Source organism: Blastococcus saxobsidens (assembly GCF_010682065.1).
Classification (GTDB): domain Bacteria; phylum Actinomycetota; class Actinomycetes; order Mycobacteriales; family Geodermatophilaceae; genus Blastococcus; species Blastococcus saxobsidens_B.
Map to the genome: position 1 here is coordinate 55,946 of NZ_JAAGWG010000022.1, position 46,384 is coordinate 102,329.

Genomic DNA, 46,384 nt, shown 5'->3' on the forward strand with positions numbered 1-46,384 from the left:
CGATCAACTCGCGGGACCACCTGCTCGGGGTGCTGATCCGCGGCGAGCGGGTGGACGGCTCGAGCGTCTTCTCCGGTACGGATCCCGATGCCAGCGACGTGTACCTCGTGCCGCGGCACCGCACGGCCTTCGTCAACCCCTTCGGCGAGCGGCCCTCCCTGGACGTGCTGTGCTCCTTCTACGCCGAGGACGGGAAGCCGCTGCCCTACGCCCGCGAGCAGATCGTGCGCCGGGCCGCCGAGGTCCTGACCGAGGAGACCGGCATGACGCTCGAGGCGTTCGGCGAGCTGGAGTACTACCTGGTCGACGAGCCGGCGCGGATCTACCCGGTCGAGGAGGAGCGCGGCTACCAGGAGTCGAGCCCCTTCTCCAAGGGGCAGCGGGTCCGGGAGCAGGTGCTGGGACACCTCAGCGCCATGGGGGTGCCGTTGAAGTACGCCCACGGCGAGGTCGGCAACATCCTCGAGGAGGACCGGCAGCTGGTGCAGCACGAGATCGAGCTCCAGCCCGTGCCCGTGGAGCAGGCCGCCGACCACCTCGTCCTGGCCAAGTGGGTGGTGCGGGAGGTGGCGGCCGCACACGGCCTGGAGGCGACGTTCGCCCCGTCGGTGAGCAGTGCGGGCGCCGGGAACGGCCTGCACATTCACAGCCGCCTGGTCCGCGACGGCGTCAGCACCATCGTCGGCGACGAGGGCATCGACGACACCGGGCGACGGCTGGTCGCCGGCTACCTCATGGCGGCCGGCGCGCTCACCGCCTTCGGCAACACGGTGCCCACGTCCTACCTGCGGTTCGCTGACGGCGACGAGTCACCCGGGGACATCTGCTGGGGCGAGAAGGACCGCACCGGGCTGGTCCGCGTCCCCCTGGCCTGGAACGGGGACGTGCTGCCCGGGATGGTCGCCCACGCCAATCCCGGCAGCACCGAGGCCGTCCCCGAGCCCGCTCCGCATCCGCAGACCGTCGAGCTGCGGGTCGGCGACGGCTCCGCCGACGTGCACCTGCTGCTGGCCGGCATGGCCGTCGCGGCGAAGCGCGGGCTGACCGATGCCGGGAGCCTGAAGCTGGCCGAGCGGCTCAGCACCGCCGACCACGACGACTTCGAGCAGCTGCCCACCTCGTGCGCCGGGTCGGCCGACGCGCTGGAGGCCGAGCGGGAGCTGTTCGAGGCCGACGGCGTCTTCCCGCCGGAGCTGGTGGACGCCGTTCTCGAGAGGCTCCGGGCGGCCGACAAGGCCGCCGGGGACTTCACGAAGGACGACGACGCCCGCGAGCTGCTGGTCCGCCGCTACTGGCACGTCGGCTGAACCCGGCCGGCCTCTCCGCTCGCTCAGGGGCCGGCGAAGACGCCGTCGCCGAGAGCCGCGGTGCGACCGGGGGCGGGTTCGGGATAGCGACCGGCCTCGTGGCGGGCGACGACGAAGTGGTGCACCTCGTCGGGACCGTCGGCCAGGCGGAGAGTGCGCTGGGCGGTGTACATGTCGGCCAGCGGCGTCCACTGCGAGACCCCGGCGGCGCCGTGGATCTGGATGGCCTGGTCGATGATCTGGCAGACCTTCTCCGGCACCATCGCCTTCACCGCCGAGACGTAGACGCGGGCCTGGGAGTTGCCGAGCACGTCCATCGCCTTGGCGGCCTTCAGCACCATGAGCCGGCAGGCGTCGAGCTCGATGCGCGCCCGCGACACCGTCTCCATGTTCTTGCCGAGGCTCAGGATGGGCTTGCCGAACGCCTCCCGGAACTTGCCCCGGCGGACCATCAGCTCGAGTGCCTTCTCGCCCTGGCCGATGGCGCGCATGCAGTGGTGGATGCGCCCCGGGCCCAGGCGCACCTGGCTGATCTCGAAGCCCCGGCCCTCGCCGAGGAGCATGTTGGCGGCGGGCACGCGCACGTCGGTGAACCGGATGTGCATGTGGCCGTGGGGCGCGTCGTCACGGCCGAAGACCTGCATCGGTTCGAGCACGGCGACACCGGGGGTGTCCATCGGGACGAGGATCTGCGACTGCTGCGCGTGCGCCGGCGCGTCCGGGTTCGTCTGGCACATGACGATCATGATCTTGCAGCGGGGATCTCCGGCTCCGGAGATGTAGAACTTCTCGCCGTTGAGGACGTACTCGTCGCCCTCCCGCACCGCCTGGAGCCGGATGCTCTTGGCGTCGGAGCTGCCGACGTCGGGCTCGGTCATGGCGTAGGCGGAGCGGATCTCGCCGTTGAGCAGCGGCTCCAGCCACCGGGCCTTCTGCTCGGGGGTGCCGACGCGCTCCAGCACCTCCATGTTGCCGGTGTCGGGGGCCGAGCAGTTGAGCGACTCGGAGCCCAGCGGGTACTTGCCGAGCTCGACGGCGATGTAGGCGTAGTCGAGGTTGGTGAGGCCACCGACCTCGGAGTTCGGGAGGAAGAAGTTCCAGAGGCCGGCCTCCTTGGCCTTCGTCTTGGCCCCCTCGAGCGCCTCGAGCTGACCCGGCGCGTACGACCACCGGTCGGCGCGGCCCTCGCCGAGCCGGAAGAACTCCTCCTGCATCGGCGCGACGACGTCCTGGAGGAACGCGACGACGCGATCGAAGAGCGGCCGGGCCTCCTCGCTCATGCGCAGGTCGAACAGCTCGGTCGGTTCCGCGGTCTGCATCTGGTGTCCCTCTCAGCTGGCCGGCGCGGCGTCAGCGCCCGGGTCGACGAGCCCGAGCGTGACACAGCGCACGGTGCTCCCTGCGACGAGGTCCCCGCTCGGCAGCGTCCCCTGCGTCAGCTCCCCAGGACCGCTGCCTGTGCGCGCACCGCCCGCACCACGTCCTCGACGGCGGCGACGCTGAAGGCGGAGGCGGAGGCGTCGAGCAGCAGGGACGAGTGAGTCGCCGGTACGAGCCGGTGGCTGCTGGTGGGGGAGAGCTCCGCCAGGGCGTCCTGGGCGGCGGACCACCCGGCCTGGCGGTCACCTGCGGTGGCGGTGACGACGACGAGCGGCGTGCTGCCGATGCCGGGCAGTGCCTGGGCCTGCTCGAAGACCGCGGGGTAGGCAGCCACCTCGTCCCGCTCGGCACGCAGCTGGCGGGTGCTCCAGTCGAAGGCGCGCATCTGTGCCCGCGCCGCGGCCGGCAGGTCGGCCGGGGCGCCGGAGGTCAGCAGCGGACCGGCGCCCAGTCGCTGCAGGGTGGGCAGCAGTGCGGTGGCCCTCCGCGCGAGCGAGTACGCACCGGGGTAGTCGGGCAGTGCCGTGAACTGGTGCGGGGTCGAGGAGTCCAGCAGGACCAGACCGGCGACGTCGTCGGGGTACTGCGCGGCGTAGACCATCGCGTACGTGCCGCCCACGGAGTGCCCGGCGAGCACGAAGGGACCGCGCTCGCCCGCCCGGTTCAGCAGATCATGCAGGTCGGTCGCCACCTGGACGCCGTCCTTCGGCCCCGGAGCGCTGTCGCTCCAGGCCTGGCCGGCCCGGTCGTAGGCGCACACCCGCGTCGTCCCGGCGACGGCGGGCTGGACCAGGCCCCAGGCGGCGGAGGTCTCGCCCATCCCACCGAGCAGCACCACGGTCGGGCCGCCGCTGCCGGTGCAGGCCAGGTGCAGCCGGCGGTCCCCGACGTCGACCAGCTCCCCGGGCATCGAGGGGCTTCCGCCCAGCGCTGTCCGCACGGTCGTCGCGGCGCCGCCGACCGAGGCGAGCACGAGCAGCACCAGGACGGGGGAGAGCAGCCAGAAGGGGAGCCGGAGGCCGAACGACCGCACCGCACGGTGGATGGTCCAGCCCGCGAGCCCCAGGAGGAGGGGCGGCCAGAGCCAGCCGGCGGCGGTCAGCGGGCCGTCGCCGGGTGCGAGCACGAGCAGGGCCGTCCCGACAGCGCCCAGCGCTGCCGCCGGTACCGCGGCCCAGCGCTGCGGCCGGCCGGTCAGCGTCGTCGAGCCGAGCGCGAGCGCGGCCCAGCCCAGCGCGAGGCCGAGCAGCCCGGTGCCGGTGAGGACGTGCTCGGGAGCGCCGCCGAAAACACCGACGGTGGCGACTCCGGCAGCGAGCGGCCCGAGGACGGCCGATCCGGCCACCACCCAGGTCAGGCGCCGTGCCGATGCCCGGCGGCTGCCGTCCCGGGCGCTCCGGCGCGCAGGCCGGCCCGTCGTCGTGGCGGCGGCTGTGGTGGACACGCGACGACGATGTCCGAGGTTCCGCGACGGCGCCAGGACGCAGCGTTGACGATTCCGGACATGCCTCCCCGTACGGTGGCGGGGTGGCTGCCCTCGACGTCGCGGTGGTGACGTTCCCCTCGGCCCAGATCCTGGACGTGACCGGTCCGCTGGAGGTCTTCTCCAGCGCCGACCACCTGCTGCCGACGGTGGAGTACCGCACGCAGGTGGTGAGCCCGTCGGGTGGGATGGTGCAGGCCAGCTCGGGGCTGTCGTTCGGGACCACCGCGCTGGCCGACGTCGTGGAGCCGGTCGACACGCTCGTGGTGGCCGGCGGCCGGGACATGGACGAGGCGTGCGCGGACGAGGAGCTGCTGGCCCACGTCCGGCGACTGGCGGGCAGCGCCCGGCGGGTCACCTCGGTCTGCTCCGGGGCCTTCGTCCTGGCCGCCGCCGGGCTGCTGGACGGTCGTCGGGCCACCACCCACTGGGCGGAGTGCCAGCTGCTGGCGAGCGCGCACCCGCAGGTGTCGGTCGACGGTGATGCGATCTACGTGCGCGACGGCGACGTGTGGACCTCCGCCGGCGTGACGGCGGGCATCGACCTGGCGCTGGCCCTCGTCGCCGACGACCACGGCGCGCGGGCAGCGGCGGCGGTCGCCCGGCACCTGGTGGTCTACCTGCGGCGGTCCGGTGGGCAGGCGCAGTTCTCCACGCTGCTCGCCGCGCAGGCAGCGGAGAGCGAACCGGTGCGGGAGCTGCTGGCGTGGCTGCCCGACCACCTGGCCGAGGACCTGTCCGTGCCGGCCCTGGCCCGCCGTGTGCACCTGTCGGAGCGGCAGTTCAGCCGGGTGTTCAAGGCCGAGGTCGGACTGACGCCGAGCGAGCACGTGGAGGGGCTGCGGCTCGAGGCGGCCTGCCGGCTGCTGGAGACCACCGGTCACGCCGTCGACCACATCGCCCGGACCTGCGGGTTCCGGGTGCCGGAGACGATGAACCGCACGTTCCGGCGGCGGTTGGACACCACCCCGGGGGAGCACCGCCGGCACTTCGGCCAGTTCGCCGGCCGGTAGCCGTCCGCTGTCACCACCCCACCCGCAGATCTGCGAGGACGACGACGGCAAGGAGCGCGGCAGCGACGAAGTCGACGGTGGCGCAGAACGGGGGCCACCACCGGGTGTTCGCCACGAACCCCGTCCGGTGCTGCCAGAGGTCCTTGAGACCGTGCCCGGCCAGGCCCGCGACGAGCAGCCATCCCGACCCGGTCACCGCCACCGCTGCGACGCCCACGAACGCCGCGGCGACACCGGTCTCGACGGCGAGGACCTCGGTCCGCCCGTCGGCGACCCCGAACCCGATGTAGACGGCGGCGATGAGCACGAGACCCATGCCGTGGACCGTCGATGGCTGCAGCCAGGGGAAGGCCAGCGGCGAGGCGGCCTGCAGGATGCCCCCGAGAACTCCCCACGCCACCGGCGTCCTCAGAGCCGTTGGTCGCGTCCTCGTGCGGAGAGTCGTGGGCACGGACCGAGCCTGGGTCAGCAGCAGCCACGGTGCCAGGACGCCGGGTTGACGATCTCGGCCACGCCTGCGCGCGAGCCGGTCCCGCCAGCTCGTCAGCTGAAGGTCACGCCGCCGTCCACGATGATCGTCTGCCCGGTGATGAACCCGCTGCCTGCGGAGCAGAGGAACGACACCACCGGCGCCAGGTCACCGGGCTCCATCGGGCGTGGGACGGCGCGGTGTCCGGCGGCCGTCGCCAGATAGTCCTCGTCGTTGAGGGATCGGGTGGCGTCGGTCTCGACGAGCCCGGGCGCGACCGCGTTCACCGTGATGCCGTCCCGACCGACCTCGCGCGCGACGCTGCGGGTCAGCGCGATCACCGCGCCCTTGGACGCGGTGTAGTGGGCGAAGTAGGGCACGCCGCTGTGCACGGTGGACGAGGCGATGTTGACCACGCGGCCTCCGCCCTGGGCCTTCATCGCCGGGTGGACGGCGCGCATGCCCAGCCAGACGCCACGGGTGTTCACCGCCATGACCCGGTCCCACTCGTCGACCGTGATCTCGGTGAACGGCCGCTTGGCGCCGAGGCCCTGGTAGATGGCCGCGTTGTTGACCAGCGCGTCGATGCGGCCGTGCCGGTCGAGGACCGTCGTCACCAGCTGCTGCCACGACGTCTCGTCGCTCACGTCGGCCTGCACGTGGGTGATGTCCAGGTCGCCTGGATCGCCGTCGGCCTCGACGAGGTCGGCCGCGACCACGGCCGCTCCCTGGGCGGCCAGGTGCCGGCTCAGCTCGGCGCCGATGCCGCGCGCGCCGCCGGTCACCAGGACGACCGTGCCGGGCGCGACGCTGCCGCGCATGTCGGTCGGCTTCACACGCACTCCCGGAGTGGTCGGTCGCTGGACGCGCGGATCGGTGCGGCCCGCGCGAGGGACTTCATAGCGCACCGGTGTTCCGGGGGCATCCGGGCAGGAACGGCCGGCGACGCGGTGCGACCCCGTGGAGGGCCTGCCGGCCCGACGGCGCAGCGAGCGCTTCCGCCATGCCGGGAAGGGGTTGTCACCGCCGGGCGGCGATGACCTCCCGGCCCCGGTCGGAGGCGGGGAACCGGTCGATCATCGCGCGCAGCTGCTCGGCGTCGACGTCGGCGCCGAAGGGCTCGGTGCCCGGTTCGAGGCGCACGCCCTGCGCGAGAGGGCCGGCGACGACCGGGTCGAAGCCCAGGTCGGAGACGATCCGGGCAACGGTGTCGAGGTCGGCGGCCTCGTCCCCGGCGATCGCGATCGCCTTCCGGCGGGGATCGCCGGCGGGACGGGCCCCGCCTTCCAGGTCGTGGTAGCCCATGTGGTTGAACGCCTTCACCACCCGGGAGTCCGGCAGGAACGCCTGCACGATCTCGCTGGTGGAGGTACGCGGATCGGTGAGGTCGTCGCGGATCCCGTCGATCTCCCACCAGTAGTTCATCGCGTCGATGACCAGCTTCCCGGCCAGTTCCTGGACCGGGAGCGCGCGGTGCTTGCCCAGCGGCAGGGCGAGGACGACGACGTCGGCCTCGAGCGCAGCGGTGGCCGCCGTGGTGGCGGTCGCCCCGGGGACGAGCACCTCGATGGTGAGGGCGATCTTCGCCGGGTGGCCCGAGCCGGCGATCAGCACGTCGTACCCGGCGGCCACCGCGAGCCGAGCCAGCACGGTGCCGACCTTGCCGGCGCTGAGGATGCCCAGCGTGGTCATGGATGGCCCTTCCTGACGGCATGAAGTTGAGCGTTCATCCTCTTCAACGGCTCGACGCTGCGGGTGTTCCAGGCACCCCGTCAGAGCTGGCGAGACGCCGCGCGAGGTAGGGGGCGGTGGCGCTGCCCGGGGTCGTGGCGATCTCGGCCGGAGTGCCGCAGGCGACGACGCGCCCGCCCGCATCCCCACCGCCCGGGCCCAGGTCGAGGACCCAGTCGGCGGAGGCGATCGTGTCGAGGTCGTGCTCGACCAGGACCACGGTGTTGCCGGCGTCGACGAGCAGGTGCAGCTGGGTGAGCAGCAGTCTGGTGTCGGCCGGGTGCAGGCCCGCTGTCGGCTCGTCGAGCAGGTAGAGGGCGTGGCCGCGGCGGGCGCGCTGCAACTCGGTGGCGAGCTTGATGCGCTGGGCCTCGCCACCGCTGAGCTCGGTCGCCGGCTGGCCCAGCCGCAGGTATCCCAGTCCGACGTCCTGGAGCGTCTGCAGGCTCCGCGCCGCGGCCGGGACGTCGGCGAGGAACGGAGCTGCGTCGTCGACCGACAGAGCCAGGACGTCGGCGATGCTCCTGCCGCGGTGGAGCACCTCGAGGGTCTCGGCGTTGTAGCGGGCGCCATGGCAGGTCGGGCACGGCGCATAGGTGCCGGGCAGGAAGAGCAGCTCGACCGAGACGAAGCCTTCCCCCTGGCAGGTCTCGCAGCGGCCCTCGGCGACGTTGAAGGAGAACCGGCTGGCGGTGTAGCGCCGGGCCCGCGCCTCGTCGGTCGAGGCGTACAGCTTGCGCACGGCGTCGAACAGGCCGGTGTACGTGGCCAGGTTCGACCGGGGCGTGCGGCCGATGGGCCGCTGGTCGACGCGGACGAGCCGGTCGAACGCCTCCAGCCCGGTCGCGTCCCGCAGGTCGACCTCGAGGTCCTCGTCGTCCGGGTCCTCCGATGCCGGGCCGAGGTGCCGGCGCACGACCTCGGCAAGCACCTGCGTCACCAGCGTCGACTTGCCGGAGCCCGAGACCCCGGTCACCGCCGTCAGCACGCCGAGCGGCACGTCGACGGACACGTCGCGCAGGTTGTGCCGGGAGACCCCGCGCAGGTGCAGCCAGCCCTGCGGAACGCGGGTGGAGTGCTCGATCGGCTCGGCTCGGCCGAAGAGGTACCGACCGGTGGGGGAGTCCGCCACCTGCTCGAGGCCGGCGACCGGGCCGCTGTAGAGCACCCGCCCGCCGCCGGCGCCCGCGGCGGGGCCGATGTCGACCACCCAGTCGGCCCGGCGGACGACGTCCATGTCGTGCTCGACGACGAAGAGCGAGTTGCCCGACGCCTTGAGCCGGTCGAGGACGTCGAGCAGCGGCTCGGCGTCCGCGGGGTGCAGGCCCGCGGAGGGCTCGTCGAGCACGTAGACGACGCCGAACAGCCCGGAGCGCAACTGGGTGGCGATCCGCAGGCGCTGCGCCTCGCCCGGCGACAGCGTGGTCGAGGGCCGGCCGAGGCCGAGGTAGCCCAGGCCGAGGTCGAGCAGCACGTCGATCCGGGTGACCAGGTCGGCGCTGATCCGCACCGCGACCTCGGTCGCCTCCCCGGACTCCGCGGTCGGCGTGGCGGCACCCGGCTCGGCGAGGAGCGCCACGGGTCGCAGCAGTGCGGCAACATCGACGAGCGACATCGCGTTCACCTCGGCGATCGAGCGGCCGGCGAAGGTCACCGCGAGCGCCTCGGGCCGCAGCCGGCTCCCGGAGCACTCCGGGCAGGCGATGCCCTCGACGAACCGCATGGCCCGGTCCCGCATCCGCTGGCTCTGGGAGTCGGCGAGCACGTGCATGACGTGCTTGCGGGCGCTCCAGAACTTGCCGTGGTAGCCGTGGTCGATGCGGTCGCGTTCGGGCTTGATGAGGACGGACGGCTGCTCGTCGGTGAACAGCAGCCAGTCCCGGTCCTTCTGGCTGAGGTCGCGCCACGGCGTGTCGACGTCGATGCCGAGCCCGGTCACGATGCTGCGCAGATTGGCGCCCTGCCAGGCGCCGGGCCACGCCGCGATGGCGCCGTCGCGGATGCTCAGCGACGGGTCGGGCACCAGGAGGTCCTCGGTGACGTCGTGCACCTCACCGAGGCCCTGGCAGCGCGGGCAGGCACCCGCCGCGGTGTTGGGGGAGAACGCGTCGGCGGCCAGGCGGGCGGCTCCCGGCGGGTAGGTCCCGGCGCGCGAGTAGAGCATCCGCAGCAGGTTGGACAGCGTGGTCAGGGTGCCCACGGTCGACCGGGAGCTCGGGGCTCCGCGCCGCTGCTGGAGGGCCACTGCCGGTGGCAGACCGGTGATCTCCCGGACGTGCGGTGCGCCCACCTGCTGCACGAGCCGGCGGGCGTAGGGCGCGACCGACTCGAAGTACCGCCGCTGCGCCTCGGCGTAGAGCGTGCCGAACGCGAGCGAGGACTTCCCGGAACCGGAGACGCCGGTGAAGGCGACCATCGCGTCCCGGGGGATGTCGACGTCGACGTTGCGCAGGTTGTGCTCGGAGGCTCCGCGGACATGGACGAAGGAATCGGTAGCCGCGTCTTCCACCTGCGCAGGCTAGTCACGGCCTCGACACGAGCGTTCGCCGAGGAGGGCGCAGGTGGGGCTCGGCACCCGCCAGGGCGGCGTGAGACCCCATCGACGACGAAAGGGCGCCCACGATGTGAGCGCCCTGCACGTTCGCCACCGGGGTGAGCCAGTGATCTTGTGTCCGAGGGGCGACACGGTACATACGCACACGTTGGCTGCGTCCCACCGCAACCAAGCGGGGATGGCGCGGGGCGCGGCCAATGACGCTCAGGGGACGGTGACGACGACCTTGGCACGGGCGTGTTCGGTCTCCAGGTAGCGGATCGCGATCGGAACCTCGGCCAGCGCGTAGGCGCGGTCGATCACCGGACGGACTCGTCCGGACTCAGCCAGCTGAGCCAACGCGGTCAGCCGCTCCGCGGTCGGCGTCGCAGTGAACGGCGCGATCCGCTGACGGATCACGCGGCCGACCAGCCCGCCGCGGACGATCAGGGCCATCGGCCCGATCAGGCTGCCGCCGTCGAACACCCCTCCGCCGGACAGCACCAGGGTTCCCCGCTCGGTCAGGACCCCGCGCAGCTCACGGAGGCTACGGTTGCCCACCAGATCGAGCACGACGTCGAAGCGTTCACCGGCGGCGAGGGCGTCCTCGGTTGTGTAGTCGACGACGGCGTCTGCGCCGAGCGAGCGCATCAGATCCAGGTTCCGCGTACTGCAGACAGGCGTGACGTGTGTGCCGAGTGCCTTGCCGATCTGGACGGCGAAGGTGCCGACTCCGCCCGAGGCGCCGTTGACCAGCAGCCGCTGGCCGGGCTGCACGCGCGCGACATCGCGGAGCGCCTGCAGCGCGGTGCAGCCGGCCAGTGGCAGGGCTGCCGCCTCCTCGATCGTCAGACCGGCGGGCTTGGGTGCGACCTGGCCGGCCGGTGCACGGACGTACTCGGCGAAGGCGCCATCGGTCATGCCCGTCTCGCCGTACACCTCGTCGCCGGGCAGCACGTGGCTCACTCCGGTGCCGACCTTGGCGACCTCGCCGGCGAAGTCGCGGCCGCGGACGGGGGCCTTCGGGCGGCGCAGACCGAGCTGCAGCCGGGCGAGCTTGGGGTCGCCGCGCATGACGTGCCAGTTAGCCGCGTTGACCGAGGCGGCGCGGACGCGAACCAGCACGTGCCCCGGGCCGGCGTCCGGCCGGTCGACGTCCTCCAGGCGCAAGGTGTCGGGGGATCCGTACTCGCGCTGGACGATCGCCTTCATCGCTGCCCCTCGGATGCCCACCGATCCTTGGTCGGGAGGCTAGGGGAGAAATGCGAGCCCACACAGCCCAGAGGCCGTGGGGGTTCGCATCGGTGCGTGGCCGAGCAGCTCCACGACGACCCGGGGATGCACGCCCGCGGACAGCGGCAGCGTTGCCGCCGTGTGCCGCCCGTCGTGCAGCCGGACGTCGCGCACGCTTCGCGTCAGGCCAGTCCCAGTGCACGGACGGCGTTGTCCTTCATGATCAGCGGCCGCACGTCGTCGCGGATGTCGAGTGCCTCGAAGTCCCGCACCCAGCGCTCGGGAGAGAACAGCGGGTAGTCCGACCCGAACAGCACCTTTCGTCGCAGCTGCGTGTTCGCCGCGCGCACCAGCTGCGGCGGGAAGTACTTCGGTGACCAGCCGGACAGGTCGATGTAGACGTTGGCCTTGTGCTGGGCGACGGCGATCGCCGCGTCCTGCCAGGGCACCGAGGGGTGCGCCATGATGATCGTCAGGCCGGGAAAGTCGGCGGCGACGTCGTCGAGCAGCATCGGGTCGGAGTAGCGCAGCTTGATGCCGCGCCCGCCGGGCAGCCCCGAGCCGATGCCGGTCTGGCCGGTGTGGAACAGCGCCGGGACGCCGAGGGCCTCGAGCTCGGCCCACAGCGGGTAGTGCCGCCGGTCGTTGGGCTCGAAGGCCTGGATGGACGGGTGGAACTTGAACCCGCGCACGCCGTGCTCCACGACCAGCCGACGGGCGGCCCGGATGCCGGCCGCGCCGCGCGCCGGGTCGATCGAGCCGAACGGGATGAGGACGTCGGCCTGCTCGGCGGCCGCCTGCGCGATGTCTTCGTTGGAGAGGGTCGGGTGCCCGGTGGCCAGCTCGGAGTCGACGGTGAAGACGACGGCGGCCATCTTCAGCGCCCGGTAGTGCTCGGCGATCTCCGGCACGGTCGGGTGGTGCGGCTCGCCCTTGAAGTACTTGGCGGCGGCCGTGAGCAGCTCGTCGTCCATCGACAGGTGCCCGTGCAGGTCCTGCTCGACGTGCACGTGCACATCGACGGCAACCAGCGCGTCCAGGTCCAGCCCGGACGTCCTCGGCTCTGTCATCGCGTCGCCACCGACCGCTCGTCCAGGTCGAGAGTCGACCGAACAAGTGCCGCCGCGGCCACGAACGCATCGGGATCGGTCAGGCTGCCCATGTCCACCGCCTTGCCGACGGGCAGGCCCTGGACGACCCGCTTGAGTGGCACCTCCAGGCGCTTGCCGTTGCTGTTCCGGGAGAGCGCAGACGTGACCAGCACGCGGTCGGGGGAGTGCCGGGGCGAGAGCTGTTCCCGCAGGGCACCGCGCACCCGGTCCGGCAGGCCCTCCGCAGGGGTGGCGCCAGCCGCGACGACGACGATCAACCAACCGTGCGCGGTATCAGGGTCCTCCAGGTGCAGTACGACGCTGTCGAACACCTCGGGGAGAGCGTCCAGGACGCTGTAGAACTCCGCGGTGCCCAGCCGTACGCCCCCACGGTTCAAGGTGGCGTCCGACCGGCCGCTGACCACCCAGGTGTCGCGTTCGGTGTGGACCAGCCAATCGCCGTGCCGCCAGATCCCCGGGTAGGTGTCGAAGTACGCCGCGGTGTACCGGCTGCCGTCGGCGTCACCCCAGAAGCCGATGGGCATGGAGGGCATGGGCTCGGTAACCACGAGTTCGCCGGGCTCGCCGACGAGGGGCTTCCCGTTCGGGTCGAAAGACTCGGTCGCCACCCCGAGGGGCCGGCAACTCATCTCACCGGCATGAACCGGAGACAGGGGACTGCCGCCGACGAACCCGCTGCACACATCGGTGCCACCCGACGTGGAAGCGAGCAACAGGTCGGGCCCGACTGCCTCGTAGACCCACGCGGCGGCAGCCGCAGTCAACGCGGAACCGGATGAAGTCACCTCTCGCAGGGCGGACAGGTCCAGATCCGCGCCCGGTGTCAGGCCGGCTCGGGAGCACGCGGCCAGGTAGCCGGCACTCGTCCCGAACAGCGTCGCGCCGGTCTCCGCGGCCACCACCCACTGAGTCGACAGGTCGGGCCAACCCGGATCGCCGTCGAACAGTACGACCGTCGCCCCGACCACCAGCCCGCTGACCAGCAGGTTCCACACCATCCAGCCGGTCGTCGTGTACCAGAAGCCGGTGTCGCCCTCGCCGATGTCCATCTGCAGACCGAGCGCCTTGGCGTGCTCCAGCAACAGGCCGCCATGGCTGTGCACGATGGCCTTGGGCAATCCGGTGGTGCCGCTGGAGAACAACACCACCAGCGGATGGTCGAAGGGCAGCGGCTCGTAGGTGGCCGGCGCCGAGTCGGCAGTGAACTGTCTCCAGCTCAGCGCGCCCGCCGGCGGGGGGGCCGCCGAGCTCAGGTACGGCACCTGGACGACGGTCAGGTCGGGCCGCAGCCCCGCCCGCACTGAGGCGACCGCCTCGGCACGGTCAACGGTCTTGGTGCCCCAGCGGTATCCGTCGACGCAGACGAGCAGTGTCGGGTCGAGCTGACTCACCCGGTCGAGCACGCTGCGTGCGCCCATCTCGGCCGGCACGCTGCACCAGATCGCCCCGAGACCGGCGGCGGCCAGGTGCACCACCAGGGCCTCCGGGATGTTGGGCAGGTACCCCACGACCCGGTCACCGTGTCCGACTCCGGCTGCCCGCAGACCCTGCTGGGCGCGGCCGACCAGCTCGGCCAGCTCGTCCCCGGTGAGGTCCGTGGGTGCCCGGGTCTGGCTGCGGGCATGGACCCGGACCGAGGCCCCGGGCCAGCGCAGGGCGTGCTCGGCGTAGTTCAGCGTCGCCCCAGGGAACCACTGGGCGAAGGGCATGTCGCGGCGGCCGAGGACGCGCTCGGGGGGACGGTGGCTGATCACGTCGGCCCAGTTCCAGACTTCGGCCCAGAACTCTTCGAGCTCCTCGACCGACCACCGCCATGCGGACTCGTAGTCCGGCAGCACGCGTCCGGTCCGCTCCTGCACCCCGTCGAGGAACCGTCCGAGCCGAGTGGTCTGCCGGGCGGTCGCCGGAGGGGTCCACAGCGTCGTCCCGGCCGGCACGGTCATCCCGGTCACGCCCGCCGTGCCGCGGCGGCCGCGTCAGCGAGCCGGAGGTGGTCCAACAGCTCGGGCAGACCGGCGACGACGAGGTCCGGCTCATCGCCGGGCGGTGCGGCAGCGACGTCTGCGGCGCCGTGCATGCCCGTGGTCACCAGGACGCCCATTCCGTCCGCAGCCCGCGCCATCCGCACTTCCAGGGTCAGGTCGTCACCTGCGACCAGGACGCGGTCAGCCGAGACCCCCAATCGGCGGGCGGCAATGACCATGGCAGCCGGTGACGGCTTGCCGAGCACCTCGTAGTCGCACTTGGTCACGTAGGACAGTCCTGCGGCGATGAACCCTCCGACGCCGGCCATGGGGCGGGTGCGGGAGGCGAAGCGCCGCGCATCGCTGCAGACCAGGAGGTCGGCGCCGCTCCAGATGGCGTCAGCAGCACTCTGCATGCTGTCCCGGTCGAAGGCGGTGTCCCAGCCGACGACGACCGCGGCAGCTGAGCTCGGGTCGCTCCGGTCGGTCAGTTCCACCCCCGCGGCGGTGAGGACGTCGATGAGTCCTGGACCACCGAAGGCCAGCACGGGTCGAGCGCCGTAGCGTTCCAAGACGACCTCTGCGGCGACCACGGACGGGGTGAGCACGTCGTCCTCGGTTACGTCGAGGCCGAGCTCGTGCAGCGAGGCCGCCAACTGGGCGGGCACCTGGCTGGAGGCATTCGTGAACACGACGACCGAGCGTCCGGAGGCCCGCACCTCCTGCAGCGCCTCGGCTGCTCCGGGCAAGAGTTGGCCGCCGTGTCCGCCAGGGTTGTCAGAGAGGACGAGGCATCCATCGACGTCGAAGACGATCCCCCCCACAGCGGCCAGCCGGTCGAGCACGGCGGGCGTGGCCGCGGAGGACACGGCAAGGGCAGAGACAGTCGGCTCGGCGGTCACGCCGGGTCCTCCGATCGGGACGTGGGGTCGGCGTCTCCCGCGCGGCGCAGGGAGATGTGCGTATCGCCGATGCTGAGGTCGAGGGACCGCCAGCGGGGGAGGGCTCGGACGCGGGCAAGCACGTCGCCGAGGCCGTGGACCGGTGTCGTCGGTGGGGCAGCGGGCCAGGACGGGGCCGGGCCGGCGGCGGCGACCGCGGCGAGTTGTTCGGCTGGGAGGACAGCTCGCAGCACGGCTTCGTCGTCCGACACCGGCCCGGAGGCCGCGGCGCGGGCACGCTCCCGCAGTTCGTCTGCGGTGGGCTCGGGCCATGGGACGTCGAGTTCCGTCGTCCGGGGCGAGGCGGCGACGAGTCGCTCGACGTCCGGGTCGACGCGGCCGGGAGGGGGGCCGAAGTGGCCCAGGACGTAGCGGATGACCTCGTCCGGCAGCCGTGACCAGCGCGCCTGGCCGGAGCGAGCGCCCACGACGTTGAGCACTGCCTGGCTGCCGACGAACTGGCTGTAGGGCGTCACCATGATCGGATAGCCGAGTTCGGCTCGGACCCGGCGCACCTCCTCCAGGACGGCGGGCAGCAGCTCGGGCACCCGCATCTCGGCGAGTTGGCGCTTCAGCGTCCCCATCATCCCGCCGGGCACCTGGTGGGCGTGCGGGCTCAGGTCGTAGTCGGTGGGCGCTCCCGGTGCGAGACCCTGCGTCGCGGCGAAGGCGGCGATGAGCTCCTCGGCCTCGGCGACGGCCGCCAGGTCGATGTCCACGTCGATGCCCACCGCGTCGAGGTTCGCGGCCAAGCGGGTGATCGAGGGCTGGCTGGTCCCGTTGGCCAGCGCACCGATCGCGGTGTGCAGGATGGGGACGCCCAGCTGGGCGGCCAGCACGTACACCTGCGGCGCGACGCCGGTGGTGCAGTGGCTGTGCAGCTCCAGTGGGACGTCGCCGACGGCTTCGAGCAGCTCCGGGACGAGCGCCGCGGTCCGCTCCATGGTGAGCAGACCACCGGGATCCTTCAGGTAGACCGCATCGACCGCAGGATCGGCGGCCAGGGCCTCGGCGGCCTTCCGGTACAGGTCGTCGGTGTGGACGGGGGACTCGGTGAACGTCACGGCCGCGACGACCTGCTCGATGCCTTCCTCGTGGGCCATGCGGGCGACCGCGAGAGCGGCCTCGGTGTCGTTCATCGGCTCGGCGATCTGCAGGCGGCGCATCCCGTGGCGGGCCAGCGCTGCAAGTGCCATCCGCATGACCGATTCCGGGGAGCGGTCCCAGGACATGAACCGCATTCCCGTGGTGATCAAGGACAGGGGCGTGGTCGGGACCACGGCTCTCATGCGGGCGATGCGCTCCCAGGGGTCTTCCTGGTGGAACCGGACACCCACGGACAGGTGAGTGGAGGAGGTGAAGTCCAGGGCGTGGAACCGCGCGCGCTCGAGCGCGGGGCCGACCGCCTCCACCATGCCGGTCGTGAGACCGGTGGCGCCCCACAGGCTCTGATTCCCGTCGCGCAGGCTGGTGTCCACCAGCCGCACGACGGGCCGGCCGGCGCTCATGCGGCACTCCGCGAACCGGGGAGCGGGACGGACGTTGCCGCGCCGGGGGGCTGCGGCGGCCAGACCGTCTCCAACCACTGCGTGGAGACTCCGCCGCGGCGGAACGCCGGATCGGACAGGACGGTCTGGTGTACCGCCGCCGTGGTGATGACTCCCTCGATCGAGGTGGCCGAGAGGGCGGCGCGCATCGCGTCGATGGCCGCCTCTCGCGAGTGGGCCCGCACGATCACCTTGGCCAGCAGGCTGTCGTAGTAGGGCGGGAAGAGGTAGCCGTCGCTGACATGGGTGTCCACCCGGATTCCGGGTCCGCGCGGGAACGAGGCCGTGGTGATGCGACCGGGGCTGGGCCGGAAGTCGTGTGTCGGGTCCTCGGCGTTGAGTCGGCACTCGAGGACGTGGCAGGCGGGGTCGGGTAGATCAGTGGGGAGTCCGTGCGGCTGGCCTAGGGCGAGCCTCAGTTGCGCGGCGACGAGGTCGACGCCATAGGCCTCTTCAGTGACCGGGTGCTCCACCTGGATGCGCGCGTTGACCTCGAGAAAGACCACCGTGGCCGCGTCGTCGTCGGTCGGGGTGTGCGATTCGGTGTCCACCAGGAACTCGACTGTCCCGGCTCCGCGGTAGCGCAGTTCACGCACCAGGTCTGCGGCGCTGGTCCGCAGCAGGGTGCGCGTCGCGGTGGTGAGACCCGGGGCGGGGCACTCCTCGAGCAGCTTCTGATGGCGGCGTTGCACGGAGCAGTCGCGCTCGCCCAGGACGACGACGCCGCCCTCACCGTCGCCGAAGACCTGGACCTCGACGTGGCGGGCCCGGCCGTAGTAGCGCTCGATGTACAGAGCCGGATCGCCGAAGCCGGCCCGGGCCTCGGCTGCGGCCTGCGGGAGCAGTCGGGCGAGCTCGGTCTCGTCCTGCGCGAGGTGGATGCCGCGCCCGCCCCCGCCGTGGACGGCCTTGACCAGCAGCGGGAACCCGACGTCGCGGGCGGCGGTCAGTGCCGAGGCCTCGTCGGTGACCTCGGCTCCTGGTGCCACGGGCACCCCGGCTGCCTGGGCCACGGCGCGGGCGGAGGTCTTGTCCCCGACGGCGCGGAGGGTCTCCGGCCGAGGGCCGGCGAAGGCGATCCCGTTCTCCTCACAGGCCTCGGCCAGGGCCGGCTGTTCGCTCGCGAACCCGTACCCGGGGTGGAGCACGTCGGCGCCCACGCTCATCGCGGCCTGAGTCAGGACGTCGGCCCGCAGGTAGGACTGGGCCGGGGACGGGGGGCCGATCACCACCGACCGATCGGCGAGCCGGGCCGCCAGGGAGTCCCGGTCGGCACTGCTGACGGCCACCACCGGGGACAGTCCCAGTCGTCGACAGGCGGCGACGACGCGAACCGCGATCTCGCCACGGTTGGCGATGAGCACGGTGCCGTTCACGCCGTGGCCTCGGCGACGCGGAACAGTGGCTGTTCGAACTCGACGAGCTCACCGTCGGACACGCAGATCTCGGTGATGGTGCCCGCCACCCCCGCGGTCACCTGGTTCATCAGCTTCATGACCTCGACGATGGCGACGGTGGTGTCCGTGGCGACGACGTCGCCGACGGTCACGAACGGGGCCGCGTCGGGGGAGGGCCGACCGTAGAACACGCCGAGGACCGGAGCAGCGACCTCCGTGGTCGGGCCCCTGTCGGTCGGCGGCGGAGCGGACTCCGAGGGGGTGCCCTGATGGAGCGTGGTGGTGTCCGATGCGTCGGCGTGCGCTGAGGGCGCGGCGGGGCGCGTCGACGTGCCCGTCGGCTCGGGAGCCGCGGGTTGGGAACCAGCCGGCGCGAGGACGGTGCGTGACATCCGCAGGGTGAAGCCGGGCAGTTGCAGGTCGACGTCGGCGAACTCGCCGCCGTCCAGTTGAGTGACCAGCGCGACGACGTCGTCCCACGTCGGGGGCTGGCTCTGCGGAGTGCTCATGCCGCGTCCCCGCCCGCTCGGCCGGCGGCGGAGCTGATCACGTTGAGGTAGCTGGCCCCGCCGGTGGCGGCTCGCCTGGCCCGCGCCTCGGCCTGCCGGGCCTTCCAGCTGGTCTCCGGCCGGCTCTGGAGCAGCAGCAGCCGCGCCGGTGCGTGGTCGGTGGACCGGGTGAGCGCCCATTCGATGTCCACCGGGTGCGCGTAGTGGTCCTCGACCCGGGTGGCGAGCTCGGCCAGTTGCAGCACCATGGCCGCGTCCAGGCAGGCGATGTCCCGCTGGTCGGCCGGGACCGGAGCAGTGATGACCCCGGTGCCGCTCGGGTCGGGGACGCACTGGGTCAGCTTGTGCGCGATCGTCTGACTGGTGAGCTGGGGACCGGCCTTGCTCACCCAGAACTCGTCCGGTGTGACCTCGCCGGAAACGACAGCGTGACCCAGGCCCCAGCTGGCGTTGATGGCGATGACCGAGCGGTCGCCGGTACGCGGACTGACGGTGAAGGCAACTCCGGCGACGGCGGCGTCGACCATGCATTGGATGGCGACGGAGATGCGGGTGGCGTCGGCGGCCTGCTCCGCTGTCAGCTGGGTGCGGTAGGCGATCGCCTGAGGGGTGTAGAGGCTGGCCCAGCAGGCCCGGACGTGCTCGATGACCGAGTCGGCTCCGACGACCCACAGGTAGGTCTCCTGCTGGCCGGCGAAGCTCGTGGCGTCGCCGTCCTCGGCGACCGCGGAGGAGCGCACTGCGACAGGCAGGTCACCGTCTGGGTGCCCCCACCGCTGACACAGTTCGGCGTAGTGGGTGCGTATCTGTTCTTCGATCTGCGCCGGCACTGCGGAGGTGCAGATCAATGCGGTGGCACGGCGGTGCGCGTCGTCCAGGGCGGCCGAGCTGGTCGGGTCGGTGCTGAACACGAGATCTGTGAGCTGGGAGCGCAGACCGCCGGTGTCCCGGAACAGCTCGAACGCGTCGACGGTGACGGCGAAGCCGTCTGGGACGTCGATGCCGGCGGAGAGCAGTTCGCCGAGGCTGGCGCACTTCCCGCCGACCGTGGGCCGGTCGTCCAGACGCAGGTCGGCGAACCACCGGGTGTAGAGGGTGCTCACGCGGACTCCTCGGGAAGGGTGGGCGGCCCGGAGGCCGCGAGGGTGTCGGGGGACGGGCTGTGGTGCGCGGTCGTGCGCACCACAGCCGCCGGAGAGCTGTTCAGTCGGACAGGATGGTGACGGTGCCGGTGTTGCCGTCGACGCGGACGATCTGTCCGGTCCGGATCGACGTGGTCCCGGTGCCGGTCCCGACCACGGCGGGCAGGCCGTACTCGCGGGACACGATCGCGGCGTGGCACATGATGCCGCCGATGTCGCTGACGGCCCCCTTGATCCGGGCGAACACGGGCGTCCAACTCGGGCTGGTGATTGGCGCGACCAGGATCTCGCCCTCCAGCAGCTCGTCGAGGTCGGAAGGGGACAGCACCACGCGCGCGGGGCCCTCGGCGATGCCGGGGGAACCGGCGAAGCCGGACAGCACCCGGCCGCCGTCCCCCCCGTCCTGGGCGTCGAGCCACTTCTGCACCTGCTCGTCGGTGATGCCCCAGAGCATGATGGTCATCGGCTCGACGATTCCGGACGGCTCGGGGCCGAGGGCGGGCGGCGCCGCCCAGCGGTTGAGTACGGCGTGCACCCGGCGGCGCTCGGCGATCACGGGTGGCCAGAAGTCTGGGCCGAGGGGTTCCCCTCCGCCGCACCAGGCCATCTGCAGGTCGACCAGCGCGTCGGCGATCTCCGCGCGCCGGAGGAAGAACAGGTCGTCGACCTGGTCGAAGAAGCCGTATCGGACGAAGAGCGCACCGAGTTCGCGCATCTTGTTCCAGAAGGTGGTCATGTACCAGTGCTCGATGAAGAAGTTGTGGTTCTCCACGTAGGGGAAGACGACCTTGGAGAGGCCGAGTGCCTCGTCGAAGGCCTGGCGGTCCGCCTCGTCGTCGATGAGGCCGCGGTAGCGCGCGGTCACGGCGTCTCGTTCGGCGGCGACCGCGTCCACGGGCCGTGACAGGTCCTCCCCGTTGCGCAGCCGGCCGATGTACTCGCCGATCATCGTCAGGGGGAAGGTCGGGTCGTCCGACCAGCTGCGGTGGTGGTGGTAGAAGCCGTTGCCGTAGGAGAAGTGGAACCACGGGTCGGCGGACTCGTCGTAGGCCGCCCACCAGCGGGCCCCGGCGTCGCTGCTGCTCATGTCCTGCCGCAGCTCCTCGTGGGGCCGGCCCGCCGTGAGCTCGGTGACCAGATCCAGTTCGATCGCCAGGGCGGCCAGCTTCTTCAGCTCGTCGTCGGGCCGGAAGAGCAGCACGTCGACGCCGCTGACCATCTTCGCGACCGACTGGTCGGTGATCTCGGGAAAATGGGAGCGGCACAGCATGAGGAAGTTGAGATAGGCGGCGTAGCCCATGTTGAGGAACTCGCTGTGCAGGTTCCACGCGGCGTCGACCGAGGCCAGCAGCGCCTGGTAGGCGACCAGGAGGTCGTTGGAGGTGGTCACGCCCCTTCCGGCCAGCACGTTCTCCACCGGCTCCAGTTCGCCCATCTCGGGGATGACGATGGCGCCGACCTTGGCGATCTCGGCCCTGATCTTGCGCTCCCAGGCCTCGTAGAGCGTGGGCCAGTTCTGGTAGTAGTGGCCCACCCGGACGGCGAACTCCCCGGCGCGGCGGCCGATCTCCTCGGGGTCCTCCACACCGTTGGCGCTCATGTAGACGTAGCCGTTGAGAACGCGGACGTCGATGCCCAGTGCCGGCGGCAGGGCGAACACTCGCGTGTTCATCACGCCGGTGGACATGAAGGCGCTGTCGGACGTGACGATGTCGAAGGGTGGCATGGCCTCGGGAAAGTGCATGCCGTTGCGGAACCAGGTTCGCTGGCTGTCTTTGGCGCGGCGGGCGTCGAGGAACTGGTTGTAGTACGGGTACATGGCGCGCCAGCCCTCGGCCCCCTCCGGGCTGCCGATCTCGTAGGGGTCGGGGAACCCGCGGCGACGGGGCGCGGAGCTGTCGGAACCGGTCCGGGGTGCTTCGGTGGTGGTCATGCGATCTCCTCTGTGAGTGGGGGTCCTGGCCGCTCCCCCGGGCGGTGTACTAGGCGGCGGTCCGTGCGTCTGGTGATCGATGCGCCGATGGCCTCAACCGGCCACGCGGCCACCGTTGACGAGCAGCACCTGGCCGCTGATGAAGGCCGCGGCCGGCGAGAGCAGGAAGGCCACGGCACCGACGACGTCCGCGGGCACCCCGACCCGGCCCAGGGGGGTGCCGGTGGTGTCGTAGGTGTCGGGGTCCCCGATCGCGCGAGCACCCTCGGTGTCGGTGAAGCCGGGTGCCACGGCGTTCACCCGGATGTCGCTCTGACCTGCCTCACGGGCCAGAGCACGGGTGAGACCGATGACGGCCGCCTTGCTGCCGACGTAATGCGCCATGTTTCGTGACCCGCTGAACGCCGTCTCGCTGGACAGGTTGACGATGCCCGCGCAGTCCGAGGCCGCGAGCAGGCGCGCGGTCGCCCGGTAGACCAGCCACGGGCCGCGGACGTTGACGGCGAAGACGCGGTCGAACTCCTCGACCGGGACCTGCTGTGCCGGCGCACGGGTGACCGACACGATCGCCGCGTTGTTCACGACCCCGTCCAGTCCTCCCAGAGCCCGCGAGGCCTCGTCGACGGCCGAATTCACGGACACCTCGTCGCTGACGTCGCACCGTGCGGTGTGCACCTCGCCCAGGTTGGACCAGCCGGTCGCGGCCTCGGCGAGCCCGTCCTCGTCGATGTCGACGGCGAGCACTCGAGCGCCGGCGCTGGCCAGGTGGGACGTGATGGACCGGCCCAGTCCACGGGCGGCGCCGGTGACCAGGACCCGGCGGCCGGTCAGTTCGGTGCCGGGTGTCCCGCTCATGCCTCGACCGTCACGGGGGCGGCCACCGGCGGGGCGACCGGGCGCAGATCGGCGTCGGCGTCGAGGGAGAGGTCTGCTGCGATGGCGCGCCAGCAGTTCAGGCTGCTGCCTCGTCCGATGCCCGATCCGGAGTGCATGGACGAGGAGCACGTGTAGAGGTTCGGCAGCAGGGTGCGGTACCCCGACAGCTCCGGGATGGGGCGGAAGCGCCCGCTCTGGCTGGCGATGGTGCTGCCCTGGCTGTAGCCGCCCTCGCCCATGTCAGGGTGGGTGGCCAGGACGTCGCGGGGCATGGTCAGCCGCACGCTGGCGATCACGTCGCGGGTCATGTTGGGGGCGTACCGCTGCCACTGGCTCACCAGCAGGTCGGCGACCTCGCCCTCGATCCGCTTCCAGTCCGAGCTGCTGAACAGTCGCAGGGGCGCGGTGAACTCCTCGACACCCACCAGGTGCTGGCCCGCAGGGGCGCGGCTGGGGTCCCAGATGGTGTCGGCGCTCGTGAGGGCGAAGGCTCGGCTGGAGTAGCCGCGCGTCATGATCTCCGCCTGGTAGCGGGTCGCCAGCCAGTCCGGGTCCTTGGGCCCCCAGTACAGCCGTGGCTGCGGGCCGACCTCGGGGTTGCCCGTGGCCGCGGCGTAGTCGGGAAGCTCGTGGACGGCGATGTTGGCCCAGAGCAGCTGACCGCGGTCGAAGTGGATGTTGCGCAGCCGATGGTCGATGCGGGGGGTGCGCTGCACCGACGGCAGCAGATCCAGCACCGTTTGTGGCATGCCCAACCCGCTGACGACCAGGTCGGCGCGCACGGTCTCGCCGTCGGCCAGGCGGATGCCCACGGCGCGCCCGCCCTCGACGAGGATCTCCTTCGTCTCGGCGTGCGTGCGGTACTCGACACCACGACGGCGGCCGGCGCTGACCAGGGCGTCGGTGATCGCCTGGGTGCCGCCCACGGCGATCGCGGCCGGCTCGAGCGAGAGGGTCAGCCCGAGCACGTGCACCAGGCCCTGCAGCCCCAGCACGTCGTCGGGGTAGGCGCCGGTGGACGTGGTGGCGGCCCGCATGAACAGGGTCCGCAGCTCATCGGACTCGAAGAAGTCGTAGGCCAGCTGGCGCACGCTCATCACCTGGTGGACGGGTTCGATGAGGCCGCCGTCCTCGACCAGGGACTCCAGCGCGTCCGGCGTGCCCCACGGGGTCGGGGCGGTGAACCGGTGCTGGCCGAAGGCCTTCTTCCACTTCGTCGTGTAGGCCTCGTGGAAACGGAGGTAGAAGTCCGCGTCGGCGCCTGAGAAAACCCGGATCGCCGCCTCGGTGCGAGCCACGCCCTCGGGCCAGGGGACCTGCGTGCCGAGGTCGTCGACCACCCGGTAGGCAGACCAGCCGACGAAGGCGGTGCCGTCGTCGAAGACCATCGCCTCGTTCCCCTCGGGGAACACGTAGCGCAGGCCCTCCGCGTGCAGGTCGAAGTCGCGGTAGGCGGGGTGGGAGTAGAAGCGCGTCCAGTGCGAGTAGTGGTTCATCGTGTAGCCGCGCAGGGGGCCGTTCCCGCTGACGGCAGAGCCGCCGAGTCGCCCGGAACGCTCGAAGACGCCGACGGACAGCCCGGCCCGAGCCAGGTAGCACGCGATGATCGTCGAATGGTGGCCTCCACCGAGGACGACGACGTCGTACCGGGACTCGCTGCTCACTGGGCCTCCACTGGCCGTTCGGGTGTCGGGGCACCGTGGCTCAGGCCACAGATGTGCGCCAGGCCATGTTCTCGTTGAACGAAAACATATCTGGCGAACAGGGGCGGCTGGCGGCCACAGGCGTCTCGCCTGGCGAGGCGCTTCCGGTGAATGGAAACGATATGGTCCGGTAGGACGGCGAGGAGGTGTGATGGAAAAGACGTCGACGGCGACCCCTTCGCGGTCGGTGACCGTTCGTGCGATCACCGTTCTGGGCGCGTTCGACGCGACTCACCGCGCGCTCAACCTCTCGCAGCTGGCGAGACGCAGTGGCCTGCCGCTCGCTACCGTGCACCGCCTGGCGGCGGACCTCATCGAGGGCCGGCTACTGGTCCGCCGGCCCGACGGCCGCTACGAGGTCGGCGCTCGCATGTGGCAACTGGGCCTGCTGGCCCCGCCGACCGCCCTGCGGGAGCTGGCGCTCCCGCACCTCCAGGACCTCGTGGCCGGCACCGGGCACACGGTCCACCTCGCGGTCCTGGACGGGCCCAGCGCACTGGTCATCGACCGGCTCGCGGGCAGCCGGACCCTCCCCACCCGGCACAGCCCGGGGGGACACCTGCCACTGCACTGCACGGCGGTGGGGAAGGCTCTCCTGGCCTGGTCGCCGGCCGATGTCCTCGAGCAGGCGTGCGCCGGGATGACCCGCCACACGCCCTACACCCTGACGGACCCACGTCTCCTCCGCCGGCAACTCGACGAAGTGCGGCAGACCGGGATCGCTCGCAGCGCTCAGGAACACCGGCTCGGTGTCTCGTCGCTCGCGGTGCCCGTGCACGGACACAACGGGGTGGTTGCTGCCCTGGGGGTCCTCGCGCCGCTGACGACGCCGCGTCTGACGAGTGCTCTTGCCCATCTACGCACGGCGTCGGCGTCGGCCTCGGCGGACTACATGCGCAGCGAACTGGATGGCGGAGTGCAACAGGCCGAGCCCCCGCCGGGCGAACCCGCGCCGTAGTCCTGAGAGGTCGGACGAATCGGTTCATGGTTCAGGCGGATCCGCCTATCGGGTCAACACCGGGCAGTGTGAAAACCAAGGGTGCCGGGGAGCAGCTTGTCGAGGGCCCACACCCCGGCACCCCGAGCGCTACTCGCACCGGTTCGTGGAGCAGGCCGTGCAGGCGTGCAGGGCGCTGGGGGAGGACCAGCTGCCGAAGATCCGGCTGCACGACCTGCGTCACACCCGCGCGACGCTCCTTCTGGCTGCCGGCGAACCGGTGAAGGTGGTCTCGGAGCGTCTCGGCCACGCCAGCACGACCATCACGCTGACCGTCTACCAGCACGTCCACTCCGGCCTGGGCCGGCAGGCCGCCGACCGGTTCGCGGCCCTGCTGAGGGGCTGACCAGCGCCGCGAACCATCACGGCGATATCACGAGGCCGTTCTGGGCCTGGAAACGACAACGCCCCGGCCTCCTGACCTGCAGGAAGACCGGGGCGGTTCTGTGTCCGAGGGGGGACTTGAACTCCTGTTCGCAGCTAAGCATCCAGGTGCGTCATGATGCCTTGACCTGCGCTTTTGCCTTGCGTCAAAGACGCCGAGACGACCCAGATTCGCATCCAGATACCCCCGAATGCGCGGGCGGCAGTATCACGCGGAGTATCACGCGGCGATCCTTCGCAGACCCGATTCCCGACCGGTCGGCCAGCTTAGTCACGGGTATGCCACCCCACGCAGACGACGCTTTGTCGGCTAGGCAGCGACTTGTCGGTACGGGGCCGCTCGGCGTCCTCGTTGCGATCAGCTGGTTCGTTGTGGAGTGCGTGGCTAACGGCCACCAGTAGAGGTGTCGTTCAGGCCTCCGACAGCGTCGTCGACTGCCACGCCCAGGACGGCCAACAGGGGTAGGCGTGGGATCAGTACTCGTCGACCCAACCGGACCACCGGCAGCTCGCCGTTCTCGATGGCTCGCGTCACCGTGCGGACGTCGACACCGAATACCGAGGCCGCCTGCGCGATGGTCACAACGGCGGAGCCGCTGGCCCTGAGGTCCTCAAGGTTCACCGCGATCCCTCCCAACCAGCGATGACGTCGGGCTGGACCGGAAGCGCCCCAGGACCGGCATCGGCCCGTGCCGGAGGCCTTTGACGGATGGTCGTCCTACAGCCGGCCCTGAGCAGGCGCACCTCCTCCTCTGGCGTCAGCAGGAGGGGATCGGCGCCTAGCACGTCGTGGAGCAGCTGTGCATCGCCCATGTCGCTTTCCTCCAGAACTGTCCCGCTCCGCTGACACGGGCCCGGACCGTGCTGGAGCGGTTGCTGCTTGCCGTCCAACGGTCGCGAACGAGGCTCCAGAAGTTCTCTCGTTCCAGTGAACGGGAGCACCGCCCGGCCCGCTGTCATCAGACAGGCCGGCGCCTCGGATGGGTCTTCGGCTACTGGGGAATCCCTGGAGAAGTACCGGAGCTTAGCCTCGTGTACGGGGCCAGTGGCTACTGCCCCGGTGCTCCTCAGATGGTGGGGCGCCCTTACGGACGGCGCACCGAGCTCGGCCGCGCGGTCCCGCCCGCATGACCTCGACCCGCCCCGCTCCGAGCGCGTTCTCCGGTACTGCTCCTGTAGTTCTCCGGTCAACGAAAGTGCTCTCGCGCCACGACGAGGCCCGTCTGACGGAGTCGAGGTTGCGGCTAGGGTTCAGCGCCACGGCGGGTGTCCACCGAACGGGTGATGTGGGGGAGAGCTGCCATGGCGCGGCCACTGCTTCGAGGTGACCGCTTGCGGGCTGCCCGCGAGGCCGTGGGGCTGACCAGAGAAGAACTGGCCATGAAGCTTGAGCTCTCCGGCCCGGCGCGCATCCGGGTCTGGGAGACCGGGCTTGAGCGCCCGCGACCCCGCTTCGTGCCGCGGCTGGCGGCTGCGCTGGGCGTCGACCCGTTGTACCTGCTTGACGTCGATGCGGGTGACCCGCCCCTGGCGGCTCTTCGCCTGGCGGTCGGATTCGCCACGAACCAGGTGACTGCTCCCGGCCTGTCCGTCATGACGTACGTGCGCCTGGAGGACGGTCGCCCCGGTGTAGATGACTCCGCGAGGGTGATCGCCGCCGTCGCCGAAGTCCTCGGTGTGGACGTCGCCCGCGTCGAGGCGGCCGTCCGCCGTTCTCGCCGCGACCACGCGGCCTTGGCGTCTCCTGGCGGCTGAACAGGAGACTTACGGGAGGAAAGGCTTGTCTCCTCGGGCGATCTCGGTGGTAATTTCCCCCACCACCGCCCGGGAGGTGCCCATGGCCCGCACGACAGAGTCGAGCGTGACAGCGGCCAGCGTGCCTGCAGCCCGCCCGCTTCCGGGTCATGCTCATGCCGAAGCGTGGCCTGCGGCCCCGGCGAGGGCAGTCGCGATGACCACACGGCGGTGGACGGTCGCCGTACTCCTGTCGCTGCTGCCCCTCGCCGGCTGCGCGGCAAGTGACGCCAGTCCGGACTCCTCGCCGAGTACGACGACGTCCTCGTCGCCGCAGACTCCGTCGCCCTCTCCGCTGACGAGCGACGCGCCGACCGCCGAAGACGAGGCGGCAGAGGCCGCGACCACGGTGGTCAACGAGATGCTGCGCGTGACAGACGCGGCCAAGCAGGACCCCGGTGCCCGGGACTGGGAACCGGAGATCCGGCGGTTCTCGGGCGACCCCGCCGCGCTGCTCGCGGTCACTGCAGTACGGGACTACGCGACGATCGGCCTCCGCCAGGAAGGCGACACCGTAGTCGAGCTGGAGGTGACCGACGTCGATCTGGCGGCTCCCGGCGGGCCGACCGTGAGGATCACGGGCTGCTACGACAGCCAGAGCACGCGCGTGGTGAGGGTGGAGACCGGCGAGGTCGTGCCACCCGGGACTCCGTCTCGCTACGTCTGGGACATCACCGTGACCCGCTACGAGGCCGAGCCCGGATCCCCGTGGCTGGTCAACCAGTTGGATCCGCTGACGGACCGAGCATGCTGAGGACGGTCGGCGTGGTCCTGCTGGTGGCCGCGATGCTCGCGGCCCCTGGCGGGGTGGGCAACGCTGTGGCAGCACCCGTCGCGTGCGCCAAGCAGGATGCGCAGACCGGCGTCTGCCTGGTCGAGGCGACTTCTCCCGGTCAAGCTGCGGACGCAGCTCCCGTAGTCGACGGCGTCAGCTCCGGTGGAGTACAGGAGACCGGCGGAGAGGCCTCACCTCATAACCCGTGCACGTACACGGTGGCGCAGCCGCAGCCGGCACCGACGAGCCATCTGTGGCAGGGACGATCTCCGGCCGACGGAGCGATGTACGTGCAGGTCTGTCCACGGGTGGACGGCTCGGGCCTCACCACGATGCTCGTGTTCGTACCGAACGGCTCGGCTCCGCCCGCTGGCCCGCCGGTGGACCCGCGCGTTTTGGCTGAGCAGGCGATCGCATCGCTCGTCATGCGTGCACCAGAGATCCGGATGGCGCCGCCACCCGGGTCTACCAGTGGTCTGGTGGGTCTGCCGGTGTGGATGTGGACCGAGCGCGGAGAGCAGTTCCTCGGACCGACCCGGCAGTCGGTGTCGGCCGGTGGCGTCACGGTTGCGGCCGTGGGCCAAGTCAGCCACGTCACCTGGGACATGGGGGACGGCACCACGGTTGTCTGCGGCGCCGGGACGCCGTACGCGCCCGGGGTTCAGGGTGAGTCGCCGGACTGCGGCCATGTCTACGCGCAGACGTCGAGCCGACACGTGGCGGGCGGTGGCCCGTGGCCGATCACCGCGACGAGCACGTGGACGGTCACCTGGTCCGGCGGGGGGCTGTCAGGAACCGAGACGCTGGAGCTGTCCTCGTCGTCGGAATTGTTCGTCGGTGAGCTGCACGTCCTCAACCAGGACCGGAGTAGCTGATGACTCGCACCCAGCCGCCGGGGACCAGCGCGGCGCCCCCCTCCGGGGCGGGCACCGGGCTTTCCCGGGCACCGGTGCTGCCGCCGCCGCGTCGCCGGCGCCGTCCGGCGCTGCTGGCGCTGGCGGTGACCATGGTGGTCCTCGGAGCGCTGGGGGCTACCTACCTCGCGACGTCGTTGGGTCAGACGTCCCCGGTCATCGCGCTCGCCCGGGAGGTGCCCTGGGGTCAGGCCATCACCGCTGCCGACCTGGTGGAAGCGAGGATCTCGCCCGATCCGGCGTTGCAGCCCATTCCGTACGGCGACCGCGACCAGGTGATCGGCATGGTGGCGGCGACCACCCTGACGTCGGGTTCCCTCCTCACCCGCGACGCGCTGACCGATCAGCGCCTCCCGGCCCCTGACCAGCATCTGGTCGGGGTCGGCGTGTCGACGGTGCAGCTGCCGACGACCGCGCTGCGGCCCGGGGATGACGTTCTCCTGGTGCCCGTGGCCGCCGGCAGCGCTCCAGTCGCGCCCGAGGCAGGGGCTCCAGGCGGGGTGGAGGCGACCGTGGTGCAGACCGGTCCGCCGGGAACCGACGGTCTGCGAGTGGTCGACGTGCTCGTCGCCGCGGCCGACGGGCCGGACGTCGCCGCCCGCGCCGCTGCAGGACTGCTCGCCATCGTCGTGGTCGCCGGCGAGTAGGCGGCTGCCGTGTTGATCGCGCTGTGCTCGACCAAGGGCGCGCCCGGGGTGACCACCAGCGGCTTGGCGCTGGCGCTGTCCTGGCCGCGGCCGGTGGTACTGGCCGAACTGGACCCGGCGGGCGGGGACGTGCTGGCGGGATACGGCCGAGGTGAGTTGTCCGCTGGCGGGCTGGCCGACGTGGAGCTCGCGGCGCGGCGGGGCGGGCTGGCACGACACCTGGACAGCCAACTGCTGCGGCTCGACTCCGAGGGGCGGGCGCGGCTCCTACCCGGCCTGGCCGATCCTGCCGGCGCCCGACACGTGGACTGGGATCGACTGGGCGCCACGTTGGCGTCGGTGGAGGACGGCGCGGTTGACGTGATCGCCGACTGCGGTCGGTTGCGCGCCGAGCACTTCCCGGCCGCCGTCGTGCGGCGGGCTGCCGCCGTGGTCTTGGTCACCGGCTCGACGCTGCGTTCCGTACGTGCCGCGACGCAGGCGATAGCCGAGCTCCGCGGAGGGGACGGCCACGTCGGCAGGGTGGCCACGCTGGTAGTCGGGCCGGGTGAGCCGTACGGCGAGCGGGAGATCGGCGAGGCGCTCGGCGTTCAGGTCATCGGGTCGCTGCCGCGCGATGCCAAGGCGGCGTCGGTACTCAGTGATGGTGCGCCGGCCGGTCGGCTGTTCGCTCAGTCAGCGCTGCTGCGGGCTGCGCGGACGGTCGCGACCTGCTTGGTCGAGTTCGCCGCGGCGCACGAATCCCGGTTGGCACCACCGCCGGCGCCCGTTCCTTCGACAGCGACCACTATCGGGGGCGGCCGTGTCCGCTGACCTCGCCACCGACCACTTCGGCGCCGGGGCCGTGCCTCGCCGACGTGACGCGTCACCGGCCTCGGTGGACTGGGCGCTGGTGCGCCGACTGCACGAAGCGACGGCGACGGCGCTGGCCGCAGAGCTCAAGCGCCGCCCGACACTCAGTGCGGTGGCGCAGCAGGAGCTGGCTCGCACCCTCGTCCAGGACGGCGTCGATGAGCTGGTGCGCGAGCGGATGCGCGCGGGGCAAGCGGTGCCCACCCCGGAGGACGAACGGGCGATCGCCGAGGCGGTCTTCGCTGCACAGTTCGGGCTCGGCCGGCTGCAGCCCTACGTCGACGACCCGCTGGTGGAGAACATCGAGGCGCACGGGCACGACAACGTGTGGATCGGCTACGCCGACGGCCGCGACATCCGGGTCGACCCGATCGCGGACTCGGACGAGGACCTCGTGCGACAGCTGCAGCACATCGCCGCCCGGCTGGGCCGCGCCGAGCGGACACTCACCACAGCGAGTCCGCTGCTGACCATGCGGCTGCCGGACGGGTCGCGGTTGGCGGCGGTGATCGAGACCGTTCCGCGTCCGCAGTTGGTGATCCGCCGCCACCGGATCCGCAACGTCGACCTCCACGACCTGGTCGGCCTGCGCGCGATCGACCGGCCGCTGGCGGAGTTCCTCCGGGCGGCGGTGCGAGCGCGGAAGAACATCGTGGTCACCGGCGCGCAGGGCGCCGGCAAGACGCTGATGCTGCGGGCGCTCGCCAACGAGCTCCCGATCGAGGAGAGCCTGGCCACGATCGAGAAGCACTTCGAGCTGCTGCTGCACGAGCTCCCCGACCGGCACCCCCGGGTGGTGCCGTTCGAGGCCCGGGAGGGCACCGGCGAACGGGGCCCGGACGGCCGCCGCCTCGGCGAGGTGACGCTGACCGAGCTGGTCGAGCAGGCGCTGGTGATGAACGTGTCCCGGGTGTGGCTGGGAGAGGTCCGCGGTGAGGAGGCCTGGCCCCTCATCGAGGTGATGGAGGCCGGCGAGGGCGGGTCGTGCTGCACGCTGCATGCCCGCTCGGCACACCACGCGTTCGAGCGGCTGGCCAACTTGTGCATGCGCGGGCGCGTTGCGGTCACCCCGGAACACGCCTACCGGTCGTGCGCGTCAGCGATCGACCTGGTCGTGCACATCACCACCGTCGACGAACGGTGGATCGGGGGTGAGCGGCAGCGGTTCGTCAGCCAGGTCGTCGAGTGCAACGGCATCGGCGAGGGCGGTCGCCCGGCGGTAACCGAGGTTTTCGCTCCGGGACCCGACGGTCGGGCGGTTCCCGAGCACGATCCGGTCGACCTCCCCGACTACGTCCGGGTCGGCTTCGACCCCGGCTGGTTGCGCGTCGACCAGGGGCCTTGGGCCGGCACGATCGGGGGACGACGATGAGCGGCGCAGGTCTGCTGGCCGGCGTGTGCGGAGCGCTCTTGGTCGCCGGCCTGCTGCTGTCGGCGTACGCGCTCACCGCCCCGGAATCGCCGGCTCGGCCGCGGCGCAAGCCGCCTCCGATGGCGCAGGGCGACCGGCCGGCGGCACGGCGACAGAGGGCGCTGTGGGCGGCCGCCGCCGTGGCAGCGGCCGCCGTGTGGCTGGCCTCGGGCTGGCCGGTGGGCGGGGTGCTGGTCGGCCTGGCGGTGGTCGGCGTGCCGTGGCTGTTGGCGCAGTTCGCCGCCGGCAACGCCGCGGTGGAGCGGCTGGAGGCGTTGCAGGAGTGGGTGCGTCGCACCTCCGACGTACTGGCCGCGGGCGGGGGCCTGGAGCAGACGCTGATCCGCTCAGCCCGTACCGCACCCGCGCCGATCCAGGTGGAGGTGGACACGCTGGCGGCGCGGCTGCAGGCGCGCTGGCCGACGTCGCGGGCGCTGCTGGCCTTTGCCGACGATCTCGACGACGCCGCCGGGGACCTGGTCGTCGGCGCCCTGCTGCTCGGTGCGGAACTGCGCGGGCCAGGCCTGGCGCGGGTGCTGACCGAGCTGGCGGGAAGCCTGAGCGAAGAGGTCACCATGCGCCGCAAGGTCGAGGCCGACCGCGCCAAACCTCGCGCGAATGCCCGCTGGCTGCTGCTGATCACCGTTGCGGCGGCCGGCCTGGCGGCGCTGAACGGCGACTACCTGGCGCCCTACGGCACCGGGTTGGGGCAGCTGGTGCTGGCGGCCATCGCCGGGTTGATGGTCGCCTGCCTGCTGTGGATGCGCCGGCTCACCGTGGCCGTGCCGTCGACCCGATTCCTGGTCGATCGCGATGGCGGCCGGCGGAACAGTCTCGAGCCGAAGGAGGTGCCTGCCCGGTGAGCGGCACCCAGGCGTTGCTGATCGGCTCCGGCGCGATCGTCGGGCTCGGGGTGTTCCTGCTGCTACGCGCCGCACTCGTGGTCGAACAGCCGCAGCTGGCCGATGCGTTGGTCCGCCTGGACGGGCGCGCGGTACCCACACTGGTCGGACCGGTTCCGGCGGCGAGTGACCGGTGGGCACGGGCGGCCGGCCGCGCCGGCACCTGGGCCGCTGACCGGTTGCCGGCGACGGGGCGGCGGGCGCCGTCCCAGGCGTTGCGCTTGATCGGCTGGACGCCGGAGGGCTACGCCGCACGCAAGGTGGGCCTGGCCGCATTCGGCGCGGGCTTCGTGCCGCTGCTCACCGCCGTGCTCGGGACGGTCGGCGTCCGCATGCCAGTGGTCATACCGGTGGCCGGATCGCTGGCGCTGGCCGTCGTCCTCTTCTTCGTCGTCGACCTCGTCGTGCGCGATCAGGCCGCCGAGGCTCGCTCACAGGTGCGCCGGGCGCTGTGCTCCTATCTGGACCTGGTCAGCCTGCGCCGCGACGCCAGCGAGGGTCCCACCATCGCCCTGGAACGAGCCGCCGCGCTCGGCGACGGGTGGGTGTTTCAGCGGATCACCGACGCGCTGGTCGCCGCCCGGCTGGCCGGGGAGCCGCCGTGGGATGGGCTGCGCCGGTTGGCCGCCGACACCGGGGTCGGCGAGCTGGCCGACGTCGCCGACATCGCCGCGGTCGCCGCCGTCGAGGGCGCCTCGATCGCCCCGACGCTCCGGGCCCGCGCCCAGTCGCTGCGGGTGCAGCTGCTGGCCGAGGAGGAGGCGGCAGCCAACACCGCCAGCGAGAAGCTCACCGCTCCCGTCGCCCTGCTGTCGATCGCCTTCCTGCTGCTGTTTCTCTACCCGGCCCTGGCCCGACTCATGGCCACCTGACCTGACCCAGAACACCGACCTCTGAGGAAGTCCCATGATGCCCCTGATCACCACCCTGATGGCCCTGGGCTCAGACCTGCGCGAGCGGCTCCGCGATCTCCGCGACGAGCCGGAGCGGGGCTCGCTGTCGGTGGAGCAGGTGATCATCACGGTGGCGCTGATCGGCATCGCCGTCGCGCTGGTCGCGATCATCGCCAACGCTGTCACCTCCCGCTCGGCCCAGATCCAGTAGCCACCCCGTGGCCCGCTCCGCCAGCCCCCACGGCCCCACACCGCTGTCCCGGCTGTGTCATGCCTCTGGCCGCCGGAGCAGCGGCGTGGTGGGTCGACGGCTGTCGGGGGAGCGCGGCGCGGCGTCGGTTGAGCTGGCAGTCACGTTCCCCGTCGTGCTCCTGCTGGTCATGACGCTGATCCAGGCGGCCCTGTGGTTCCACGCCCGCTCGGTCGCCCTCGGCGCTGCTCAGGAAGGCGCCCGCGAGGGCCGGGTGCAGCCTGCCTCGACCGCGCGCGCCGAATCGGCGGCCGAGGGCTTCCTCGACCAGACCGCCTCCGACCTGCTCACCGGCCGGACCGTCACCGTGGCCGGCTCACCGACCAGCATCGAGGTGACCGTGACCGGCACCTCCATCAGTCTCTTCCCCGGCCTGTCCGGCTGGTCGGTCACCCAGAGCGCCGTCGGCCCCGTGGAACGGCCCACCCCATGAACCGCCGGGCAGTGGAGCGGGGTTCGGTGTCGGTCGAACTGGCACTGCTGGCCCCGGCGCTGCTCCTGCTGCTGTCCTTCGCCGTCGTCGCCGGACGCACCCAGATCGCCGAGGGCGCCGTCGCCGAGGCCGCTCGCGCGGCCGCCCGGGAAGCCTCCCTCGCCCGCGATCCCGCCACCGCCACGATGCTGGCCAGCGCGCAGGCGCAGCGGACCCTGACCGCCCAGGACCTGCGGTGTCAGAGCACCACGATCGACGTCGACACCGGCGGCTTCCAGGCGCCACCCGGCCAGCCCGGCGACGTCACCGTGTCGATCACGTGCGTCGTCGGCATGGCCGACCTTCTGGCACCCGGCCTACCGGGTTCTGTGACCGTTGATGCGACCTTCACCAGCCCCGTCGACGCCTACCGCGAACGATGACCCACGGACAGCGCCTTCGAGACCAGGATGCCGAGCGCGGGGCGCTTGGTGTCTTCCTCGCCGTCCTTGTCCCCGGCCTGCTGCTCATCATCGGCCTGGCCGTCGACGGCGGCGCCAAGGTGGCCGCCACCCAGCGCGCCAACGCCGTCGCCGACGAAGCCGCCCGCGCGGGTGGCCAAGCCCTCGACGTCTCCGCCGCTCTCGCCGGGCAGGTGCGGGTGGACCCGGCGGCCGCGGTCGCCGCCGCCCAGGACTATCTCGACCGCAACGGCGTGCAGGGCGCGGTGACGGTTGTGGACGGCGACACCCTGACGGTGACCACGACGATCACCGAGCCCACCGCCTTCCTCGGCCTCATTGGCATCCAGACCATGACCGTGGAGGGCTCCGGGACCGCCGACCTCATTACCGACCAGGACGCGGGAGCGGAGCCATGACCACTACGCCGCGGGCGCTGGACGTGCTACGTCGACTGCTCGCATTGCTCGTCTTGGTTGCTGCGGTCGCCGGCGTTCCGATCGGGCTGTGGCGGCTCGGCAGCGCCTACCTACCCGATGAGCTGCCCTCCGGGGCGCAGGTCACGGGCGCGTTGAGTGGGCCGGACAGCGGTGCAGTCTTCCTTGGCCTGCTCGTGGTGATCGGCTGGGCCGCGTGGGCGGTGTTCGCCTTGTCGGTGGCCGTCGAGCTCGCCGCCCAGTTGCGCGGACTCCCACCGCTGCGGCTGCCCGGCTTGGCGGCACCGCAGCAGCTGGCCGGGCTGCTCGTTGCCGCCGTCGTCGGCGTCGGGGGCGCGCCCCTGTTCGCCGCCCCGGCACTCGCCGGACCGCCCGTGGTCGCGGAGCAGCCGACCGACGAGCCGCCACCGATACCTTCCACCGCACCGGATGCCGAGCCTGCCGCGCCGGCCGAGCCTGCCGCGAACGGCCCCACCTACACGGTGCAGCCGCGCGACACCCTCGGCCGTATCGCCGCCCGCTTCCTTGGGGACTGGACGCGGTTCGAGGAGATCCTCGAGCTCAACCGCGGCCGGCCCCAGCCCGACGGCGCCGTCCTCACCGACCCGGGAATGATCCGCCCCGGCTGGGTCCTGGTCCTCCCATCCGACGCCACGCCTCCCGAGGCGGGACCGACCGCCGGCGAGGTGACGGTGCGGTCCGGCGACACCCTCGCCGACATCGCCGCGCTGCATGGCCTGGAGCACTGGCAGCCGATCTTCGACCTGAACGCCGGCGAACCGCTTCCCGGCGGCGGCCGGTTCACCGACCCCGACTTGATCCGACCCGGGCAGGTCCTCGACCTCCCGTCCGCCGGCCCGGAAAACTCCGGCCCGACGCCTCCGCCGGCCGCTTCGGAATCACCGGCCGAGGACGCGCCGCCGTCGCCGCTCCCGCCGCATGAGGCTGAGGCACCCCCGCCGACTGGGCCCCCGCCGACACCACCGGCCTCGATATCGGAGAGTCCGTCCGACGAGCAGGAGCAAACGGCAGTCGACACCGACAGCCGTGATGCCGATTCCGATGCCGACCAGTTCCCGTCGGAGCTGGCGGTTGTCCTCGCCGGCAGCGGCGCGCTGCTGGCCGCTGGCGTGGGCGCGACGTGGCTCGCCCATCGCCGGCAGCGGCAGCGCCGCCGGCGCCCCGGCCGACGGCTGGCCCCGGTGCCGCATGCGCTGTCGGCCACGCAGACGGCCGTGACTGCGGCAGCTGACGCGGGCACGGCTGACTACGCCGCGCTTGACCGCGCCCTTCGCAGCTTGGCTGTGCGGCTATCGGAGTACCCCGACGGACGTTTACCGGACGTCGTCGCCGCCCGGCTGGATGGTGGCCGCCTGAAGCTTCTTTTGGACGCCCCTGCCGACCGTCCCCCGCCCGAACCATGGACCGCCGACGACACCGGCCTGTGGTGGTCGGTGCAGCTCGATCAGGACATCAGCGTCGCTCCCGAGGTGGCCCGGGCACGTCTGGCCCCCTATCCGACCCTGGTCACTATCGGCACCGACGGCACAGATCGATGGCTGCTGGATCTGGAACGCATCGGCACGCTCCACGTCAGTGGGCCGGCCGAGCGATGTGAGGACTTCGTCCGGCACCTGGCTGCGGAACTGGCCGTCAACAGCTGGTCGGACTTGCTCACCGTCACCACCGTCGGCTTTGGCGAGGAGCTGGTCGACCTGGCGCCGCACCGCATCCATCCCGTGGGCACTGCCGCCGACCCCGCGCTGCACACCGCCCTGCGGGAAGCCATCGACCGGGACACCGATGACGTGCTGGACGGGCGACTGCGCGCCGGAGCCGGCGACGGCTGGATGCCTCAGATCGTCCTCACTACTCATCAGGCGCAGGACGGCGGTGAGCTGGCCGAGACCGCCGCCGTCCTGCGAGCCCGGGAGCGGCGTGCGGCGGTCGCCTTGGTGCTTGGTGTTGAGTCGCCCCAGGTCAGTGACGAGTGGCTGCTCACGCTGACCGACGACGGTTCGCTGCTCGTCCCGGCACTCGGACTGTCACTCCCGGCCCCAGCGCTGAGCGCCCAGCAGGGTTACGACATCGCCACCCTGCTGGCCTTCGAGCGCGATGCGATGGACGACGCCATCCCCGCATCCGACGGAAACCGGCCGTGGCAGATCCACACCGACGCCGCCGGCGCGCTGCTCGATGACGCGGCGGGGAAGGAGCCCGGCGACGCTCCGGACCGCGTGCCTCCGGCACGGCGAGCCCGCCGGCCTTCTGCTGTTGGCGCTGCACTCGGGCCGGTGCCGCCGGAGGACCGTCTCAAGGCTGCGGATGGCAACAACGGTCAGAAGACGCCAGGCGAGTCGCGCCCGACCGAGCTGCGTCAGCGGATCGAGGACGACCTCGAGCAACTTGACCGTGACGTGGCGGATTGGTGGTCACCGGATTGCGCCCGGCCACGGCTGAGCCTGCTTGGACCGGTCACCCTGCGCGCGCACGGCGACGAGCACGCCGTCGCCAGGTCCGGGCGGCGGCGGCGCTACGAAGAGGTGGTCGCCTATCTGGCCACCCGCTCCCACGGCGCCACCGCCGACGAGGCCGCCACCGCTTTGCAACCGGCCCGCGGCGGCAAGACCGACCCGGTCAGTGTCCGCGCCTACGTGCACCGGATGACCGCCGGTGCCCGAGCCTGGCTCGGCGACGACCCGGCGACCGGGGAGAAGCATCTGAGCTCCGGCTATCGCGGCCGGTACACGTTGACCGGCGTGCTCGTCGATGCCGACCTGTTCCGCCAGCTGCGGGCCCGTGCCGCCGTCCGCGGCGACGACGGCTTGCCCGATCTGCTGGCCGCACTCGAGCTGGTTTCCGGGCCGCCGTTCGCCCAGCGCCCAGCTGGCTACGAGTGGCTGGACGGACTGGATCTCACGCTCACCGCGGCCATCTGCGACGTCGCCCACCAGGTCGTCACCGCCGCCCTCGCCGACGACGACCTGACTTCGGCCCGCACCGCCGCGGCCACCGCCCTGCTCGTCGCGCCGGACGACGAGCAGGTGCTTCTCGACGCGATGTGGGTCGCCTACCTCGAGGGCAGCCGCGCCGAAGCCGAGACCTACGTCGCGCGCATCGTGGCAATCCACGACGGCGAGGACGAGATGGACCTGCCCATGAGCACCGCGGAGACCATCAACCGCGCCCGCCGGCATTTCCTCGACCGGGCCTCGTGAGGACAGGCCGCAAGAGGCGCACACAACGAGGGAGGTGTCCCACCAGCCATGCCGTACCCGCCCCGGCCGCAGCTGCGCCCGCTGCCCGCGTTCGCCGGGACCGCCCGCACCGGCACCGTGCCCGGCCAGCGGCTGCAGGCACAGCTGGAGGCGTTCGTCGTCGCGGAGTATTCCGCCGGCCGCTCGCTGCGGCAGATCGCCGAGCTGATCGACCGTTCCCCGACGGCGGTCCGCCGTGTACTCGACAAGCACGGAATTCCGCGCCGCGCTGTCGGCGCTCCCCGGCAGACCGGTCACACATGACTGCGTCCGCCGACTTCGGAACGGCACGCTCCGCTCCCGAGCAGAACAAAACCCCGGCGATGTGGCCGAGGCCAGGGATCGTTCCGGGGTCTTCGCCGTCGAGTCTACGGGGACGGGTCTGACATGTCCACGCCTCCACCCGGAGATGGGCAATCGTCGGATGCGACCGACCAGCCCTCAGCGACCGCGCTGCTCGTCGAACGCCACCTGTCCGCGCCCCGTCTGGCCACCTACGTGCGCGCCACCGGTGGGGACCTGGACCGTGCGGTCAAGCTCTACCTGTGGAATGCGGCGGTCGCCGGTGCGCTGTGGGAGGTCCTCGGCCACGTCGAGGTCGTGCTGCACGACGCTCTGACCGCTCGTCATCAGCGGCTGGACAGGGCCGGGCAGTGGTACGACGACCCCGCCCGAGAGCTCTCCCAGCACGCCCGCGACGACATCAGCCGAGCCAGGCAGCGGCTGCAGCGGGCCGACGCCCCGCTGCTGCCCGGCAAGGTCGTCGCCGAACTGGGGTTCGGATTTTGGCGGTTCCTGCTCGCCCGCCGCTACACCGCCTCCCTCTGGCCGGCGCTGCGACCCGCCTTCCCTTACCTGCCCGGATCCGATCGGCGCCTGCTGGAGGCGCCGGTCGCCCGGTTGCACGTCCTGCGCAACCGCGTGGCCCACCACGAGTCCCTGCTGACCGAGCCGCTGGGCGACCGCTACACCGACATTCTCGACGTCGTCGGATTCGTCCACCCGCAGCTGCGCAATTGGCTTGACACCCACAATCGCCTGCTGGCCACGCTCGCCCAGCGGCCCTGACCGGAACCGGAGCGCGCAGTTCGGACGGTACGCGGCGTCGGTTCTCCCGTAATCCTCCAGTAGTTCGCCAGCGGTCAGCCCACCGTCACCACCGCTGCGCGCCGCATGCCTGCCCTCGCCAGGAGACCTTTGTGCTGTAGCTGACTGGAGAACTACAGGAGGTTGGAGCGCAACGGTCGGCGCATGCAGACCGCAGCCCCGCGTCGGGGATCGAGGAGCGGCCGAACGAGCCGTGACCTGTCGTCGACGTCGTTGGCGATCGCCAACGACGTGCGTCCTTCTGAGGATCGACCGATGACGGTCGAGGCGCTGCGCGCGGCCGTGATCGCGATCCGCGCGGGGATCTTCGACGAGGTCAGCGGTGACGATGTCGCCTGCACAGGCCAGGCGTCCGGCGCTGCGGTCGCCGGCCGCACCTACCGGTCAGCTGCCGGTCCGCGTCCTTGGGTGGCAGCAGATGCCGGCGGTCCCGTCGTCCTGGTCGTGGCCGGTCACGCCGGGGCCGGCGCTTCGACGGTCGCGTTGGCGGTCGCCGAAGTGCTGGCGGAGAGCCGGCAGGTCCAGCTGATCGACTACGCCGAACCGGTCCGGTCGGGGCTGACGACGGCCTCGACCATCGAACTGGGCACGGACGGCGTCGGCTGGCGACGCGGCCGGCGCGGCCGACTCGACGTGGTCCGCCTCGCCCGCCCAGGCGACGGCGAGCTCCCGCCGCCACCGGAGACCGACGACACCCATCGGCTGATGGTGGTCGATGCGGGCTGGTCGCTGACCACCGCGCTGCTCGACACACCCGGATACCTCACCCAGGGCGCGAACGTCGTCGTCACCCGGGTGACGGTTCCCGCGGTCCGTCAGACGGAGCACGTGCTGGCCGCCGCCGACGGCGAGCCGGTGGTCGCCGCGGTCGGCCCGGCGCGATGGCCGCGGGCGGTGGAGGCCAGCTGCGGACCACGACTGCGTGAGCTGCGGTCGCGGGGGCGAGTGGTCCAGGTTCCGCTCGACCGCCGACTGGAGACCGCCGGTCTCACCGGCGACCAGCTGCCGAAGCCGGTGGCGGCCGCTGGCCGCGCCATGGCCGCGCTCCTGGTGCCGGCCGCGGAACCGCAGCCTCGCCATTGGCGCCGAGCAGCCCAGTCCCGGAACGGCCCGAAGGGAAGCCGATGAGGAGCGGACGCGGGACCGCGCCTGCGGCGGTGCGGGCAGCGTTTGCCGTCGTGCTCATGCTCGCCGGGATGCTGGTGCTGGGCGCCGGGCCGGCGACGGCGGCGCCGGTGGAGATCACCGCGGCGGTCTGCCCGGAGGCGCCGCCGGGGATGCAGGCCTTCGCCGACGACGTGACCGCCTGGGTGAAGTGGGGCGTGCTGGCGCTGATCGGCATCGGCGCGGTGATGTCGCTCGGCTCCATCCTGGTGGGGCGGATCTTCTCCCATCCGCACGCCTCCCGGTACGGGGCGATGGGTGTCGCGGTGGTGGTGATGGTGGCCATTACCTACACGGTGATCCTGACGATCCTCGGCTCGATCACCGGCAGCGGGTGCACCTGATGGGCCGCCGTCAGAGGCACCAGGCGAGCGGTGCGGCGGAGTGGGGTCCGGCTCGGCTGCTGACGCTTCTCGTGGTCAGCGCCCTGGTGGCGCTGGCGGTGCTGGCCGGACTGGTCCTCGCCGTCATCACAACGTTCGCCGACGACGACCCTGCCCCTGCCGGGGCCGGACCACGGGTCGCCGCTCCGGCAACGGACATGTCCCGGCAGGATGCGCTGGCCGCCGCTCCCATGCCGCCCGCCGAGCCGGAGGCCGCGCTGCCCGGCCCGCTGGCGACCGAGGCAGCCGGCGTGATCGAGCTGCCACGGCCCACCGGCATCGGTCCGGCAGAGGTGCCCACCGGCTTTCCCCGCACTCCCGAGGGAGCGATGGCCCAGCTGGCGGCGATCGATGTGACCGCGATGGAGAGCGGATCGGTCGACGGCGTGCGTCAGGTCATCGCAGAGTGGGCCGCACCGGGCGGCCCCACCCCCGAGACGTGGTCCGGGGTGGACGGGATGGCGCGGCTGTTATCGGCCGCCGGTCTGTCGAGCGCCGGGTCGCCGCAGCTGGCCATCGTCGTCCGCCCGCTGATGGGGCTGGTCAAGGGCACGGTGGGGCCGGACTTCGCGGTGGTGTGCGTGGACTTCGAGTTCACGGTCACCGTGGAGCAGACCTCTCGGATCGCGATCGCCGACTGCCAGCGCATGCAGTGGACCGGCGACCGCTGGCTGATCGGACCCGGGCCGGAACCAGCCCCGGCGCCCTCGGTCTGGCCGGGAACCGAGGCCGCGGTCGCGGCCGGCTACCGGGAGCTGCGCTATGTCTAGGCCCTCGCTCGGAGGGCGCGGCGGGCCGATGCCGCCGCGTGTGCTGGTCGTTGTCTTCATCCTGAGTGCGCTGGCTTGGGTGGCGATGGCCTCTTCGGCGTCTGCCGACTCGACGGTGCTGGCGTTCCCGGCCGAGCCGGCCGGTGACGACGGGGTGCTGTCGTGTCTGCCGCTCAATCCGTTCTGCGTGCTCGGCGAGGCCGCCGGTGCCGTGGTCGCCGACGTGTGGGTCAACGCCATGCTCTCGCTATGGGGCGCCGGCCTGTGGCTACTGGGCCTGGCCTTCTCGGTGATCGACGCCCTGGCCACTCCGGACCTGTCCGCCGACGGACCGCTGGCAGCGGTGTATCCGGTGACCTTCGGCATCGGCGCCACCGTGGCCGCGCTGATGGCGCTGGTGCAGCTGGGCGTCGCGGTGGTGCGCCGGGACGGGCAGACCCTGGGGCGGCTGTTGGTCGGTCTGCTGCAGTTCGGGCTGGTATGGGCTGGCTACGTCAGCGTGGCCGCACTGCTGGTCACCGGCGTCTCCGGACTCACCACCGCCCTGCTGCGCAGCCTGCTGGGCATCGATGACATGGCTTCATTCGACCTGTCGATCAGCGTGGGCCGTGACCTGGTCGACGGCGCGGTCGCCACCGTCCTGGGCGTCTGCTCGATCTTCCTGCTGGTGCCGGCCAGCGTCGGCTTCCTGCTGCTGATGCTGGTCCGCGAGGCGGCGTTGATCGTGCTGGCGGCAACGTCGGCGATCTCGGCCGGCGGGCTGCTGGCGCAGACGTCGAGCTCTTGGTTCTGGCGCAGCCTGCGCTGGTTCCTTGCCGCGCTGCTGGTCGCTCCGGTGGCCGTGCTCGTCCTCGGGGTCGGAGTCACCATCACCGAGGGCATCGTCACCGGAGCCGAGGAGACGAGCACCGAGCAAGCGGTCGGCATGGCGGTGGTCGGCTGTCTGCTGATCCTGCTCGCCGCGATCTGTCCGCTGGCGTTGTTCCGGCTGCTGGCCTTCGTAGACCCGGGAACATCCAGCGGCGCGTCGCTTCGTTCCTCGCTGGCCGCCTCCGGCGGCGTGATGGGCGCGCTGGGCAATCTCGGTGGCCGGGGTGGTGGACGGGCCGCGGGGGCCGCGGCCGTCGCGGCCTCCGGTGGGGTGGCCGCCTCGGGTGCCGCAGCCCAGCTGGCCGGGGACCGAGCGCAGGGTGAGTCGACCGCGGACTCCGCTACGCAAGGCCGGTTCGCCGGCGTGCTGCACGGACTCACGGTTGGCACCGCCCAGGCGGGCCGGCTGGCCGCGGGGGTTGCCGCCTCGGCAGCTGACGTGCTCTCCGGCGCCGGGATCGGGCACTCCGCGCACTACTACGGACCGCCGGTACCCGGCCCGGCTGCTACCGGTTTCAACGGACACGGCGGAGCAGTGCCCGGCTCGGTGGGAACGGGTCGCTCAGCGCGAACGGAGGACGGCGACCTGCCGCCGGGTGCCGCAACTCGGGCCGCCTACGGGTCGACGGGCATCGAACGAAACGACAGCCCGGCCGACCGGGGTGATGCTGCCCCTCCGGCTCCCCGGCCACCTCGTCGAGACGACGGGCCTGCCGATGGAGGTGCGCGGTGAGCGTCCACCGCTACGGCGACTACTCCCGCGACGTCTCGGGCTGGTTCCTCGGGATGACCGGCGCCCAACTGGCCCTGGTGGCGCTCTCCGGAATGCCGGCGCTGCTGGCGCTGAACGCCCAGGCCTGGGGGCTCTTCTTCGGCTGGCTGCCGGTGTGGGCGCTGCTGGCCGCGGTGCTGCTGGTGCCCGTCCGGGGCCGCGCGGCCGGCCGCTGGTTCACCGACCTGCTTCTGCACGCGATCGGAGTCCTCATGGGATGGACGGCATTCGGCTCACGCGCTGCCGCGGGAACCGCCGACGACGTGGCCGAGGCGGATCTGCCCGGGGTACTGGCCGGCATCCGTACCCATGACGGGCCGCCCTTCGGGCAGTCGTTCGACCGCCCGGTGATCGTGCAGGACTGCACGGCACGCACCTGGGCCGCGGTCGCCCGAATCACTCATCCGGGCATCGGGCTGGCCGAGCCGGGTGAGCGGGACCGGATGGGCGCCGGGCTGGCCGAGCTTTGCGAGCTGACCGCCCGCACCGAACTCGTCGACCTCCTCGCCGTGCACGTGCGGAGCGTGCCCGACGACGGCGCTGAGCGCGCTGCCTGGGAACGCGCGCACACCCGCGGCGAGGCGCCGACATTGGCCACACGTGTGAACGCGCTGCTGGGCGCGATGCTGACCCCGGCGGCAGTGCGCACCGAGGCCTTCGTCACCGTTGTCGCCGGCGAAAGCCGGATCGCTCGCGCCGCGAAAGAAGCCGGCGGCGGCGTGGACGGCCGCGCCCGAGTGCTGCACGGAGTGATGGCCGAGGTCGAGGCCGCACTGCGCGGCCCGGTCGGCTGCACCGCGGTGTCCTGGCTGGACTCCTCTGCACTGGCCGCCGCTGTGCGTACCGGCTTCGCTTCCGGCGACCGCGGCCAGCTGGTCGCTGCTGGCCTGGCCGCCGCGTCCGGGCAGCGGTTGGCCGCCGGGGTGCCGATGGCCGCCGCAGGCCCCACCCAGGCCCGAGCCGAGGTACGGCACTACGTGCACGACGCCTGGGCGTCGGTCACCGACACGATCCTGCTGCCCGACCAGGGGGCGGTGCTCGGCGCGCTGGCGCCGGTTCTGGTGCCGACCACGGCGGGAGAGCGCCGCTGCCTGACGGTGTTCCTCGCCCCGCTGCCGCTGGAGCGGGCCACCCGGATGGTGGGCCGGGAGGAGATGAGCGCCACCACCGGCAATGAACTGCGCGCCCGGATGGGCTTCCGGCAGCGGGCCCGCCAGCGCCGGCAGACCGAGCGAATCGGTGCCGCCGACGAGAAATTGGCCACCGGCCGGGCACTGGTTCGCCTTGCCGCCGCCGCCTGCGTCACCGTGCCGGCGTCCTGGCCGGTGGCCGAGCACGGACGCAGGTTGTCCGCCTCCATTCGCGCCGCCGGATTCGTGCCGCTGCGGCTGGACCTGGCGCAGGATGCTGGTTTCGCTGCCGCCGCCATTCCCCTCGGCGTGGGCCTGCCGAACCGGCGGGGACGACGATGACTCGCCGCCATTCCCGCCGCGGGCGCGATGTCGCCGTCCTGCTCGATGACTTCGGCCACCGCCTGCCCACCGCTCTCCCCGCACCGGCGGCGCCCCGCGAGCGGGGGCCGTTTCCCGTCCTGGTGCCCCGCCGCGGCCCCCGCGGCCGCGGCCGGGGCCGGGCCGCGACACCGGCGCCGCTGTCGGTGTGGCGGATGACGTCGGAGCAGACTCCGGTGGCGTGGCCGCTGATCCCCACGCCCGGCTTGCCACCCACCGGCGCACAGATGGGCATCGATCTGCTGTCCGGAGGGACGTTCTACTGCGACCCGGTCGGCTGGGTCACCGACGACGCCATCCCGGTCACCAATCCCAACGTCGTCGTCTTCGGCAAGCCCGGCCGCGGCAAGTCCGCCACCGTCAAAGCGTTCGCGCTGCGGATGCTCGGCTACGGCTACCGCACCCTGATCCTGGGGGACACCAAGGACGAGTACGAACCGCTGTGCCGCGAGCTGGGGGTGGAGCCGTTGGTCATCGGCTCGGGCCTACCCGCCCGGGTCAACCCATTGGCCTTCGGCCCCCTCGGCTACCGCTGGGAGCACCTGGACGCCGCCGAGGCGCGCCGCCGTGAGGCGATCATCTTCGCCCGCTGGCTCGTGCTGCTGCGCGGCCTGGTCGGCTCCCAGAACGTGCCGTTCGGCCCGGTGGAGGAGACCGCCGTCGGGGAGGCGCTGCGCCTGCTCACCGGCTACCGCAGCGCAGCAACCCGGCTGACCGAACCCACGATCCCGCAGTTGTGGCGGGCGCTCGACGAGCCTCCCGACGAGTTGGTCGCCGGCTGCCGGTACGCCGACCGGCGGCACTTCCTCGACGCCACCCGAATCCTGCGTGACGCCCTCGGCGCTCTGGTCAAGGGTTCCCTGGCCGGGTTGTTCGATGACCACACCAGCATCGACGTCGACTGGCGCGCGCCGATCCAGTCGCTGTCGCTGTCTCGGCTGGAGCCGCTCGGTGATCAGGCCGTCGGCATCGCACTGACCTGCCTCAACTCCTGGGGTCAGGCGATGCGCGAGATCGCCGACCCCGGCGACCTGCGCATTGTCGTCCGCGACGAGACGTGGCGGCAGATGCGCCTAGGGCGTGTCTCCCAATCTCGGGGCCTGCGTGGTCGAGGCTGGGCGGGTGAGTCGTTTTCGGGCGTTGACCGA

The 46,384-nt window shown here is 72.1% G+C and carries 43 protein-coding genes (1 of these 43 only partly in view); 25 read left to right on the top strand and 18 right to left on the bottom strand.

The features are described from left to right. Positions 1-1,307 carry the 3' portion of a glutamine synthetase beta-grasp domain-containing protein gene (locus tag GCU60_RS14025; RefSeq protein ID WP_163206248.1) on the top strand. Its footprint begins 166 nt before the window's first position, so 1,307 of the gene's 1,473 nt are visible here — the last part of the coding sequence; its start codon lies beyond the left edge, outside the window; it ends in the stop codon at positions 1,305-1,307. A gap of 23 nt (positions 1,308-1,330) precedes the next feature. Here GCU60_RS14025 and GCU60_RS14030 read toward each other — a convergent pair whose 3' ends face one another. After that, entirely contained in the window at positions 1,331-2,626 is a 1,296-nt protein-coding gene (locus tag GCU60_RS14030) for an acyl-CoA dehydrogenase family protein (protein WP_163206251.1), read from the bottom strand. Between the two features lie 116 nt (positions 2,627-2,742). Beyond that, positions 2,743-4,131 carry an alpha/beta fold hydrolase gene (locus GCU60_RS21650; RefSeq protein ID WP_204262031.1) on the bottom strand — a complete coding sequence of 463 codons (1,389 nt, stop codon included), beginning with the start codon at positions 4,129-4,131 and terminating at the stop codon, positions 2,743-2,745. Positions 4,132-4,214: 83 nt separating this feature from the next. Between GCU60_RS21650 and GCU60_RS14040 the strand changes: the two genes are divergently transcribed. Further along, entirely contained in the window at positions 4,215-5,183 is a 969-nt protein-coding gene (locus GCU60_RS14040) for a DJ-1/PfpI family protein (RefSeq protein WP_204262032.1), read from the top strand. 10 nt (positions 5,184-5,193) lie between these two features. Here the strand turns inward: GCU60_RS14040 and GCU60_RS14045 are convergent, their stop codons facing one another. The 15 genes from GCU60_RS14045 to GCU60_RS14115 form a co-directional block, all read right to left on the bottom strand. Beyond that, entirely contained in the window at positions 5,194-5,583 is a 390-nt protein-coding gene (locus GCU60_RS14045) for a hypothetical protein (RefSeq protein ID WP_163206255.1), read from the bottom strand. Between the two features lie 143 nt (positions 5,584-5,726). Then, positions 5,727-6,488 (bottom strand): SDR family NAD(P)-dependent oxidoreductase, encoded by a 762-nt coding sequence (locus GCU60_RS14050; protein WP_345770597.1) that lies wholly within the window; start codon positions 6,486-6,488, stop codon positions 5,727-5,729. Between the two features lie 184 nt (positions 6,489-6,672). After that, positions 6,673-7,344 carry an NADPH-dependent F420 reductase gene (locus GCU60_RS14055; RefSeq protein WP_163206259.1) on the bottom strand — a complete coding sequence of 224 codons (672 nt, stop codon included), beginning with the start codon at positions 7,342-7,344 and terminating at the stop codon, positions 6,673-6,675. A 43-nt stretch (positions 7,345-7,387) separates the two neighbouring features. Further along, a complete protein-coding gene (gene uvrA / locus GCU60_RS14060) occupies positions 7,388-9,892 on the bottom strand; it encodes an excinuclease ABC subunit UvrA (protein ID WP_163206261.1) in 2,505 nt (834 codons plus the stop codon). Positions 9,893-10,141: 249 nt separating this feature from the next. Continuing rightward, positions 10,142-11,128, bottom strand: a complete 987-nt coding sequence (locus tag GCU60_RS14065; RefSeq protein ID WP_163206263.1) for an NAD(P)-dependent alcohol dehydrogenase — start codon at positions 11,126-11,128, stop codon at positions 10,142-10,144. A 203-nt stretch (positions 11,129-11,331) separates the two neighbouring features. Beyond that, positions 11,332-12,195 carry an amidohydrolase family protein gene (locus GCU60_RS14070; protein WP_163206332.1) on the bottom strand — a complete coding sequence of 288 codons (864 nt, stop codon included), beginning with the start codon at positions 12,193-12,195 and terminating at the stop codon, positions 11,332-11,334. A gap of 20 nt (positions 12,196-12,215) precedes the next feature. Continuing rightward, the gene (locus tag GCU60_RS14075; RefSeq protein ID WP_163206334.1) at positions 12,216-14,204 is read right to left on the bottom strand and encodes an acetoacetate--CoA ligase; all 1,989 of its coding nucleotides are present in this window, start codon (positions 14,202-14,204) and stop codon (positions 12,216-12,218) included. Positions 14,205-14,209: 5 nt separating this feature from the next. Further along, on the bottom strand, positions 14,210-15,127 hold the full coding sequence (locus GCU60_RS14080; RefSeq protein ID WP_163206265.1) for an HAD family hydrolase: 918 nt from the start codon (positions 15,125-15,127) through the stop codon (positions 14,210-14,212). Beyond that, the gene (locus tag GCU60_RS14085) at positions 15,124-16,674 is read right to left on the bottom strand and encodes a biotin carboxyl carrier protein (RefSeq protein WP_163206267.1); all 1,551 of its coding nucleotides are present in this window, start codon (positions 16,672-16,674) and stop codon (positions 15,124-15,126) included. The genes GCU60_RS14080 and GCU60_RS14085 overlap by 4 nt, the downstream gene beginning before the upstream one ends. Further along, positions 16,671-18,089: a biotin carboxylase N-terminal domain-containing protein gene (locus GCU60_RS21105; RefSeq protein ID WP_163206269.1), complete on the bottom strand. Its 1,419-nt coding sequence runs from the start codon at positions 18,087-18,089 to the stop codon at positions 16,671-16,673. The genes GCU60_RS14085 and GCU60_RS21105 overlap by 4 nt, the downstream gene beginning before the upstream one ends. Continuing rightward, entirely contained in the window at positions 18,086-18,619 is a 534-nt protein-coding gene (locus GCU60_RS14095) for an acetyl-CoA carboxylase biotin carboxyl carrier protein (protein WP_163206271.1), read from the bottom strand. The genes GCU60_RS21105 and GCU60_RS14095 overlap by 4 nt, the downstream gene beginning before the upstream one ends. After that, positions 18,616-19,722: a PEP/pyruvate-binding domain-containing protein gene (locus GCU60_RS14100; RefSeq protein WP_163206273.1), complete on the bottom strand. Its 1,107-nt coding sequence runs from the start codon at positions 19,720-19,722 to the stop codon at positions 18,616-18,618. Before GCU60_RS14100 ends, GCU60_RS14095 begins: the two co-directional genes overlap by 4 nt. A 100-nt stretch (positions 19,723-19,822) precedes the next feature. Beyond that, positions 19,823-21,694, bottom strand: coding sequence for a PEP-utilizing enzyme (locus GCU60_RS14105; RefSeq protein WP_163206275.1), 1,872 nt, complete (start codon positions 21,692-21,694; stop codon positions 19,823-19,825). A gap of 93 nt (positions 21,695-21,787) precedes the next feature. Next, a complete protein-coding gene (locus tag GCU60_RS14110; RefSeq protein WP_163206277.1) occupies positions 21,788-22,549 on the bottom strand; it encodes an SDR family NAD(P)-dependent oxidoreductase in 762 nt (253 codons plus the stop codon). After that, entirely contained in the window at positions 22,546-24,234 is a 1,689-nt protein-coding gene (locus GCU60_RS14115; protein ID WP_163206279.1) for an FAD-dependent oxidoreductase, read from the bottom strand. The genes GCU60_RS14110 and GCU60_RS14115 overlap by 4 nt, the downstream gene beginning before the upstream one ends. 190 nt (positions 24,235-24,424) lie before the next feature. Here GCU60_RS14115 and GCU60_RS14120 point away from each other — a divergent pair, with 190 nt between their 5' ends. After that, entirely contained in the window at positions 24,425-25,231 is an 807-nt protein-coding gene (locus tag GCU60_RS14120) for an IclR family transcriptional regulator (RefSeq protein ID WP_163206281.1), read from the top strand. Beyond that, the gene (locus tag GCU60_RS14125; protein WP_163206283.1) at positions 25,182-25,616 is read left to right on the top strand and encodes a tyrosine-type recombinase/integrase; all 435 of its coding nucleotides are present in this window, start codon (positions 25,182-25,184) and stop codon (positions 25,614-25,616) included. The genes GCU60_RS14120 and GCU60_RS14125 overlap by 50 nt, the downstream gene beginning before the upstream one ends. 423 nt (positions 25,617-26,039) lie before the next feature. Here the strand turns inward: GCU60_RS14125 and GCU60_RS22120 are convergent, their stop codons facing one another. Then, positions 26,040-26,276 carry a helix-turn-helix domain-containing protein gene (locus GCU60_RS22120; protein WP_204262034.1) on the bottom strand — a complete coding sequence of 79 codons (237 nt, stop codon included), beginning with the start codon at positions 26,274-26,276 and terminating at the stop codon, positions 26,040-26,042. A gap of 710 nt (positions 26,277-26,986) precedes the next feature. Here GCU60_RS22120 and GCU60_RS14135 point away from each other — a divergent pair. From GCU60_RS14135 to GCU60_RS14235, 21 genes are all read left to right on the top strand, one after another. Next, positions 26,987-27,409, top strand: coding sequence for a helix-turn-helix domain-containing protein (locus GCU60_RS14135; protein WP_239521193.1), 423 nt, complete (start codon positions 26,987-26,989; stop codon positions 27,407-27,409). A 196-nt stretch (positions 27,410-27,605) separates the two neighbouring features. Next, complete coding sequence (locus tag GCU60_RS14140; RefSeq protein ID WP_239521194.1) at positions 27,606-28,202, top strand: hypothetical protein; 597 nt, start codon at positions 27,606-27,608, stop codon at positions 28,200-28,202. A gap of 11 nt (positions 28,203-28,213) precedes the next feature. Continuing rightward, complete coding sequence (locus tag GCU60_RS14145) at positions 28,214-29,098, top strand: ATP/GTP-binding protein (protein ID WP_163206289.1); 885 nt, start codon at positions 28,214-28,216, stop codon at positions 29,096-29,098. Further along, positions 29,098-29,784, top strand: a complete 687-nt coding sequence (locus tag GCU60_RS14150) for an SAF domain-containing protein (RefSeq protein ID WP_163206292.1) — start codon at positions 29,098-29,100, stop codon at positions 29,782-29,784. The genes GCU60_RS14145 and GCU60_RS14150 overlap by 1 nt, the downstream gene beginning before the upstream one ends. Before the next feature lie 9 nt (positions 29,785-29,793). After that, positions 29,794-30,597, top strand: coding sequence for a hypothetical protein (locus tag GCU60_RS14155; RefSeq protein ID WP_163206294.1), 804 nt, complete (start codon positions 29,794-29,796; stop codon positions 30,595-30,597). Beyond that, on the top strand, positions 30,587-32,008 hold the full coding sequence (locus GCU60_RS14160) for an ATPase, T2SS/T4P/T4SS family (RefSeq protein WP_163206296.1): 1,422 nt from the start codon (positions 30,587-30,589) through the stop codon (positions 32,006-32,008). Before GCU60_RS14155 ends, GCU60_RS14160 begins: the two co-directional genes overlap by 11 nt. Before the next feature lie 38 nt (positions 32,009-32,046). Beyond that, positions 32,047-32,910, top strand: a complete 864-nt coding sequence (locus GCU60_RS14165) for a type II secretion system F family protein (protein ID WP_239521195.1) — start codon at positions 32,047-32,049, stop codon at positions 32,908-32,910. Continuing rightward, positions 32,907-33,821, top strand: a complete 915-nt coding sequence (locus GCU60_RS14170; RefSeq protein WP_163206300.1) for a type II secretion system F family protein — start codon at positions 32,907-32,909, stop codon at positions 33,819-33,821. The genes GCU60_RS14165 and GCU60_RS14170 overlap by 4 nt, the downstream gene beginning before the upstream one ends. 34 nt (positions 33,822-33,855) lie before the next feature. Then, positions 33,856-34,053: a hypothetical protein gene (locus tag GCU60_RS14175; protein WP_163206302.1), complete on the top strand. Its 198-nt coding sequence runs from the start codon at positions 33,856-33,858 to the stop codon at positions 34,051-34,053. A gap of 88 nt (positions 34,054-34,141) precedes the next feature. Next, positions 34,142-34,525, top strand: a complete 384-nt coding sequence (locus GCU60_RS14180; RefSeq protein ID WP_345770598.1) for a TadE/TadG family type IV pilus assembly protein — start codon at positions 34,142-34,144, stop codon at positions 34,523-34,525. A gap of 26 nt (positions 34,526-34,551) precedes the next feature. Further along, complete coding sequence (locus tag GCU60_RS14185) at positions 34,552-34,947, top strand: TadE/TadG family type IV pilus assembly protein (RefSeq protein WP_345770599.1); 396 nt, start codon at positions 34,552-34,554, stop codon at positions 34,945-34,947. Next, positions 34,944-35,384, top strand: a complete 441-nt coding sequence (locus GCU60_RS14190; RefSeq protein WP_163206306.1) for a TadE/TadG family type IV pilus assembly protein — start codon at positions 34,944-34,946, stop codon at positions 35,382-35,384. The genes GCU60_RS14185 and GCU60_RS14190 overlap by 4 nt, the downstream gene beginning before the upstream one ends. Next, entirely contained in the window at positions 35,381-38,620 is a 3,240-nt protein-coding gene (locus GCU60_RS14195) for a LysM peptidoglycan-binding domain-containing protein (protein WP_163206308.1), read from the top strand. Before GCU60_RS14190 ends, GCU60_RS14195 begins: the two co-directional genes overlap by 4 nt. Positions 38,621-38,668: 48 nt before the next feature. Then, positions 38,669-38,923 carry a helix-turn-helix domain-containing protein gene (locus GCU60_RS14200; RefSeq protein WP_163206310.1) on the top strand — a complete coding sequence of 85 codons (255 nt, stop codon included), beginning with the start codon at positions 38,669-38,671 and terminating at the stop codon, positions 38,921-38,923. 123 nt (positions 38,924-39,046) lie between these two features. Further along, positions 39,047-39,727: a hypothetical protein gene (locus GCU60_RS14205; protein ID WP_163206312.1), complete on the top strand. Its 681-nt coding sequence runs from the start codon at positions 39,047-39,049 to the stop codon at positions 39,725-39,727. Positions 39,728-40,021: 294 nt separating this feature from the next. Next, positions 40,022-40,894, top strand: coding sequence for a hypothetical protein (locus GCU60_RS14210; RefSeq protein ID WP_163206314.1), 873 nt, complete (start codon positions 40,022-40,024; stop codon positions 40,892-40,894). Between the two features lie 29 nt (positions 40,895-40,923). Then, entirely contained in the window at positions 40,924-41,274 is a 351-nt protein-coding gene (locus GCU60_RS14215) for a hypothetical protein (protein WP_236825268.1), read from the top strand. Beyond that, positions 41,274-42,083 carry a hypothetical protein gene (locus GCU60_RS14220; RefSeq protein ID WP_163206318.1) on the top strand — a complete coding sequence of 270 codons (810 nt, stop codon included), beginning with the start codon at positions 41,274-41,276 and terminating at the stop codon, positions 42,081-42,083. Before GCU60_RS14215 ends, GCU60_RS14220 begins: the two co-directional genes overlap by 1 nt. An 85-nt stretch (positions 42,084-42,168) precedes the next feature. Then, positions 42,169-43,686, top strand: coding sequence for a hypothetical protein (locus GCU60_RS14225; RefSeq protein WP_239521217.1), 1,518 nt, complete (start codon positions 42,169-42,171; stop codon positions 43,684-43,686). Then, entirely contained in the window at positions 43,683-45,197 is a 1,515-nt protein-coding gene (locus tag GCU60_RS14230; protein ID WP_345770600.1) for an SCO6880 family protein, read from the top strand. Before GCU60_RS14225 ends, GCU60_RS14230 begins: the two co-directional genes overlap by 4 nt. After that, on the top strand, positions 45,194-46,384 hold a 1,191-nt coding region (locus GCU60_RS14235; RefSeq protein ID WP_239521196.1), incomplete at its 3' end, for an ATP-binding protein. The genes GCU60_RS14230 and GCU60_RS14235, both read left to right, overlap by 4 nt.

Bases quoted from the DNA above. Each gene is read 5' to 3' on its own strand.
- GCU60_RS14075 (WP_163206334.1), bottom strand. From the start codon at position 14,204: ATGACCGTGCCGGCCGGGACGACGCTGTGGACCCCTCCGGCGACCGCC.
- GCU60_RS14085 (WP_163206267.1), bottom strand. From the start codon at position 16,674: ATGAGCGCCGGCCGGCCCGTCGTGCGGCTGGTGGACACCAGCCTGCGC.
- GCU60_RS14225 (WP_239521217.1), top strand. From the start codon at position 42,169: ATGGCCTCTTCGGCGTCTGCCGACTCGACGGTGCTGGCGTTCCCGGCC.
- GCU60_RS14175 (WP_163206302.1), top strand. From the start codon at position 33,856: ATGATGCCCCTGATCACCACCCTGATGGCCCTGGGCTCAGACCTGCGC.
- GCU60_RS14095 (WP_163206271.1), bottom strand. From the start codon at position 18,619: ATGAGCACTCCGCAGAGCCAGCCCCCGACGTGGGACGACGTCGTCGCG.
- GCU60_RS14110 (WP_163206277.1), bottom strand. From the start codon at position 22,549: ATGAGCGGGACACCCGGCACCGAACTGACCGGCCGCCGGGTCCTGGTC.
- GCU60_RS14055 (WP_163206259.1), bottom strand. From the start codon at position 7,344: ATGACCACGCTGGGCATCCTCAGCGCCGGCAAGGTCGGCACCGTGCTG.
- GCU60_RS14105 (WP_163206275.1), bottom strand. From the start codon at position 21,694: ATGACCACCACCGAAGCACCCCGGACCGGTTCCGACAGCTCCGCGCCC.
- GCU60_RS14205 (WP_163206312.1), top strand. From the start codon at position 39,047: ATGTCCACGCCTCCACCCGGAGATGGGCAATCGTCGGATGCGACCGAC.
- GCU60_RS14190 (WP_163206306.1), top strand. From the start codon at position 34,944: ATGACCCACGGACAGCGCCTTCGAGACCAGGATGCCGAGCGCGGGGCG.
- GCU60_RS14140 (WP_239521194.1), top strand. From the start codon at position 27,606: ATGACCACACGGCGGTGGACGGTCGCCGTACTCCTGTCGCTGCTGCCC.
- GCU60_RS14030 (WP_163206251.1), bottom strand. From the start codon at position 2,626: ATGCAGACCGCGGAACCGACCGAGCTGTTCGACCTGCGCATGAGCGAG.
- GCU60_RS14220 (WP_163206318.1), top strand. From the start codon at position 41,274: ATGGGCCGCCGTCAGAGGCACCAGGCGAGCGGTGCGGCGGAGTGGGGT.
- GCU60_RS14195 (WP_163206308.1), top strand. From the start codon at position 35,381: ATGACCACTACGCCGCGGGCGCTGGACGTGCTACGTCGACTGCTCGCA.
- GCU60_RS14210 (WP_163206314.1), top strand. From the start codon at position 40,022: ATGACGGTCGAGGCGCTGCGCGCGGCCGTGATCGCGATCCGCGCGGGG.
- GCU60_RS14125 (WP_163206283.1), top strand. From the start codon at position 25,182: ATGGCGGAGTGCAACAGGCCGAGCCCCCGCCGGGCGAACCCGCGCCGT.
- GCU60_RS14200 (WP_163206310.1), top strand. From the start codon at position 38,669: ATGCCGTACCCGCCCCGGCCGCAGCTGCGCCCGCTGCCCGCGTTCGCC.
- GCU60_RS14120 (WP_163206281.1), top strand. From the start codon at position 24,425: ATGGAAAAGACGTCGACGGCGACCCCTTCGCGGTCGGTGACCGTTCGT.
- GCU60_RS14065 (WP_163206263.1), bottom strand. From the start codon at position 11,128: ATGAAGGCGATCGTCCAGCGCGAGTACGGATCCCCCGACACCTTGCGC.
- GCU60_RS14150 (WP_163206292.1), top strand. From the start codon at position 29,098: ATGACTCGCACCCAGCCGCCGGGGACCAGCGCGGCGCCCCCCTCCGGG.